Annotated in this window: 46 protein-coding genes (1 of these 46 running past the window's edge); 26 read left to right on the forward strand and 20 right to left on the reverse strand. The window is 43.6% G+C overall.

Translation table 11 applies throughout. The annotated features are described in order from the left end of the window. The first annotated feature begins 83 nt into the window (after positions 1–83). Together ACFSYC_RS06000 and ACFSYC_RS06005 are read left to right on the forward strand one after the other, a co-directional pair. Complete coding sequence (locus ACFSYC_RS06000; RefSeq protein ID WP_377124560.1) at positions 84–242, forward strand: hypothetical protein; 159 nt, start codon at positions 84–86, stop codon at positions 240–242. A 163-nt stretch (positions 243–405) separates the two neighbouring features. Then, positions 406–927, forward strand: coding sequence for a hypothetical protein (locus tag ACFSYC_RS06005; RefSeq protein WP_377124562.1), 522 nt, complete (start codon positions 406–408; stop codon positions 925–927). Between the two features lie 198 nt (positions 928–1125). On the opposite strand, the gene ACFSYC_RS06010 is transcribed toward ACFSYC_RS06005, so the two are convergent. After that, the gene (locus tag ACFSYC_RS06010; protein ID WP_377124564.1) at positions 1126–1491 is read right to left on the reverse strand and encodes a response regulator; all 366 of its coding nucleotides are present in this window, start codon (positions 1489–1491) and stop codon (positions 1126–1128) included. A gap of 110 nt (positions 1492–1601) precedes the next feature. Here ACFSYC_RS06010 and ACFSYC_RS06015 point away from each other — a divergent pair, with 110 nt between their 5' ends. From ACFSYC_RS06015 to ACFSYC_RS06040, 6 genes are all read left to right on the forward strand, one after another. Then, positions 1602–2909: a bifunctional folylpolyglutamate synthase/dihydrofolate synthase gene (locus ACFSYC_RS06015; RefSeq protein ID WP_377124566.1), complete on the forward strand. Its 1308-nt coding sequence runs from the start codon at positions 1602–1604 to the stop codon at positions 2907–2909. Between the two features lie 279 nt (positions 2910–3188). Further along, complete coding sequence (locus ACFSYC_RS06020) at positions 3189–4166, forward strand: Gfo/Idh/MocA family protein (RefSeq protein WP_377124568.1); 978 nt, start codon at positions 3189–3191, stop codon at positions 4164–4166. 63 nt (positions 4167–4229) lie between these two features. Beyond that, the gene (locus tag ACFSYC_RS06025) at positions 4230–5324 is read left to right on the forward strand and encodes an AI-2E family transporter (RefSeq protein WP_377124570.1); all 1095 of its coding nucleotides are present in this window, start codon (positions 4230–4232) and stop codon (positions 5322–5324) included. Positions 5325–5426: 102 nt separating this feature from the next. Continuing rightward, positions 5427–6470 carry a tetraacyldisaccharide 4'-kinase gene (lpxK, locus tag ACFSYC_RS06030; protein WP_377124572.1) on the forward strand — a complete coding sequence of 348 codons (1044 nt, stop codon included), beginning with the start codon at positions 5427–5429 and terminating at the stop codon, positions 6468–6470. Beyond that, positions 6451–7275, forward strand: coding sequence for a purine-nucleoside phosphorylase (locus ACFSYC_RS06035; RefSeq protein WP_377124574.1), 825 nt, complete (start codon positions 6451–6453; stop codon positions 7273–7275). The genes lpxK and ACFSYC_RS06035 overlap by 20 nt, the downstream gene beginning before the upstream one ends. After that, the gene (locus ACFSYC_RS06040; protein ID WP_377124576.1) at positions 7265–9391 is read left to right on the forward strand and encodes a putative porin; all 2127 of its coding nucleotides are present in this window, start codon (positions 7265–7267) and stop codon (positions 9389–9391) included. The genes ACFSYC_RS06035 and ACFSYC_RS06040 overlap by 11 nt, the downstream gene beginning before the upstream one ends. A gap of 57 nt (positions 9392–9448) precedes the next feature. Here ACFSYC_RS06040 and ACFSYC_RS06045 read toward each other — a convergent pair whose 3' ends face one another. Together ACFSYC_RS06045 and ACFSYC_RS06050 are read right to left on the reverse strand one after the other, a co-directional pair. After that, on the reverse strand, positions 9449–10645 hold the full coding sequence (locus ACFSYC_RS06045; protein WP_377124578.1) for an asparagine synthetase B: 1197 nt from the start codon (positions 10643–10645) through the stop codon (positions 9449–9451). 122 nt (positions 10646–10767) lie between these two features. Next, positions 10768–12033: an asparagine synthetase B gene (locus ACFSYC_RS06050; RefSeq protein WP_377124580.1), complete on the reverse strand. Its 1266-nt coding sequence runs from the start codon at positions 12031–12033 to the stop codon at positions 10768–10770. A gap of 180 nt (positions 12034–12213) precedes the next feature. Between ACFSYC_RS06050 and ACFSYC_RS06055 the strand changes: the two genes are divergently transcribed. Further along, entirely contained in the window at positions 12214–12675 is a 462-nt protein-coding gene (locus ACFSYC_RS06055) for a peptidylprolyl isomerase (RefSeq protein WP_377124582.1), read from the forward strand. A 76-nt stretch (positions 12676–12751) separates the two neighbouring features. After that, positions 12752–13282, forward strand: a complete 531-nt coding sequence (locus ACFSYC_RS06060; RefSeq protein ID WP_377124584.1) for a DUF5606 family protein — start codon at positions 12752–12754, stop codon at positions 13280–13282. Between the two features lie 142 nt (positions 13283–13424). On the opposite strand, the gene ACFSYC_RS06065 is transcribed toward ACFSYC_RS06060, so the two are convergent. Together ACFSYC_RS06065 and rlmH are read right to left on the reverse strand one after the other, a co-directional pair. Then, positions 13425–14366, reverse strand: a complete 942-nt coding sequence (locus ACFSYC_RS06065) for a cation diffusion facilitator family transporter (protein WP_377124586.1) — start codon at positions 14364–14366, stop codon at positions 13425–13427. 41 nt (positions 14367–14407) lie between these two features. Continuing rightward, positions 14408–14881, reverse strand: a complete 474-nt coding sequence (rlmH, locus tag ACFSYC_RS06070; RefSeq protein WP_377124588.1) for a 23S rRNA (pseudouridine(1915)-N(3))-methyltransferase RlmH — start codon at positions 14879–14881, stop codon at positions 14408–14410. An 83-nt stretch (positions 14882–14964) separates the two neighbouring features. On the opposite strand from rlmH, the gene ACFSYC_RS06075 reads away from it, so the two are divergent. Then, positions 14965–16773, forward strand: coding sequence for a MutS-related protein (locus ACFSYC_RS06075; RefSeq protein ID WP_377124590.1), 1809 nt, complete (start codon positions 14965–14967; stop codon positions 16771–16773). Positions 16774–16819: 46 nt separating this feature from the next. After that, a complete protein-coding gene (locus ACFSYC_RS06080; protein WP_377124592.1) occupies positions 16820–17692 on the forward strand; it encodes an alpha/beta fold hydrolase in 873 nt (290 codons plus the stop codon). Between the two features lie 423 nt (positions 17693–18115). On the opposite strand, the gene ACFSYC_RS06085 is transcribed toward ACFSYC_RS06080, so the two are convergent. Beyond that, positions 18116–20665 carry a TonB-dependent receptor domain-containing protein gene (locus ACFSYC_RS06085; RefSeq protein WP_377124594.1) on the reverse strand — a complete coding sequence of 850 codons (2550 nt, stop codon included), beginning with the start codon at positions 20663–20665 and terminating at the stop codon, positions 18116–18118. A 432-nt stretch (positions 20666–21097) separates the two neighbouring features. Then, positions 21098–24709 (reverse strand): DUF559 domain-containing protein, encoded by a 3612-nt coding sequence (locus tag ACFSYC_RS06090; RefSeq protein ID WP_377124596.1) that lies wholly within the window; start codon positions 24707–24709, stop codon positions 21098–21100. Between the two features lie 156 nt (positions 24710–24865). Between ACFSYC_RS06090 and ACFSYC_RS06095 the strand changes: the two genes are divergently transcribed. Both ACFSYC_RS06095 and ACFSYC_RS06100 read left to right on the forward strand, forming a co-directional pair. Continuing rightward, positions 24866–25489, forward strand: coding sequence for a porin family protein (locus ACFSYC_RS06095; protein WP_377124598.1), 624 nt, complete (start codon positions 24866–24868; stop codon positions 25487–25489). An 89-nt stretch (positions 25490–25578) separates the two neighbouring features. Further along, entirely contained in the window at positions 25579–26220 is a 642-nt protein-coding gene (locus tag ACFSYC_RS06100) for a porin family protein (protein WP_377124601.1), read from the forward strand. Between the two features lie 50 nt (positions 26221–26270). On the opposite strand, the gene ACFSYC_RS06105 is transcribed toward ACFSYC_RS06100, so the two are convergent. Then, positions 26271–26846, reverse strand: a complete 576-nt coding sequence (locus ACFSYC_RS06105; protein ID WP_377124603.1) for a tetratricopeptide repeat protein — start codon at positions 26844–26846, stop codon at positions 26271–26273. 100 nt (positions 26847–26946) lie between these two features. Between ACFSYC_RS06105 and ACFSYC_RS06110 the strand changes: the two genes are divergently transcribed. Genes ACFSYC_RS06110 through ACFSYC_RS06125 form a run of 4 tightly spaced genes read left to right on the forward strand, consistent with a single transcriptional unit; the run spans position 26947 to position 31510 of the window. Beyond that, on the forward strand, positions 26947–27573 hold the full coding sequence (locus ACFSYC_RS06110; RefSeq protein WP_377124605.1) for a hypothetical protein: 627 nt from the start codon (positions 26947–26949) through the stop codon (positions 27571–27573). 46 nt (positions 27574–27619) lie between these two features. Continuing rightward, positions 27620–29149, forward strand: coding sequence for a glutamine-hydrolyzing GMP synthase (guaA, locus tag ACFSYC_RS06115; protein ID WP_377124607.1), 1530 nt, complete (start codon positions 27620–27622; stop codon positions 29147–29149). Continuing rightward, positions 29106–30344 (forward strand): ABC transporter substrate-binding protein, encoded by a 1239-nt coding sequence (locus ACFSYC_RS06120; protein WP_377124609.1) that lies wholly within the window; start codon positions 29106–29108, stop codon positions 30342–30344. Before guaA ends, ACFSYC_RS06120 begins: the two co-directional genes overlap by 44 nt. Continuing rightward, the gene (locus ACFSYC_RS06125; RefSeq protein ID WP_377124611.1) at positions 30341–31510 is read left to right on the forward strand and encodes an RsmB/NOP family class I SAM-dependent RNA methyltransferase; all 1170 of its coding nucleotides are present in this window, start codon (positions 30341–30343) and stop codon (positions 31508–31510) included. The genes ACFSYC_RS06120 and ACFSYC_RS06125 overlap by 4 nt, the downstream gene beginning before the upstream one ends. A 1-nt stretch (position 31511) precedes the next feature. On the opposite strand, the gene ACFSYC_RS06130 is transcribed toward ACFSYC_RS06125, so the two are convergent. The 6 genes from ACFSYC_RS06130 to ACFSYC_RS06155 all read right to left on the reverse strand — a co-directional run bounded on the left by ACFSYC_RS06130 (position 31512) and on the right by ACFSYC_RS06155 (position 39265). Continuing rightward, the gene (locus ACFSYC_RS06130) at positions 31512–33053 is read right to left on the reverse strand and encodes a carbon-nitrogen hydrolase family protein (RefSeq protein WP_377124613.1); all 1542 of its coding nucleotides are present in this window, start codon (positions 33051–33053) and stop codon (positions 31512–31514) included. An 85-nt stretch (positions 33054–33138) separates the two neighbouring features. Continuing rightward, positions 33139–33330, reverse strand: coding sequence for a cold-shock protein (locus tag ACFSYC_RS06135; protein ID WP_377124615.1), 192 nt, complete (start codon positions 33328–33330; stop codon positions 33139–33141). 107 nt (positions 33331–33437) lie between these two features. Next, positions 33438–34013 carry a MarC family protein gene (locus ACFSYC_RS06140; protein WP_377124617.1) on the reverse strand — a complete coding sequence of 192 codons (576 nt, stop codon included), beginning with the start codon at positions 34011–34013 and terminating at the stop codon, positions 33438–33440. A 3-nt stretch (positions 34014–34016) separates the two neighbouring features. Continuing rightward, a complete protein-coding gene (locus ACFSYC_RS06145) occupies positions 34017–35180 on the reverse strand; it encodes an MFS transporter (RefSeq protein WP_377124619.1) in 1164 nt (387 codons plus the stop codon). Between the two features lie 85 nt (positions 35181–35265). Continuing rightward, positions 35266–36825 carry an amino acid permease gene (locus tag ACFSYC_RS06150; protein WP_377124621.1) on the reverse strand — a complete coding sequence of 520 codons (1560 nt, stop codon included), beginning with the start codon at positions 36823–36825 and terminating at the stop codon, positions 35266–35268. A gap of 202 nt (positions 36826–37027) precedes the next feature. Beyond that, complete coding sequence (locus ACFSYC_RS06155) at positions 37028–39265, reverse strand: sodium-translocating pyrophosphatase (protein WP_377124623.1); 2238 nt, start codon at positions 39263–39265, stop codon at positions 37028–37030. Positions 39266–39414: 149 nt separating this feature from the next. On the opposite strand from ACFSYC_RS06155, the gene ACFSYC_RS06160 reads away from it, so the two are divergent. The 4 genes from ACFSYC_RS06160 to ACFSYC_RS06175 all read left to right on the forward strand — a co-directional run bounded on the left by ACFSYC_RS06160 (position 39415) and on the right by ACFSYC_RS06175 (position 45773). Next, positions 39415–40860, forward strand: a complete 1446-nt coding sequence (locus tag ACFSYC_RS06160) for an APC family permease (protein WP_377124625.1) — start codon at positions 39415–39417, stop codon at positions 40858–40860. Further along, positions 40835–42259 (forward strand): D-alanyl-D-alanine carboxypeptidase/D-alanyl-D-alanine endopeptidase, encoded by a 1425-nt coding sequence (dacB, locus tag ACFSYC_RS06165; RefSeq protein ID WP_377124627.1) that lies wholly within the window; start codon positions 40835–40837, stop codon positions 42257–42259. Before ACFSYC_RS06160 ends, dacB begins: the two co-directional genes overlap by 26 nt. Positions 42260–42585: 326 nt before the next feature. Then, positions 42586–45300, forward strand: a complete 2715-nt coding sequence (locus tag ACFSYC_RS06170) for a PAS domain S-box protein (RefSeq protein ID WP_377124629.1) — start codon at positions 42586–42588, stop codon at positions 45298–45300. Positions 45301–45503: 203 nt separating this feature from the next. Further along, positions 45504–45773, forward strand: coding sequence for a hypothetical protein (locus ACFSYC_RS06175; RefSeq protein WP_377124631.1), 270 nt, complete (start codon positions 45504–45506; stop codon positions 45771–45773). 23 nt (positions 45774–45796) lie between these two features. Here the strand turns inward: ACFSYC_RS06175 and ACFSYC_RS06180 are convergent, their stop codons facing one another. From ACFSYC_RS06180 to ACFSYC_RS06205, 6 genes are all read right to left on the reverse strand, one after another. Continuing rightward, entirely contained in the window at positions 45797–47518 is a 1722-nt protein-coding gene (locus tag ACFSYC_RS06180) for a serine hydrolase domain-containing protein (RefSeq protein ID WP_377124633.1), read from the reverse strand. Between the two features lie 272 nt (positions 47519–47790). After that, positions 47791–48981 (reverse strand): phosphoglycerate kinase, encoded by a 1191-nt coding sequence (locus ACFSYC_RS06185; RefSeq protein ID WP_377124635.1) that lies wholly within the window; start codon positions 48979–48981, stop codon positions 47791–47793. Between the two features lie 155 nt (positions 48982–49136). Further along, entirely contained in the window at positions 49137–49571 is a 435-nt protein-coding gene (locus ACFSYC_RS06190) for a GNAT family N-acetyltransferase (RefSeq protein ID WP_377124637.1), read from the reverse strand. Then, complete coding sequence (gene gap / locus ACFSYC_RS06195) at positions 49564–50562, reverse strand: type I glyceraldehyde-3-phosphate dehydrogenase (RefSeq protein ID WP_377124639.1); 999 nt, start codon at positions 50560–50562, stop codon at positions 49564–49566. Before gap ends, ACFSYC_RS06190 begins: the two co-directional genes overlap by 8 nt. A 102-nt stretch (positions 50563–50664) precedes the next feature. Beyond that, positions 50665–51768, reverse strand: a complete 1104-nt coding sequence (locus ACFSYC_RS06200; protein ID WP_377124641.1) for an MraY family glycosyltransferase — start codon at positions 51766–51768, stop codon at positions 50665–50667. A gap of 107 nt (positions 51769–51875) precedes the next feature. Continuing rightward, entirely contained in the window at positions 51876–52622 is a 747-nt protein-coding gene (locus ACFSYC_RS06205) for a glycosyltransferase family 2 protein (RefSeq protein WP_377124643.1), read from the reverse strand. An 81-nt stretch (positions 52623–52703) separates the two neighbouring features. Here ACFSYC_RS06205 and ACFSYC_RS06210 point away from each other — a divergent pair, with 81 nt between their 5' ends. From ACFSYC_RS06210 to asnB, 4 genes are all read left to right on the forward strand, one after another. Continuing rightward, positions 52704–53477, forward strand: a complete 774-nt coding sequence (locus tag ACFSYC_RS06210; protein WP_377124645.1) for a polysaccharide biosynthesis/export family protein — start codon at positions 52704–52706, stop codon at positions 53475–53477. Next, on the forward strand, positions 53478–55913 hold the full coding sequence (locus tag ACFSYC_RS06215; protein WP_377124647.1) for a GumC family protein: 2436 nt from the start codon (positions 53478–53480) through the stop codon (positions 55911–55913). A 15-nt stretch (positions 55914–55928) separates the two neighbouring features. After that, the gene (locus ACFSYC_RS06220) at positions 55929–56444 is read left to right on the forward strand and encodes a UpxY family transcription antiterminator (RefSeq protein WP_377124649.1); all 516 of its coding nucleotides are present in this window, start codon (positions 55929–55931) and stop codon (positions 56442–56444) included. A gap of 144 nt (positions 56445–56588) precedes the next feature. Then, positions 56589–57671, forward strand: the 5' portion of a protein-coding gene (gene asnB / locus ACFSYC_RS06225; protein ID WP_377124651.1) for an asparagine synthase (glutamine-hydrolyzing). The gene runs 705 nt beyond the window's last position; the window shows 1083 of its 1788 coding nt (coding positions 1–1083); the start codon lies at positions 56589–56591; its stop codon lies off the right edge, out of view.

A 57671-nucleotide genomic window follows, 5' to 3' on the forward strand; every position in this document is an offset into this window, starting at 1 on the left:
TTAAGGGATTGGTTAAAGTGATAATAACATAGTGTTTAAAAAGGCGGGCGCATACTTAGCATGCGGGTCACAAGGCAGGAGCCTTGCGACAGTGGAGTGCAGCAGTTATTGAACAGAAAATTGACTATACACATAACAACCCGGTAGTAGCCGGCTTTGTAGAAAACGATTACGAATATCTGCATAGCAGTGCACGTGATTATGCCGGCATTAAGGGATTGGTTAAAGTGATAATAACATAGTGTTTAAAAAGGCGGGCGCATACTTAGCATGCGGGTCACAAGGCAGGAGCCTTGCGACAGCGGGGGTTGAAGGTCAAATATGCTTTAATCTCCGTATGTTTGCTCAATCAGAACTTTTTTTTAAGTTCTGTATATTAGATATTTAAGCTAACGCACAACCCTGATGGCGCCTGAAGATTATGTGAAGTTGTCAATCGAATATAGAGGGCTTATTCTCCACGAAATTATTCAATTGGAAATAGGCATAAATCTTTATTTAATGGAATTTTTTTGCAGGGATATTGATCGGGAAATTGATTTTCAAAACATGATACTTGGAGATGAAAGAATGACTTTAAGTTCAAAAGTCCAAGTTGTACAGAATATCATAACAAATTATGATAAGGAGTGGGGGTTGACATACGTGTCAATTATGAATGACGACAGGAAGAAGGGGCGAATTCCCTTAAATTCGGACTTGCAAAAGATGATAGAGCATAGAAATATTTTTGCACACCGGATGCTAGATGAAACAAATTTCTTGTTAAACCATGCTGACATTGCAAGAGATAAAGAGACAGTAAGATTTGTAAAATTTAAGGACGAGTTATTTGCATTAGATTATACGGATGAGAATTTTGGTAAGATTATAAATTGCATACAAAATATGGCTAATTATTTAGTAACACATAAGTTTAAATGGTAGTTCGGAACCCACGCTGCCGCGCTGCCGCAAGGCTCCCACGCTGCCGCAAGGCTCCTGCCTTGTGGCCCGCATGCAAGGTATAGCACCATGCAAGTCTAAATCTACATTTCATCCGGTATTTTGTATCAGCGCCCCAATGACGCAAATGTTTCGGGGCGGGTAAAGGTTTACTTGCGCCTGTATAACAATTTGACAAAGCTAAACCAAGCAATACGCCTGCACTTTATCAATAAAATAGTTCATGTCAAAAGGCTTGGCAATATGGTCGTCGGCGCCGCAATCTTTGCTTATTTGAGGCAGATCGCTATTGGCTGATACCAGGATAACCGGCAGGTGTTTAAGTTCAGCGGTGCTTTTAATGTATTTGCACATGGCCTGGCCGTTTTCTTTGCCGCTAAGCTGCAAATCAAGCAGTACCAAACCCATATCCTTTTCATGCAGGCGTGTTTTGGCGTGGGTGGTGTCTGCCAGACTAATCACTTTGTAGCCTCCCACTTCCAGTAAAATACTCATCATCTCGGCAATAATAGGCTCATCTTCAACAACAAGTACTTTCTTTTTCATATTGGTGGATTATATGGTCGATATTGCAATAGTTGTACCAAATTACTTCTTTTATGCAGATGACAGCTTTTGTTAGATAGCTTATTAATAGCTTTGCCCCAACACATAACATGACCTACCAGCAAACCATAGATTACCTGTACACGCAGCTACCCGTTTTTACGCGCGTAGGCGCGTCAGCCTATAAAGCCGACCTTAACAATACCATTGAACTTTGCAAACGCCTGGGCAACCCGGAGCGTAAGTTTAAAACCATCCACGTAGCAGGCACCAACGGCAAGGGATCCACATCGCACATGCTGGCGGCGGTATTGCAAACGGCGGGTTATAAAACCGGTTTATATACGTCACCTCACCTGAAAGATTTCCGGGAGCGTGTAAGGATCAACGGTGAGATGATTAGCGAGCAGTCAGTAATTGATTTTGTGGCCGATCACAAAACGGACTTCGAAGAGATCCAGCCATCATTTTTTGAAATGACGGTTGGGCTGGCATTCGATATTTTCGCTAAAGAGCAAGTGGATATAGCCGTAATAGAAACCGGGCTGGGTGGCCGGCTGGATTCGACTAATATTGTTACCCCGCTCCTGTCTATCATTACCAACATTGGTTGGGACCACATGAACATCCTGGGCGACACGCTGCCTCAGATAGCCGCCGAAAAGGCCGGAATCATCAAACCCCAGATCCCGGTGATTATTGGCGAAAAGCAGGATGAGTTAGCTGAGGTTTTCATCCGCAAAGCGGATGAAGAAGGGGCACCTTTGAGTTTTGCAAGCGACCTGTTTGAGGCAAAAGCTATAAGTCAAAAGTCGAAAGGTTATGATGATTTACTTGATATAGAAATCACCTCTCTCAAGGCACAAACCCCAAATCTCCAATCTAACTTACAGCTCGACCTCACCGGCAGCTACCAGCTTAAAAACGTAAAGACGGTTTTAGCCGCCGTAAACGAACTAAGATTACAAGGGTTTACTATTACCGGCGACCATATTAAAACCGCCCTGAGCCGGGTTAAAACACTCACAGGCTTGCATGGGCGTTGGGAAACCCTGAGCATCACGCCGCTTACCATTTGCGATACCGGGCATAACCCCGAAGGGATACGGGAGGTGCTTAACAACATTGCCAGTGTTGATTTTGAGCAGTTGCATTTTGTGATCGGGATAGTAAATGATAAGGACAGCACGAAAGTGCTGTCGATGCTGCCAAAAAACGCTATTTATTACTTTTGTCGGCCGGATATCCCGCGCGGACTTGACGCAGAAACATTAAAGCAACAAGCGCTGAGTTTTGGCCTTAAAGGATCAACTTTCACAACAGTAAAATTGGCGCTAGCTGCAGCGACACAAGCTGCGGCAGCAAAAGATTTGGTTTTTATTGGCGGCAGTACGTTTGTAGTGGCAGAGATAGTTTAAGCAACATTTATAAAAATATGGCGATTCACTTTTACTGATTCACTTCATTTTTAGCCAAAGGGCAAAAAATTCATTAATTACTTATTATCAAATACTTAACATCCAAATCTTAAAGTGTTGATACTGTTTCAAACTGATTCACTTATTTTTATAAAACTTTAATAATCAAATGGTTGACCAAAAATAGTGTTTCAAGTGTTTCATATTTTTATGCGAAAAAAAACGCTATTTCTGTTCAAAAGTTTTTAATCCTATTTTTACCCTGTTTAACATCATCCAATGAGCAATATCAACTGGGGCATAATAGGTTGCGGCAACGTAACCGAAAAGAAAAGCGGACCGGCATTTAACAAAGTGCCCAACAGCAAACTGATTGCCGTAATGCGCCGCAATGCCGAAAAAGCCGCCGATTACGCCAACCGCCATAAAGTCCCGAAATGGTATAGTGATGGTGATGAAATACTGAACGACGACGAAATTAACTCGGTATACATAGCCACTCCCCCAGCCTCGCATATTGACTACGCCCTGGCCGCATTAGCAAAGGGACTAAATGTATATATTGAGAAACCGGTAACCCTAAACGCCGCAGAAGCCAACACTATCGCGCAGGCTGCCAAGCAGAGTACGGGCAAGGTAGCTGTAGCGCACTACCGCAGGCAACAGCCAATGTTTTTGAAAGTCAAGGCTTTGATAGACTCTGAAGCGATAGGCGATGTCCGCACCGTAGAGATCAGGATGTGGCAAAGCCCGCGTCCGCAGCTCATCACCCACCTGGAAGATAACTGGCGCGTTGATCCTGCCCTGTCAGGGGGTGGTTATTTCCATGACCTGTCGCCACATCAGTTAGACCTGATGCTGTATTTCTTTGGAGAGCCGGTGTATTACAGTGGCCGTGGCTTAAACCAGTCCGGCCTTTACGGTTGCGATGATCATGTTAGCGGCCAGCTGATATTTGACAGTGGCGTAGTAGTAAACGGGTCTTGGGCTTTTAACGTAGCCGAAAGCGAAAGTATCGATGAGTGCCTGATTATAGGTAGTAAAGGCAGTATTAGCTTCCCGTTCTTTGGTCACAGCGTCACCACGCGGATAGAGGGCATTGAAGATATCACAGATTACCCTGCCCTTGAGCACGTACAGCAACCTATGATAGAAAAAGTAGTAAGCTACTTTAACGGCCAGGGCGACAACCCCTGCAGTATTGACGAAGCAGCTACCGTAATGAAGATCATTGACGCGTTTAGCAAGCCAGTGTGACCGACATTGCTTAACACACAAATGGCCAGTACGTTATCCATCTAAAATTTGACAAGACCGCAAATGACCACTAAAAAGATGATCGCGCCGTTCTATGACCGTATGGCGCTGATAGTGATCGGCATTATAGCCTTGGGGTACATGATTGTGCTGGGTAAAGAGATATTGGACCCATTGATGTTTGGCTTCCTGTTCGCTATATTACTGCTGCCTATATCAAACTTCCTGGAGCGTAAGTTCAAGTTTCCACGCAGCATGTCGTCCTTTGTAGCTATCCTATTATTCCTGGCGTTTATCAGCTTTATATTTTACCTGGTAGGGGCCCAGATATCCAGGTTGATGGACGACTGGCCGATGCTACAAAAGCAAATCTCGCAATCCTTAAACAATATATACGATTGGGTTGAGGGTACCTTTAAGTGCAATGTAGATAAGCAGAAAGAGTTCATCCACCGTACCGAGGTGAAGATCCTGTCATCAGGTACGGCAGTGGTGAATACTACGTTTGGGGCGGTATCATCGCTGGCGCTGTTCTATGTGTTTATCATAATCTTTACCTTCTTTATCCTATTTTACCGCAGGGTGCTTTACACTTTTATACAGCGGACCTGTAGTACCGAACATGAGCCTATTGTCCATGACATCTCCGGAAACGTACAAGGCATATTGAGGCAATACATACTGGGATTGGTGTTCGAGATGGTGATTGTAGCCGCTGTAGCCTGCACCGCTTTTTGGATGATCGGCATTAAGTACGCCGTGTTATTGGGTATTATGGTCGGGCTATTTAACATCATCCCTTATCTTGGTATTTTCACAGCGCTTTTATTAAGTGTCCTTATTACCTTTGCCACCGGCCCTATAAGCCATGCGATTGAGGTAGGCATCGCGGTGATTGCTATCCACGCGCTGGATGTCAACGTCTTGCTGCCCACCGTAGTAGGATCAAAACTAAGACTAAATGCGCTCATCACGTTTCTCGGCATAGTTTTGGGTGAAATGATGTGGGGCCTATCGGGAATGTTTTTATCGATACCCGTCATCGCTATATTTAAAATAATTTTCGATCGTATCGAAAGCACCAAGCCCTGGGGCTACTTGTTAGGCGGCGACTACGAAATAAAGAAAACCGCAGCAATAAAAATGAAAACAGAGTAGCTGTATTTTTGCGTTTAAAACTATTTACCGCCTATTTCGGATGCCTCAGCTATGACACCCTACGCATAGTTATCCGCCCCTTTTGTTATCTTTACCACCTTTATGAAACACCTGCGCGCCTTACTATTACCATTTTCATTCCTCTACGGGTTGATAGTTATTGTGCGTAATTTTTTGTACGATGCCGGGCTGTTTAAAAGCCGTAGGTTTGATTTACCCGTTATCTCTGTCGGCAATTTGGAGGTTGGCGGGGCCGGCAAAAGCCCTATGACGGAATACCTTATCCAGCTGCTAAAAGATCACTATAAACTAGCTACCCTAAGCCGTGGCTATGGCAGGGCGACCAAGGGTTTTCAAATTGCCACTGCAACCGCCACTGCCTCTCAAGTTGGCGATGAGCCGGCGCAATTTAAGCACAAGTTCCCCGATGTGACGGTGGCCGTGTGCGAGCAACGGGTGGATGGCATTACACAATTACAGCACGACCATGATCTTATCCTGTTGGACGACGCGTACCAACACCGCGCGGTTAAACCCGGTTTAAGCATTTTATTGTTTGACTATAACAGCCTAAACAATCAACGCTGGGTATTACCTGCGGGTAATTACCGCGAACCATTTTTTGGTAAATGGCGGGCGGGCATCATCATTATAACCAAATGTCCGGCTGATATGCCGCAGCAAGAGTTAGAAAAAATTGTCACCAAGATTGCCCCGCAACCCTATCAGCAAATGTTTTTTACAAGCATAGCATACCTGGGTTTGCAAAATCTGGATGGTGTGTCCAACAATACGGTGATAGACGCTGACACCACTATATTTTTACTTACAGGCATTGCCAACGCTAGCCCATTGCTTAGCCATGTCAAAAAACAAACATCAAGCGTTGTTCACCATAATTATCCGGACCATCATCGCTTTAGCTTAAAAAATATCACTAAACTTGCCGATGAGTTTGCCGCGCATCCTTCACAAAAAAAAGTGATCATCACAACAGAAAAGGATGCACAGCGTTTAGGAGAACAGGAATTGCTGCCACTCGTAAAAAAACTACCTATTTTGGTATTACCAATAGGTATCACTTTTTTACATAACGGGCCCGAATTTGATAACATGATCACAGAATATGTCAGCGAATATAGATAGTACTACCCAATACATTAAAAACCGCATCGGCGATTTTGAGCCCGAGGTAGGTATTATATTAGGCACCGGCCTTGGCGGCCTGGTGAGCGAAATTGAGGTTGAAAAGCAACTGATGTACAGCAATATTCCTGATTTCCCGATGTCGACTTTAGAGTTTCATTCTGGCAAGCTTATTTTTGGCCGGCTTGGTGGCGTTAAGGTGGTGGCAATGCAGGGCCGTTTACATTATTATGAGGGTTACAGCATGCAGCAGATCACCTTTCCCGTTAGGGTGATGAAGAAGCTGGGCATTAAAACCCTGTTTGTATCAAATGCCAGCGGTGCACTAAACCCGGCGTTTAAAAAGGGCGATTTGATGATTATTGAAGATCATATTAACCTGCAGCCTTCAAACCCACTAGTTGGCCGTAATAACGACGAGTTAGGTCCGCGTTTTCCGGACATGAGCGAGCCTTATAAATACAATTTGATTAATAAAGGGCTTGACATTGCCTCAAAAAATAATATTACCTGCCATAAAGGAGTTTACGTCGCCGTAACCGGGCCAAACCTGGAGACCCGTGCCGAATACAAATTTTTGCGCGTTATAGGTGGCGATGCCGTTGGCATGAGCACTGTGCCCGAGGTAATAGTGGCCAACCACATGAGCCTGCCGGTTTTTGCAATATCTGTATTGACAGACGAGGGGTTCCCTGAGGAGTTAAAACCGGTATCGCTGGCAGAAATTATTGCGGTAGCCGAGGCCGCAGAGCCTAAACTTACTTTAATATTAAAAGAATTGATTGCCGGTTTAGATGCCTCATAGCTTAAAATACCTCCTTTTATTACTGATTTGCTTTACGGCACAACAGGCTTTGGCGCAGCAATACAACCCGCAGCGCTATGACCCTAATAACCCTAACCGGTTTGACCCGAACAGCCAATACAATGATCCGCGCCGTCGGGACACCGCGCGGGTTGCAGGCAGAGAGCTAACCGGCGATGCACTGCTGGACACGCTGCGTAAACGCGAGCAGCGCGCGCATGACTCTGTAATTTTTACCTCAAAATTTATCCGGGTTACTACCGAGGCGTTGTTGAAGGACAGCACACAGCTTTTCCCGGTTGACACTACGCTTGCAAATTTTGAAAACTACAGTCCGCTGTTTCAGCCGCGGTCGCCTAAGATAAGTTTGAGCGCAACTATGGGTTTAGCACAGCGCAGCCTGTTGTTTGAGCCGCCAAAAACCATAGGGTTTGATGTAGGCCTGCATGCGCTTGATATTTACATGCTCACCCCGCAAGACATTAAATATTATGACTCTCGGGTGCCTGTAACCTGGCTATCCTTGTATACGGCAGGATCTGCAGAGCAGTATTTTAAGGCATTACATACCCAAAACATTAACCCCAATTTAAATATCGGGCTTAACCTTAACTTTGTTGGCTCGCGTGGGTTTTACGCCAGCAACCGAGTGTTGGGGCAAAACGTAAGTAATGTTAACGGCTCGTTTTTTAGCAGGTACGAGTCAAAAAACAAGCGGTATAACCTGTTGGGTAATATCATATTTAACAACATCAAATCACCGGAAACGGGGTCGATATTGAATGAAGATATTTACGGCAAGACCGGAACATTCGACCCAACTACGGAGGCGGTGCGCTTACCTAATACTTTTGAAAACTGGAAAAGCGCCGGCATTTACCTCAAGCAATCGTACTTTATTGGACGCATAGATACCACTACACGTACAGATAATGCCAACGTATTGCCTACACAACGCGTTACTTATACCCTGCACTATAACACCACCAAGTTCGACTTTTTGCAGAACGATGTAGATACCTATCATGTATTCCCAGACTATTATTTCAGCTCAAACCGCTCGCGCGATTCGCTTACCCTTAAACACCTGATGAATGATTTTGGCTATAGTTTTTATCTGCGCGGCAAATCAAATCAGTACGTAAAAAACGAGTTCAAACTTGATCTGGGCCTTACGCAGGACATTTATAGCTACTCGCAACACGTAAGCGATACCGTTGTAAACGAGTATGGATACAAACAACGGATGGCCAGTCAGAAACTAGATGGCTCGTTTCAAAACATTACCGTTAAAGGTAAATTAAGCTATCGTTTTAGTGATAGGGTAAATTTAGAGGGCAATGTTAATCAAATTGTTGTGGGCCGTAATTTTGGCGACTTTTTGTATGATGCAAAATTATTACTGGCGGGCAGCAATAAGGCCGGACGTGTTATTTTAAACGCCTACGTACAAAGCAGTTCGCCATCATTAGTTGCTACACGATGGATATCAAACCATTACATTTTTAATAATAGCTTCGCAAACCAAAAAACAACCAGTTTTTCGTTTAATTACATTAACGAGGCCTTGCAGCTTGACCTTAAGGCCGAGTACTTTCTAATAACCGACTACCTGTACTACCAATCACAGCCGGGCGGGGTAGACGCGCACCCCGTGCAGTTAAGTACGCCAATAAACCTGCTAAAAGTTAGCCTGGGCAAAAACCTTACCTGGCGTAATCTGCATTTTGACAACTTTATAGTTTACGAGAAAACTGATTATCAAAACACCCTGCGCATACCAGAGGTTTACACATATAGCAGCTTATATTATAATACGTTTTTATTCAGGGTATTGCACCTATCAGGGGGTGTAAACGTGCGCTACAACACATCATACCTGGCGCCATCGTACGCGGTGGGCCTTGGTCAGTTTTATAATGGGGCCGATGTAAAGTTTGCTTCTTTCCCGGTAGGGACTGTATTTGTAAAGGGAACCATTAAAAACACTAACCTGTTTGTAGCTTACGATTATGCCAACCAGAACTTATTTAGCAATGGCTATTATACGGTTAACCGTTACCCGCAACAACAGGCAGCATTGAAGTTTGGTGTGAGCTGGTTCTTTTTCCAGTAAGCTTAAATCACCCAAGTTGTCATTTCGATTCGAGGGAACATAAGAATGATAGAGTAATCAAGTCTTCAATTTTTTCTTCTTAGCAGCTGGGAAAAGTACATTATTCAATATCAACCTATATCCCGGCGAGTTGGGGTGCAGGGCAAGGTCTGTCGGTGGTTCGTTCTGATTGTATTGGTAGTTCTCCGGGTCGTGGCCGCCGTAAAAGGTCCATTGGCCTTTGCCAAATTCGCCGTGGATATAGCGGGCTTCGTTAGCAGATTTAAGCTCGCCCATTATAGTTACGGTAGATTTGAGCTTGCTTTTGTTAAAAGCTGTGGCAAGGCCCATAAATCCTTTAATCACACGGTCATGATTTTGGGTAAGCATACTGGGCACCACATCCCATTTGGCCGAAAAATCAAAAAGGGTAAAAAAATCTTCGTCCTGCCTAATGTAGCGGGTATTGCTTACATCAATATCGCTAAATCTGCCGCCGCTACGCCCTTGCGCAAAACCGCTCAGTACTACATTAAAATTCTGGAAAGCAAAGGTTTGTGTAAAATCCAGCTTTGATTGCGCACGTGCGTCTGCCCCATCACCGTCATAGATCTCATCCACAATATCGGTATTAGCTGCCGACAGCGCAATATCAAAGCTATCGGCACCTGAGCACATCGCCAGCAAAAACCCGCCACCCTCGCAAAAATCGCGGATGCTTTTGGCTACCGCCAATTTCATCTTAGAAACTTTAGCAAAGCCAAACTTTTTGGCGGTTGCTTCAAACTGTGCTTTGGTCTGTATAAATTTATCGGCACTGCGGCCACGGTTCTCTTTGCTGTACTGGCCGGTAAAATCCTCGTGATGCAGGTGCACCCAATCATACTTGGCCAAGTCGCCCCTTAATATCTCTTCATCGTAAATCAGGTCAAACGGGATCTCGGCATATTTTAGGGCGACGATCACGGCGTCGTTAGATGGTTGCACACCCTCCCTGGGCGAGTAAACCGCTATGTGCGGGGCCTTTTGCAGCTTAACAATATCCATATTAACCGATGGATCATTGATCTGTGCTTTAACTTGGGCAGTATTCGCGTCGGCCAAAACCTCGTAGCTTATACCACGGATCTTGCATTCGTCCTCGTTCTTTTTAGTATATGATAGTAAAAAACTGCCGCCCCGGTAATTAAGCAACCACTCTAGTTCCTCATCATTCTTTAACACCCAAAAAGCAATACCATAAGCCTTGATGTGGTTTTTCTGCACCTCATCCATAGGTATTAATATAGAAGCCGTCCTACCTATTTTTGGTAAAAGGAAAAGGGCAAAAAATAGAAGGCATTTAAAAAAATACTTCATACTACTCTTTAAAAATACTACCCATGGGTGTCTGGAACCTAGGTTTTCTGTTTCTTCTTCTTAGCTGCAGGGAATAACACATTGTTTAAAATGAGCCTATAACCCGGCGAGTTTGGATGCAAATTAAGGTCAGTCGGCGGGTCGCTTACCGCGTGTTGGTAATCTTCCGGGTCGTGGCCACTATAAAAGGTCCACTGCCCCTTACCATACTCACCATGAATATACCTAACTTCATTAGCAGTTTTCATTTCTCCCATAATTGTTACGCCGGGCTTCACCGCGTTTTTGTTAAAGGCTGTCGTTAAGCCCATAAACCCCTTTATAACCTTGTCATGATTTTGCGTTAACATGCTGGGCACAACATCCCATTTTGCCGAAAAATCAAACAGCGTAAAAAAATCTTCCGTCCGTTCAACAACCCGTGTGGCGGTTACATCAATATCGCTAAAACGGTGGGTAAAAGGGTTCAGGTCCAGTGCAAAGTTTTGAAACGCGAAGGTTTGTGTAAAGTCGAGCTTGCTTTGCGCGCCACGGTCGGCAGGGTCACCGTCGAACATATTTTCGCAGATATCCGTGTTTTGGGCCGATAAGGCAACATCGAAAGTTTCTGCGCCGGAGCACATCGCAAACAAAAAACCACCACCAGAGGTAAACTCGCGAATGCTTTGGGCGACAGCCAGTTTCATTTTTGACACTTTGCTAAAACCCAGCTTTTTAGCCATAGCTTCCTGGGCCTTCTTATCGTCTATATACCATTGGGCCATGCTGTAGCCGGCAAAGAACTTGCTGTACTGCCCGGTAAAGTCCTCATGGTGCATGTGCAACCAATCGTATTTAGGCAGGTCGCCGCGGATAACCTCTTCATCGTATACCAGGTCAAAAGGGATTTCGGCATACTTAAGTACCAGTGTAACAGCATCATCCCATGGCATCTTATTTTTTGGCGAATATACCGCAATGCGCGGCGACTTCTGCAGTTTAACCAGGTCCATATTTACCGATGGGTCGCCCACTTGGGTAACTATCTCGGCCACCTTGGCATCGGCTACTACCTCGTAACTTACGCCGCGGATTTTGCATTCGTCCTCTAGTTTCTTATCGTATTTGGTCATGAAACTACCACCGCGATAGTTAAGCAGCCAATCCACCTCGCCGTCATTCTTTAATACCCAAAAAGCTATGCCATATGCCTTAAGATGGTTTTTTTGGACCTCATCCATCGGCATTAACAGCGAAGCTGCTTTTGTGGTAATGGTAATAAGCGTAAGGGCAAAGAGTAAAAGGTATTTTAAACGGTGCATCATAGTGTTAAGCTGAAGCCAAAAAGGTAAAAGGTGCTTATTCCTTCAATCAAATTTAACGATTTATTACGGAAGGTATTATGTGTTTATTCACAAACCGAAAATCACTTAAACCTTTATCCTTTTACCTTTTACCTTTCACCTTAAAACATTACCTTTGCCAACCATTTAAAAAATTTGACCATGAGTAAAGCAATTATAAAAACAGAGAAAGGCGACATGACTGTCGAGTTTTATGACAATGACGCCCCAAACGCCGTAGCTAACTTTAAAAAATTAGCAAAAGAAGGATTTTACAACGGAATAGCTTTTCACCGTGTTATACCTAATTTTATGGTACAAGGTGGTTGTCCTTTCTCTAAGGACCCGGCAACCGCCTACAAAGCAGGCAGCGGCGGGCCAGGTTACAACATTGATTGCGAGCTAACCGGCGAGTTGCAATATCATGACCGTGGTGTGTTGTCAATGGCTCATGCTGGCCGTAACACTGGTGGTTCACAATTTTTTATCTGTCACAGCCGTGCTAACACTGCTCACTTGGACCGTAACCACACCTGCTTTGGTAAAGTTATTGAAAATGTTGACCTTGTTGACGATATTCGCCAGGGCGATAAAATCACATCAATAGAAGTAACAGAAGATTAATTTAGGGAGTAGTGAGTGGTGAGTGTTTTAGCGCTTGCAATTCACTACCCACCATTCACTACTCACCACTCACAATATGAATTTAAGCGCGATAGTATCAGTAGCAGGCAAGCCCGGATTATGGAAGGCATTGGTGCAAAACAAAACAGGTTTTGTATTAGAAAGCCTTGACGCTCAAAAAACCAAGTTGATAGCTAACCTATCTACTTCGAAATTAGCTGCTTTAGACGAGATCACCATTTTTGGCGACGACGAAGATATCAAACTTAAAGATGTTTTAGAGCGCGTTAAAGCTGCAGCCAACGTACCTGATGCTAAAGCGGACGGCACAACCCTAAGAAACTTCTTCAGAGAAGTTGCCCCGGGCCATGATGAAGAGAAAGTGTATGCTTCTGACATGAAGAAGATCATAAACTGGTACAACATCCTTAAGGAATTGCCACTGTTTAATGAAGCACCTGCCGCCGCACCAGAAGCTGGCGAAGGTGATAAAGCAGCTGCCACGAAAGTTACTGAGAAACCAAAACCGGTAGCTAAGAAACCTTCGGCACCAAAAGCTCAAGCGACGAAAGTAAGCGCACCAAAAAATCCATCGAAAAAAGGATAGTTTGCTGATGTGCAGATGCGTGAATATGCAGACGTGCAAATGATATAATGAAAAAGGCTTACGGTGTACTGTGAGCCTTTTCTATTCAATTCTTTTCATCAAAATCTAAACACCCGGATAAGCATCCGCAGATTCGCAGAATCTACTTACATTCTGGTTGCTGGCATTTTTCGTCGGCAAACTCAGGTTCAAAGGTGCTGTGATTTATGTCCAGGTGTTGCAGACGATGTTTCAAGTCGTGCTTAATGCTGTCAAACAGATGAAGATCCGTAGGTGCAATTACCAGGTGCGCTGTCAGGGCATTTTCGGTGGTGCTTAAGGCCCATACATGCATATGATGAACATCTACCACCCCATCGGCCTTTAACAGCTCAGCTTTGATCTTTTTAAGGTCCATTGCTTTCGGCACGCCGTCCATTTCAAGGCGTAGACTGTCTACCAGTAAGCTCCACGTACCACGTAGTATTATAAAGGCTATAACAAGGCTAACTGCGCTATCAATCCAATAAAATTTGGTAAAGTATATTATAACACCCGCTATAACGACACCTAATGATACCAGCGCGTCGACAACCATGTGCATATATGCGCCTTTAACATTCAGGTCGGTGTCTTTATCTTTAGCAAACAGGTAGGCTGTAAAACCGTTAATGGCTATCCCCACCAAAGCCACCCAGGCAACCGTACTGCCCGATATCGGTTCAGGATGCATAAAACGCATAACCGCTTCGTAAACAATAATGCCAATAGTGGCCACCAATATTACCGAATTAAAAAACGACACGATGATAGTTGAGCGTTTATAACCGTAAGTGTATTTACTGTTTGAACCGATTTTGCTTAGTTTAAAAGCCAGCAGGGCAAGCGCAAGGCTCACCACATCGCTCAGGTTATGGCTGGCATCTGTTAACAGCGATAATGAGCCTGTGAGCAACCCATACACCACTTCGACCACTACAAAGATCGAATTGAGGATGATACCCCATATAAAAGCGGCATTCAGATGATCGAGCTTTGGTGGTTCGTGATGATGGTGCCCGAAACCATGCGAATGATTGTGATCGTGTGAATGGTTGTGCCCCATGTGGTAAAGTTAAGATTTAGAAAGGGGATTTGAAAACACACCTACTCGTGATGATACGGCTCACCCTTTAGGATCGTATAAGCTCTATACAACTGCTCAACAAATAGCAAGCGTATCATCTGATGCGAAAACGTCATTCGCGATAGTGACAGCTTATCGTTTGCCCTTTCATAAACAGATGGATCAAACCCGTACGGGCCCCCAACTATAAATACCAGGCTTGTGGTTGAGCCTATGGATTTTTTGTCTAAAAACGCGGCGAATTGTCTAGATGTCAACTCCATCCCTTTGTCGTCCAGTAAAATAACATGGTCTAAAGGCGAGATCTTTTTAAGCAGCAACTCCGCTTCTTTGACTTTTTGTTGTGGCTCGGTGAGTGCTTTGGTGTTCTTAAGTTCGGACAAGTCAACCATTTCCAGTTTGGTATAGTGTTTTAGGCGTTTAACATATTTGTCTATGCCGTCCCTCAAATAGGCGTCCTCGGTTTTGCCAATGGTTAAAAAGGTTATCTTCATAAAGAAACAATTGTCTATTTCTGCCGTCAAATAAACGGTTAATTAGAATATTAGTGCTTATTTTGACAGAATTTATTTGCCGAATGGAACAGAACATTATAGATCAATACACCCAAAACACCCAACAGGCAACTGCCCAAGCTCAAAAGTTTAAGCAACAGGCCAACGAATACTCATTGATGCGGTTGGCAATATTTGTCGGCTTATTTATAAGTGTATGGATAGGCGCCACCAATGATAATTTCACTTTTATAGCTATATCTGTTGTAGTGCTTGTGTTTGCTTTTGCCTGGCTGGTATCGCGCCAAAGCAAGTATGAGCGACAGATGAGGTATTTTAATGACCTTGCGCTCGTAAATCAAAACGAGATTAACAGTATACAAACTCGTGGCAACATATATGACAACGGCTCGGCCTTTGGTAACGACAAACATTTTTACACCTCGGATCTGGACATTTTTGGACACGCATCGCTGTTTCAGCTGATAAACCGTGCGGCGACCAGTTTAGGCAGCAACCGGTTGGCGACATGGCTAAGCGCCCCGGCTAAAAAGGATATCATAGTTGAAAGACAAGAGGCAGCTGCCGAAATAGTTGACAAAAACCAATGGAAACTGGAGTTTCAAACGCTGCTGTTATTTGCCAATAAAACAGATACTAACCAGCTGAAAGGACTGTTTGCCTATTTAAAAGCGCCGCTTAATATCCCTGGTGAACAAGCTATTTTGAAATATATAAAGGTTGCTCCTTATTTGCTGTCTGCAAGTATCGTAGCCAGTTTATTTTGGCCGATAGCGCAATTGGCGGTACTGCTACTTGGGGCGGCCAACCTGGTCATTGTAGTAACGAAGGGCAGCTATATTGCAAAGTCGTCTGCTATTGCAGATAAGATCAGCAAGACCCTGGCCAGTTACTCGGTAGTATTTGATAAGATAGAAAATCAGAGTTGGCAAGCTAAGCACAACATCGCGTTAGCCAAAACCATTAAAGACAACCATACCTCGAAAAACATAGCCCAACTGGCTAAGCTTATAGACAAGCTTAGCTACAATCTGATCATGGTTGTCGGGTTTGTGTTAAACGTTTTCCTGCTATGGGCGCTTAAACAAACCATAGCCATTGAACAATGGAAACGCAATAACCACGAGAGTTTAGAAGATGCTTTTGAGGTGATAGCGGGCTTTGAAGCACTCGCAAGTATTGCAGGCATTCAACACAACTACCCTGACTGGGCCACCCCTCAAATTGAGGATGGCGCAGCTTATACCTTGGTGGCTAACGATCTCGCTCATCCGCTCATTAGCACGAAAAATCGGGTGACTAACGATTACGAGCTGACAGACACCTTTAAGATTGACATCATCACCGGATCAAACATGGCCGGTAAGAGCACGTTTTTGCGCACCGTTGGTATCAACACAGTATTGGCGCTGGCCGGCGCGCAGGTATGCGCCAACAGTATGACAGTATCTGTAATGACGATGGTGAGCTATATGCGGATCAAAGATTCGCTTAACGAGAGCACCTCTACCTTTAAGGCAGAGCTTGATCGCCTGCAGATGCTGCTGGCCGCTGTTGAACAGGAGTATAAGGTGTTCTTTTTGATTGACGAGATGCTGCGCGGTACTAACTCGGTTGATAAGTACCTGGGCTCTAAAGCGGTTATTGAGCAGCTGATAGCCAAAAAGGGCGTTGGCATGGTAGCCACACACGATCTGGAGATTGCCAAGCTGGAAGCAGACTATCCCGCATACGTGCGCAATTTTTATTTCGACATACAGGTGATAGAGGGCGAAATGCTGTTTGATTATAAGATGAAGCACGGCGAGTGCAAAACCTTTAACGCTACGATGCTATTGAAACGGATTGGCATACATATCCCGACTGCTTAGGTTAGCGCCTTAGCGGACCGGCTATGGTCCGTATAACCTAAAACTAATGAGAACCATTATGAACCTGTTGCTTGCCGGTTTACCTATGCTATCGACCATGCAAACAACCGCTCAGAACCAAACCATCAACCTTATGACAATATTGACAGCAGCTGGCCATGCGCCGGTAAACGGCATTACAATGTATTACGAGATACATGGCGAAGGTAACGGCACGCCCCTGATATTGATCCACGGCGGTGGCTCAACCATTGAAACCTCTTTTGGTGTGCTGCTGCCTTTGCTGGCTACGGACCAAAAGGTCATCGCCGTTGAGCTACAGGCCCATGGCCGTACCAGCGACCGCAACGCACCCGAATCGTTTGAACAGGATGCTGATGATGTGGCCGGCCTGTTAACGTCCCTTAAGGTAGCTAAAGCGAATATTGTAGGCTTCAGCAACGGTGGCACCACCACCCTGCAAATAGCCATGAGGCATCCACAGCTGGTTAACAAGATGGTGGTGATGGCGGGCGCGTATAAGCGCGATGGCTTTATGACGGGCTTCTTTGACTTTATGAAGACGGCCGCGTTTGAAACCATGCCCCAACCCTTAAAGGATGCTTACCTTAAGGTTACACCTAACCAGGCCGGCCTGCTCAATATGTTTAACAAGGACAAGCAACGCATGATAGATTTTAAGGACATTAGCGACGATGCCCTCCGCGCTATTAAAGCCCCTGCCCTGTTTATGGTTGCCGATAAGGACGTCATTAGTGTTGAACATACCTTGGCTATGTCGCGCTTAATTGATGGCTCAGGCCTGGTTGTGCTGCCCGGCATGCACGGCCAGTTTTTTGGCGAAATGGGGTCGCCTAACGACGGTAACAAAGCGCCACAGGCCACCGCAATTTTGATTGGTGAGTTTTTGAAGAAGTAACGATATCAGCACAGCCATTAGCTGGTAAAACGTTTGTTTGTTTCACGCGTGTGTGACACAGATGAAACAAGTGAAACAAGATTTTGAATTAAGACATTGGCAATGAGTAAGTTGCGAAAAATAGGTGAAACAAAATGAAGCAAGAATTTTAAATAACTAACTGATAGTAAACAAGTTATAAATGTGTCATTTTTGCGATAATGAAACAAGTTTGGCAATTTTTCTTAAATTTTCCAACGCAATATAGCCACCTGCCCACCTCAATTACTGCTAATTATCCAACCAAAACCGCTGCAACATCGCACCAAACGCTGTGTTTTTAGTGGAAGCGGCCGGGTTTTATAAGGTTTATTCGGGGTTAATTTGGGCACAAAAAAAAGCGATGAGTTTTCACTCATCGCTTTTTCATATAAGCTATTGCTATTATTGCCTGGCCGGTGCGCCGCCCATGCCGCTTTGGTCGCCGCCCTGGATAACGTCATCGTTGTTAACACCTTTTTTCTTCTGCATTGGGTTGGTTGGGCCAAAGCTCATTTTACCAAAGCTATAGCTAAACGTTAAACCAAATGATTGGAATGGAACCAGGGTTTTAGATTTGGTTCTGAAAGTACTGCTTGATACATCCTGCTCGAATGATTTGTTAACCGCAAATGGCTGCACCGTGTTAAAGCCGATAGAAGCTCTTTTGTCGGCAAACTGTTTTTTCAAACCGAAACCGTAAATACCAAATGCCGGGCTTGCGCCTTGTATTGTTCTGCGCGATGAGTTAACAAAGCCAAAGCCTTCCATCACCAAATTTTTTGGTAGGTTAAGCTGCAAACTACCCATGGCAGTTGATACCATGCGTGTTTTTAAAGCGTCTTGATTGATAAAGGCAGCATATTGATCATATACTGTAGGGTTATACGTAAATACGTTTACAGTACCGCGTATGGTTAAAATCTTAATAGGGTTTATCGACCCAAAAAAGCTTGCACCAACCGAGTTGTTAACCGCTACGTTGTTTGTAGTTGAACGTGTACCCTGTATCTCTTTACCATTAATAGTTTCGCGGATAGTTGCGTTTATAGCCTCTATCATATTATCCGTCTTTTTATAATAAACCGAGAAGTTTACTACCGACGTTTTGATAAAAGCGTTATAGTTTAACTCAAATGTCTGCGATGTTTCTGGCGACAAATTAGGGTTACCAACAGATTGCGATTGCGCCTGGCTACGGTTAATAAACGGATTTAACACCTGTAAACTTGGGCGTTGTATACGTTTGCTATAGCTGGCCTTTACTGTATTAGTACCAAAAACTTTCTGTACGGTTAAGCTGGGTATATAGGTATGATAATTAGCAGTAAATGGCTTTAAGTCCTGGAAAGTAGTTGAGCCCGAGGTTTGATATGGATTCTGCGGATCGCCGGTAATGGCCGTATTTTCATAACGTCCGCCTACTAACACAGCATAGCTTTTAGGTAAGGTGAAAGTTAATACCGAATAACCCGCGTATACGTTCTGGTTATAATAGTATAAGTTAGAGTTGTTGACATCAAAAATGGCGTTGCCGCCGTTTGAGTCTGTGTTGTATATATTATAGATACTGTTTATACGTCTTTGAATGGTTTTACCACCAGCTTCTAATTTTAATAGTTTGCTTACAGGCAAAACATAATCAATCTGCGCGGTATATTCATCATTTTTACCATCGTTGTTACCTTTTTGGCTCGGGTTGGTTGAGCTAAATAAGTTCATGTAATCGGCCTTTATCGTACTATGGCTCCACTGGCCGGATACAATAACCTCATGACCTTCTTTTTTAAACTTATGGGTATAATCTACATTCCAGTCAAAACCCTGAAACTGATTTTTATTTGTGCTATTGTTGGTAAAAGCGCTTGAGTTGGCCGGGGTAAGATTATCCGTACGGGTGGTAGTGCCGTAGCCGTTAAAGTCAAACTTACCGTCGTTTACCCTAATAGTGCTGTTAATGCTGTTAAACGCATTAACTTCATAACCCGCCGTAAGCGACCCGGTAAGGCCGTGTCTGCGCATTTCGCTGTTGTTTGTTGTAAAGTTACGCGCGTCTATCCCGGTCGACTTTAATGTCTGTTCAACCTCGGTACGGGTAGTTTGCGGCCATGTTGAGTTGCCACCCACATTTGCCGATAAGCTAAACCTGTTTTTATTATAGTTAAAGTTGGCGTTACCATTGTTTTGACGGGTACCCACGCCACCGCTGATAGAACCACTAACGCCCGAAGCATTTTTTGATTTGGTGATGATGTTAAGGATACCACCAGAACCCTCTGCATCGTATTTAGCAGACGGTGAGGTAATCACTTCGATACTTTTTATCTGATCAGCAGGGATGGTCTTCAAAAGATCAGACACACTGGCTGCAGCAGCTCCCGATGGTTTACCATTTATCAATACGCGCACGTTTTGATCGCCACGCAGGGCTACGTTACCATTCATATCAACAGATACCAATGGCACTTTTTGTAAAACATCGGTAGCGTTACCACCGGCAGAGGTTACATCCTTTTCGGCGTTGTAAACCAGCTTGTCTATTTTGTTTTCTACCAAAGCGGCAACACCTGTTACAGTAACCTCTTTAAGTACCTTAGCGCTTGGGGCAAGTATAATAATACCCATGCCTTTGTCTGGTTTTGAATCTGTAGTAACAACACCCGTTACCATTTTAAGTGGATAACCAATAAAGGATACCCCCAATTTGTATTCGCCGGGTTTAACACCGTTTATCTGGAAATTTCCTTTTTCGTCGGTAACCACACCATTTATTGGCGAGCTGCCGGTGGCGCGATATATAGCTACAGTAGCGTAGTCTAAAGGTTTTTTGGTGATTGAATCAACAACCGTTCCGGTTACTTTACCCACAATGGTTGAGCCGCCGCCAATACCAAACTGAGCTTTAGCAGTAACTACAGAACAAATTATTGTTATAAGTAGAATTATACGTTTCATTTTAAGGTTTTAATAATAAGGCGCAAAATTAGTGTAATTGTTACAACACAACGGTAATTTTATTACAATTTATATCGATTATGATTGTAGATGTTACAATGGGGGTAAAACACCATAATTAAAAGCTTGGGTCAGGCGATTTTGCTTTGTCTGTCCCAAATTACTCGCGGTTAGGTAGTGACACACCTGGAATAGTTATCGATGCCCGTGATTTGTCATTCTGAGCGTTAGCGACAAGATGCTTCGTACCTCAGCATGACAGGATGGTGAAAGTTTTCTCCCTATATCGTCGAGGCAGGGATTTGCATAGGCTGAGTTTTTAACCCGTTTTTTCAGATTGTCATTTCGAACGTAGAGAGAAATCTATACACAATCAATTAACGCGTGTATAGATTTATCCTTTCGTCGAAATGACAACGTTATTTTGTGGTTCTACACTACCATATTTACAATCCGGCCCTTTACTACAATAACCTTTTTAGGTTGCTTGCCGTCAAGATAGCGTTGTACGTCGGCGTTAGCTAAAACAAGGGCCTCTATATCTTTAGGTTCAAGGGTTAAAGATATGCTCAGGTTCATTTTAGTTTTACCGTTGATGGATATCGGGTATGCAAATTCATCCTCCACCAAATAGCTTGGGTTAAACGTAGGATATGGCGCGTATGATAATGTGCCGGCCGGGTTACCTAACAGCGTCCAAATTTCCTCGCAAATGTGTGGCGCATAAGCCGACAATACCACAACCAGATCTTGCAACACCACACGGTTATTACATTTAAGATCAGTTAGCTCATTTACCGCGATCATAAAGCTGGATACCGAAGTATTGAACGAGAAACGCTCAACATCCTCCTCTACCTTACGGATGATCTTATGTAACGCTTTCAGCTCAGCTTTTGTAGGCTCGGCATTGGCTACGCCAAACTCCCAGGCATCGTTATGGAATAAGCGCCAAAACTTACGCAAGAATTTAAAGACACCCTCAATGCCATTGGTATTCCACGGTTTGCTTTGCTCAAGCGGACCAAGGAACATCTCGTACATACGCAAGGTATCGGCGCCGTAACGAGCAATCAGATCGTCGGGATTTACCACGTTGAATTTAGATTTTGACATCTTTTCAACTTCGACACCGCAGACGTATTTGCCGTTTTCGAAAATGAATTCGGCGTTGGCAAAATCCTCTCGCCAGGTTTTAAATTTGTCGGTATTTAAGGTCTCGTTGTCAACAATATTGACATCTACATGTAAAGGCGTGGTTTTGTATTGGCTGATTAAGCCGTGAGATACAAAAGTATTGGTGCCTTTGCCTTCCTCGTCTACTAAACGGTAAACAAAGTTTGATCTCCCCTGGATCATGCCCTGATTAATAAGCTTTTTAAATGGCTCTTCTTCCACTACCAGGTCAAGATCCTTCATAAACTTGTTCCAGAAACGGCTGTATAACAGGTGCCCGGTAGCATGCTCGCTGCCACCAATGTACAAATCAACATCTTTCCAGTAAGCGATGACTTCTTTCGATGCAAATTCCTTGTCGTTTTGTGCATCCATATAGCGGTACCAGTACCAGCTGCTTCCGGCCCAGCCCGGCATGGTGCTTAGTTCGTAAGCATATTCAGCCCCCTCTAAATCTCCCCCGGTAGGGGAGACTTTTTGATTAGCCTCCTTTAAAGCCCTCCCTTCCGGGGAGGGTGGGGTGGGGCTGTCCTCTAAATCTCCCCCGGTTGGGGAGACTTTTTGATTAGCTTCATTTAAAGCCCTCCCTTCCGGGGAGGGTTGGGTGGGGCTGCCCTCTTCCGGGGAGGGTTGGGTGGGGCTGCCCTCTCCCGTGAAATGGGATTTATCTCTTTCTGGCAATAAAGCAAGCTTTTCTTTTATTTGATCAAATACATGCTGGGGATTTTGTAAGACCTCGTCATTTGTAAACCTAATTACCTGAAAACCAAAATGCTTTAACACTTCGGTTCGGGCATCATCAGCTTCCTTAATTAATTTATGGTGATGACCATCCAGTTCAACGATCAATCCTTTTTCTAACGATACAAAATCAGCAATAAATTGATCTATCACGTGTTGGCGTCTAAATTTATAACCAGTTTGGTCCTTTCTCAGAAACTGCCACAAGATATTTTCTGCTTCGGTAGGTTGGTTTCTGTTACCGCGACTGTAGTCTTTCAGTTGGTCGTAGTACACAGGGTCTGCGGTCTCTCTGTAATTACCGGCCTTGTGCTCCGCCGAAGTCTCCCCTACCGGGGGAGATTTAGAGGGGGCTGGGCTCGGTTTGTAATTCCAGCCTTCGGCACGGCCTAATGGTGGTTCGCCGCTTTCGGTTGGCAGGTATTTATCAACTTCGGGCAATAGCAGTGGCAAATCGCCCTCTGTAATTAAATGTGGTAATCCGTCTTTAAAATAAACCGGCACCGGCTCGCCCCAATAACGCTGACGGCCAAAAATAGCGTCGCGCATCCGGAAATTAATTTTGGCTTTGCCAAGGCCAAGTTCTTCCAATTTAGCAACAACTGCTGCTGTGGCTTCTTTATAACCTAAACCGTTTATAAAACTTGAGTTAACGTACGCACCTTCCTTAGTTGGGTCGGCTTCGGTCTCCGTGTTCTGGGCATCGAGGATCTGAATAATCGGCAAGCCAAAATGCTTCGCAAACAAATAATCGCGCTGGTCGCCGCTTGGTACAGCCATAACCGCACCGGTACCATATCCTGCCAAAACGTAATCGGCAATGTAGATCGGCACTTTCTGGTCATTAAGCGGGTTAATAACATAGCTGCCCGTAAAAGCACCCGATACCGTTTTGGCATCAGCCATTCTATCTAACTCTGATTTCTTTTTAGTTTGGACAATATAAGCCTCAATCTCTGCTTTTTGATCAGCGGTGGTCAACCCGGCTACCAGCTCATGTTCCGGGGCAATTACCAAAAACGTAACGCCAAAAACAGTATCAACACGGGTAGTAAATACTTCGATGGCAGCCCCCTCTAAGTTTATAGCCCCCTCTAAATCTCCCCCGGTAGGGGGGACTTTTTGATTAGCCTCCTTTAAAGCCCTCCCTTCCGGGGAGGGTGGGGTGGGGCTGTCCTCTAAATCTCCCCCGGTTGGGGAGACTTTACCCGCACTCATAGCCCTCCCTTCCGGGGAGGGTTGGGTGGGGCTTATCGGGAATTTTACAGATGCACCGGTACTTTTACCTATCCAGTTTCGCTGCATTTCTTTTAGTGGTTCAGGCCAGTCTATTTTGTCCAGCCCTTGCAATAAGCGTTCGGCATAGGCGGTAATGCGCATGCTCCACTGCATCATTTTCTTTTGCTCGACAGGGTAGCCGCCGCGCTCGCTAAAGCCGTCTTTTACCTCGTCGTTAGCTAATACAGTACCTAAGGCGGCGCACCAGTTTACGGTACTTTCGCGCAGGTAGGTAAGGCGATACTTTAACAACTCGTTTTGCTGTACGGGGTTGCTCATGGCTTTCCACTCGTCGGCAGTAAAAGTGGATATTTCTTCATCGCAAACCGCGTTGATGCCTGCAGATCCGTTGCTTTCAAAATGAGCAACCAGTTGTGCAATGCTTTCGGCTTTGTCGGCAGCTTTATTATACCAGCTGTTAAACAACTGCATAAAAATCCACTGCGTCCATTTATAGTAATCGGGCGAACTGGTGCGTACCTCGCGGCTCCAGTCGAACGAAAAACCTATCTGGTCTAACTGGCGGCGGTAAGTAGCAATGTTAGCCTCGGTAGTTACGGCGGGGTGCTGCCCGGTTTGTATAGCGTATTGCTCGGCCGGCAAGCCAAAGCTATCGTAACCCATTGGGTGCAATACGTTAAAGCCTTTCAGGCGTTTGTAGCGTGCAAAAACATCAGAAGCAATGTAGCCCAGCGGATGGCCCACATGCAAACCGGCCCCCGATGGGTACGGAAACATATCAAGCACATAGTACTTGGGTTTGTCGCTTTTATCTTCGGCTTTAAACGTTTGATTGTCGGCCCAAAATTGCTGCCACTTTTGCTCTATATCTTTAAATTGATAATCCATTATTGTACGCTAACAGTTGTTCAAACCGCGAATTTAACAAAATCCATATTATTTACCGCCAATAATGACGAAGGCGTATGTTTTAAGTTGATTATCTTTTGTGGTGCTTTTGAAAGTGCATTTTTAAATTATCTTCGCAGCACCTTAAAGATCACAATGATGAAAAAAATATTTACCACACTATTATTGATGGTGGGCGCATGCTCATTAACACAAGCACAAGTAACAAAAGGACAAACGGAATTTGGGCTAGGCATAGGCTATGGCGCCTCGTATGTTACAGAAGGCGGGTCAGGCCAGACCAGCAAATCTATCGGCGTTTTAAATGTAGCAGCATCGTTAGACCACTATTTTTCTGATAGATGGAGCTTAAAGGCAAAAGTAGTTTATGATAAAAAAGGTTGGGGTAATGGCTTTATCACTGATCTTTCTACCGGAAAAACGGTTACCGGCGTTCAATACAATTACGATTACATTACCGTACCTGTTATGGCTAACTGGCATTTTGGTAAAACCCGCAATTGGTACCTAAATTTTGGCCCGTATGTTGGCTTTTTATTAAGCGCAGAAGCTAAAGATTTTAATTTAGATGTTAAACCGTATTCGGCCACTACTGATGCCGGCCTGGCAGTGGGCATTGGTGTAAAAATACCGCTTTCTGAAAAACTTAAATTCTTTGTTGAGTATGATGGACAATCGGGGTTTGTAAACGTGATTAAAAGTGCCGCCAACTCATCACAAATGGGCAGGGGCAGCTTTAACGTAGGCCTAAACTTTTAACACCGCGTAATAGTTAAATTACACCAGCGCTATTTCTAATCAAAAATTTAGATTTATCTTAGCTTTAACTTAAACAACAAAAACCAATTATGAAAAAAATTTTTACTACTCTTTTGATCGCATTGGGCGTTTATACCGCTGGCAGCGCGCAAGACAAAAAACTGGAATTTGGCTTTGGTGCCGGTATTAACAGCTCATACGTTACATTAGATAACGATTTTGTGGATGTTAACAAACCGTATAACCTAGGCACCGGTTTAATTTGGGAACCAAACATATTTGTCTCTGCTGCTTATAGTTTCAACCCACAATGGGCCCTGAAGGCTAAGGTTTATTATGACTCTAAAGGATCCGGCGATGGTATAAAGAAAGCTCCTGTAACCGGTGGCCCAAATGCCAACGGTGTTTATTTTCCGTTAAAGTATATTACTGTGCCAATCACTGCACAAATGAGCTTTGGCCGCGAAAAAAACTGGTATGCTAGCGGAGGTGGATATGTAGGCTTTTTATTAAGTGCCAAAGAAAACTTTAACAATACAGACCTAAAAAGCGATTTTTCGAGCACTGATGCCGGTATAGACTTGGGCATAGGCTTAAAATTTCCTATTAGTAATGGTTTAAAATTCTTTGTCGAAGCAGATCGTCAGTTTGGGTTATCAAACATCTTGGTTAATGGTAAAGACGGGGCTCAAAATCAACGTACAGCATTTAGCGTCGGTATAAATTTTTAAGCTCACAAAAACTAATACAGGCTCGTCTCCACAAAGGAGACGGGCCTTTTTTATTCGCTTAAAATATCAACACACTTTTTACCCAAAGTGCCTATCCTGGTTTGGAGCGATTTTAACGCCGTGTCATCTTTAATATCAGTGTATAGCTTTTTTATGAGCGCCAGCGTTTCGTCGCTTGGGTCGCAGGCCTGGGCTTTCTCTAAATGCGGCAAGGCTTTTTGCACAGCAGCTTTGTAACTGTTAAATGCTTCCGTACCTCCGGATGATAGCTTTGCATACCATACGTCCGCGGTTTTTACATACAAATATCCCAGCGCCCTATGCACAACGTAATAATTCGGTTCGGCAACTGCCACCTTCTCATACAGCGGTATAGCCTCTACCGATTGGTTGTCATCCTCATATAATTTGGCCAGCCCGTTATAAAAACTGGTGCGGCTTTTGGCCGGTAGCTTATCAGTAAGCTTTAATATCTTCTCCCCCATTTTCATGGCCTCGTCGGCTTTGCCCTCCAGGCACTTCAGGTTAAAATCAAGATATTGATCATAAACCTCGTCGGGGGTTTGGGCTTTTGCCTTGACGCCTGCGATAGTTATCAGTAGCAGAATTATTATCTTTTTGAGCATAGTCAAATATAGGTTGTTTGAGTTGGACGGCTTTTAAAAAGGAATGTAAAATAGTTTAGTTTGGTTAAATAAGATAAATTTGTTGTTTAAACACGGTGGGATGAGAATAATAAGTTTCTTTAAATCAATACTAGACCCCAATACCCGACATGCCAGGTCAAGCTATGACAACCCGAAGGAATTGCCCCCTAGCGTCAAGGATCGAGAGTTCAACAATAACTTATTCATCACCAAACAGTATTGCGACAAGCAATTAAAAGATAACAGTAAAGGCACGGCGTCTATTTTGCGCACCACTAACCCGGTGTACTATAGGGAAGATATTTTTAAATTCGCATACTCATCTTTCGAGGAAACTATATGGACGTTAGATCCAAACAACCGAGATAACGAATTTTTAATCTCTTCATTATTTACAGCCCAACTACGCAGAAAGGAAAACGCTGTTTTAAGCTTTGACGGTGTAGAAAACATAAAAGGAAAAATTCTGATTGCTGATTTTGATGAATCCGTAACCGATGGCGCTTCAGAGGTCTGCTCAGAAGGATTTATTGATGTTTATGATTTACCACCAATTGATACCTGGTTTTACCTTGCAAAGAGACCAAATGGCTACCGGTGTATATATGCCTGGGTTCCTGAACAATTTGTAGAATTAGTTGAAAGGGCGATTGCTGTTAATTGTATAGACTGTTTAAGTTGGTATGTTGAAGAAACGCAATTTTAAGCGTCAATTTCCCTTCATATTTCCCTTCAAAAAATTATCTTTGCCCATGCAAGAAAAAATCCTCATTCTTGACTTCGGCTCGCAGTTTACGCAACTTATAGCACGCCGGGTTAGGGAACTCAATATTTACTGCGAGATTCACCCATTCAATAAAATTCCTGAAATTGACGACAGTGTAAAAGGTGTTATCCTTTCGGGCAGCCCTTTTTCTGTACGCCAGGACGATGCCCTGCATATTGATACTAAGCAGTTTCATGGCAAGTTACCTTTATTGGGTGTTTGCTATGGCGCGCAATATTTGGCCCATTTTAACGGTGGCGAGGTACTACCATCAAGCACCCGCGAGTACGGCCGTGCTAATTTAACTTACATTAATAAAGACAATGCCCTGTTTAAGGCTATCCCGGTAGGCTCGCAAACCTGGATGTCGCACGGCGATACCATTGCAACGCTGGCAGATGATTTCGAGATCATAGCCAGTACAGACAGCGTAAAAGTTGCTGCTTATCAAATCACCGGCACGCAAACGTACGGCATACAGTTCCACCCCGAGGTTACCCACAGTTTAGACGGCAAGCAGTTGCTGCAAAACTTTTTGGTTGACATTTGCGGATGCGCACAAGACTGGACCGCCGACTCGTTTGTTGAAACCACCGTTGCAGAACTTAAAGAAAGAATAGGCGACGATAAAGTAGTGTTAGGCTTATCAGGTGGTGTTGACTCATCGGTTGCGGCAGTGTTGCTGCACCATGCCATTGGCAAAAACCTGTATTGCATATTTGTTGACAACGGTTTATTACGTAAAGACGAGTACCAACAGGTACTGGACTCGTACGAACACATGGGCCTTAACGTACGCGGCATTGATGCCAAACAACGTTTTTACGATGCCCTTGCAGGCTTAACAGACCCCGAAGCTAAACGCAAAGCCATTGGCCGCGTGTTCATCGAAGTATTTGACGATGCCGCGCACGAGGTGCAAGACGTAAAATGGTTAGGCCAGGGCACCATTTATCCTGACGTTATCGAATCCCTGTCTGTTAAAGGGCCGTCAGCTACCATCAAATCTCACCATAACGTAGGCGGCTTGCCTGATTTTATGAAGTTGAAGGTAGTTGAGCCGCTAAACACTTTGTTTAAAGACGAGGTGCGCCGCGTAGGTAAGTCATTAGGTATTGATCAAATTATTTTGGGCCGTCACCCGTTCCCGGGTCCGGGTCTGGCTATCAGGATCTTAGGCGAGGTTACACCCGAAAAGATAGCAATATTACAAGAGGCCGATTCGATTTTCATCAACAATTTGCGTAGCGCGGGTGTTTATGATAAAGTTTGGCAGGCAGGCACCATATTTTTACCGGTACAGTCGGTAGGTGTTATGGGCGATGAGCGTACTTACGAAAACGCTGTAGCGCTGCGTGCTGTTGAGTCTGTTGACGGGATGACTGCCGATTGGTGCCATTTGCCGTACGAACTGCTGGCCAAGATCTCTAACGAGATCATCAACAACGTAAAAGGAATTAACCGGGTAGTATATGATATCAGTTCAAAACCGCCTGCTACAATTGAGTGGGAATAAAAGGTTTTTAGTTTTAGGGGTAGCGTTGCTTGTTGCTGCATGTTCGCCAAAAGTGCGGCCTGTAACGCCACCCGTAAAACGTACTGAAACACCTGTTGCCAAACCCGAGCCGAAACCAAAGCCGGTACCTGCCCGGCAATCAAGCATAGCTATGTTGCTGCCTTTCGGGCTTGATCATTTAAGTTCGGGTTTTACAAGGCCGGCTTTAACACAAGCTAATATCGCTTTAGATTATTACCAGGGTTTTAAACTGGCTTTAGACTCGCTTACCGCGCTGGGTTATAATTACAAATTACAGGTGTTTGATACCAAGGGCGAAACCGCGCAATCGCACGCATTGGCTTTTAACCCGCAGGTGCGATCGTCTGACCTGATCGTAGGTCCTATTTTCCCCGACGATCTGAAAGCTTTTAGCAGCGCATTGGTTGGTCAGGTTAAGCCTATCGTATCGCCCCTATCGCCCGCGGCGCCGGCTACTATCAACAATCAGAATTTAATTACCGTTACCCCGCCGTTAGAATATCACGCCCGGACGGCTGCTAAATACGTACAAAACCGTATCGCACCCAAAAAGGTGTTTGTGTTAAGGTCGGGCTTTACTGAGGAGAACGAATACATTACCCCGTTTAAAAACACCATTGACAGCTTAAGCAAAGGCCGTATACAGGTTGTGCAAACAACCGTTTCAAGAGGTAACCTAAACGCTATATTGTCACAATTTACTACAAGCGGGCCCAACGTAGTTATTATCCCATCAACCAATCAAGCGTTTTTAGCGGCTACTATGCGCACGCTTGATTCTGTAGCTAAAAGGTATCCGGTGATATTAATAGGCCACCCAAGTTGGGAGAAGTTTAACTTTTTAAAGGCAGATCTGTTGCAGCGATTAAAAACTCATATCACCCTTTCTGATAAGATTGATTACAAGCAGGCGGCAATTGCTAATTTCATGCGTACTTACCGCAAAACTTACCGTGCCGAAGCGGGAGACTATGCCATAAAGGGCTTTGATGAGGGTATGTATTTTGGCCGCATGTTGGGCGAAAATAAGGGCGAAATCAAAAATCTGACAACGACAGATTTTAACGGTTTACATAACAATTTTCATTTTATTAAAAAACCGGGTGTTGGTTACATCAACACTCACGTCAGTGTGATGGATTACCGCAATTACCAATTAAGAAAGGTAGAATGAAAGCCATAAACCAGCTTAAAACATTTCAGCGCATACTGGGCGAATACCCCGCCGAAACGCCTCTAGGCAAATTTTTACCGGGCTTTTATCGCCAAAATAAACAAATGGGTTCTAGCGACCGCAGGGTTGCCAACCGTTTGGTATACAACTATTTCAGGTTGGGTAAAGCTTTGTGGAACACCCCCACGGAGGACCGCCTGATGGTAGCCGAGTTTTTATGCAACACGCAAATCAACTCGTTCATTCAGCATTTTAAACCCGACTGGGCGGCTTGTATAGGTTTTAATATCGACGAAAAAATAGACCTGGTTACCAAAACCTACCCTGATTTTAAACTGGAGGATGTTTTCCCGTGGACCGATCAGATCTCGCCGGCAATAGATAAGCAGGCATTTTTGAAATCGTTTTTCGTACAGCCCGATTTGTTTATACGCGTACACAACGGGTATGACCATTTGGTGAAGGCCGAGCTTACAAAGGCCAATATTACCTTTAAAGACGAAGGGAACGGCTGTTACGCTTTACCCAACGGTACACGGTTAGAAAACATCTTTACTACCCAGCATTGGTTTGAGGTACAAGATTATTCGTCGCAGCAAACGGCCAACTATTTTAAACCTCAAAAGTGGGATGCCTGGTGGGATGCCTGCGCGGCAAGCGGCGGCAAATCATTATTGCTGCACGAGTTGGAGCCAAATTTGAAACTGGTGGTATCTGATATTCGCGAGTCCATCTTAGCCAATCTTGACGAACGTTTCCGCTCTGCGGGATTAATGAAATATCAGAAGAAACAACTGGACCTGCTTCAAAACGTAGATCAGGAATTGCATAACTACGCGTTTGACGGCATTATACTTGACGCCCCCTGCAGCGGCGCCGGCACCTGGGGCCGTACGCCCGAAATGATATCGCAGTTCGAATTACCTAAAACGGCTTTCTTTCAACGCCTGCAAAAAACCATTGCCACTAACGTTATTAAATATCTTAAACCCGGCAAACCACTCATTTACATCACCTGCTCTGCTTTTAAGGCAGAAAATGAGGATGTGGTAGATTATTTGGTTACCGAATGTGGTTTAGAGTTGGAAGAAGTTAGGGTGTTAACGGGATATGAAAACAAGGCTGATACAATGTTTGTGGCCCGGCTAACTAAGCCTACCTCTTAAATTATTCGGTTTTTTTACTTTTATTGATGATCTTATAAATATCCAGTCGCCTGTCTTTTAGATTTCTTACAGCGCCAAAGCTGTGCAGCTCCTTCAACAAGTCAACATCCACATCGGCAATCAAAGTAGTTTCTGTATTAGGTGTGGCTTCGGCCTTAATGCCGTTACTCGGGAACGCAAAATCAGAAGGCGTAAATACCGCCGATTGCGCGTACTGAATATCCATGTTATGTACTTTTGGCAAATTGCCCACACTGCCGGCAATAGCTACATAGCACTCGTTCTCTATCGCCCTGGCCTGGGCGCAGCTCCGTACCCTGGTGTAGCCATTCTGCGTATCTGTCATAAACGGAACAAACAATATAGACATTCCTTGCTCGGCCAATAATCTTGGCAATTCCGGAAACTCTACATCATAACATATCAAAATACCTATTTTGCCGCAATCGGTATCGTACGTGGTGATCTGGTCGCCACCTACCATGCCCCAGGCGCTTTGCTCTGCGGGAGTTAAGTGAATCTTACGGTACATTTCATATGACCCGTCCCTGCGGCACAGGTAACCTATATTCTGTAGTACCCCATCTTCAAGGTATGGCATGCTGCCGGTGATAATATTGATATTATAACTGGTGGCATAAGATATAAACCTATCGCGTAGCGGGATTGTGTATTTCGAAATTTCGCGCATGGCTTCTGCCCCGCTCATATGGTTATAAGCGGTCATTAAAGGCGCGTTGAACAGTTCAGGGAACAATACAAAGTCGCTTTGATAGTCGCTGATCACATCCACAAAAAACTCAATTTGCTCGCATAACGAATCCATGTTTTCAAATGGCCGCATTTGCCACTGCACCAAACCTATCCGGATAACCGATTTTTTGGAGTTAATGTGGGCCGCTTCTTCGTTATAGTAAATATTGTTCCACTCTAAAAGCGATGCATACTCAAGCGATTGGGTGTCACCCGGCAGGTAGCCCTTCAAAATCTTACGGACGTGAAAATCATTCGCTAGCTGAAATGACAGCGTCGGGTCATGTATTTCTTTGCCTTTTACCTTTTCAAGATAGGCTTTAGGAGTTAGCTTATCGGCATAATCCTTATATTTTGGTATCCGCCCGCCTGCTATTATCGCTCTAAGATTATGTCGCTCACAAATTTCTTTCCTGGCATCATACAACCTACGTCCTATGCGCATGCCACGGTGATCCGGGTGTACAAAAAAGTCAATGCCGTAAAGTACGTCGCCGTCTTCATCGTGGGTAGAAAAGCTGTAGTTCCCTGTTATCTGGGCGTAGGTGTGGCTATCGCCAAACTTTTCGTAATCTACTATTAATGACAGGGCACAACCGGCTATAGCCCCGTTAACCAGGATACAGATCTGCCCCTCAGGAAATATCTTAACCAATTTGGTGATATGCGATTCGCCCCAGTAAGAAGCGCCTTCCCACTCGGAGTATGCTTCAATCATAGAGGATTTTAAACCTAAATAGTCGTCTTTGGTTAAGGTACGTAACTCTATTTTCAGATCTTCGTTAGTCATGCTGATATTTTTGCAAAAAAAAGGGTATAATAAAAAAGCATCTCCCTGTTAAAGAAGATGCTTCACAATAATTTTATATAGTGTATTAAGCTACTTTAACATTTACTGCGTTTGGACCTTTACGGCCTTGCTCAATGTCAAAACTAACAACGTTATTCTCGCGAATGTTGTCAATCAGACCTGATGAATGAACAAATATTTCGCTTCCACCATCATTAGGTGTGATAAATCCGAAACCTTTTGTTTCATTAAAAAATTTTACTGTTCCTTCTTGCATTATATTGTATTTAATAAGCCGCCAAGGTAGGCATTTAAATTCACTTTTTTTTGTTTTGGTAAAAAAACTTAACAAATATTATAATCTGTAGTTAACAGGGTGACTTGCTACAAGTGCGTATTACTCCTAAACAACTTTATCGCGATAGCTAATAAAATAACACCGAAGGCTTTACGCAGTATCTCTATACCGGTTTTGCCAAATAGCTTTTCTAACCATTGCACGTTTTTAAGCACCAGGTATACAAACAGCGTATTAATGATGATGCCTACCAATATGTTTTGCGTTTGATACTCGGATTTCAAGGATAAAAGGGTAGTCATGGTACCGGCGCCTGCTATGAGGGGGAAAGCCAGTGGAACGATAGACACCGTGCTGGTAAGTTCCTCGCTGTTTTTAAAAAGGTTAATGCCTAAGATCATTTCCATAGCGATTATGAAGATGACCAATGAACCTGCAATGGCAAACGAAGGGATATCTAAACCGATAATATCCAACAACTTATCGCCCACAAATAAAAAAACGATCATTAGTATCAATACCACCACGCTGGCTTTTTCAGACTCGATATGCCCTGCACGCTGGCGCAGCTGGATAACTACAGGGATGGCGCCCAGTATATCAATGATCGCGAAGAGGATCATTGTTACTGACAGGATTTCTTTAAAAACGAAGGGCTGCATAGGTTACGCTTTAGCTTTGAGCATAAAGCTAAACAAAAGCGCGATCAAAATATAAAAACTTGCCAGCCAAAATACCGTGTGTACAGAAATTACAGCTACAAACCCTGCTGTTATAGGCCCTATTACCTGTCCTAAAGAGATGTAAGCCTGGTTTACTCCCATTACCTCGCCTTGTCGTTTGGGGTCGTTATGGTCGGCTATAATAGCGTTGAGCATAGGGTTGCGCAGGCCGTTAAATATGCCGTAAATAAATATGCAAATAGCAAATGGGATTAATACCGCCGTAAAGCCTGAGCCAGCCATGGCCGCCAAACACAAAGCTGTAGATATTAACAAGATGACCGATTTGGCTTTAATAAACTTGATAGCACCCGGCACAATAAGCTGCCCTAAAATACCCGAGACACCAAAGGCAGCGTAGAATATACCTATCTGGGTAGGCTTAAGCTTGAGGATGTCTAACGTAAAGGTTTGAAAACCAATAAGCATGGTAAACTGTGCGGTGGTGAGCAAAAAGCCAACTAAGATAGCCAGGCCAACGGCAGGCATCTTTAAAACCGTTACCAATGACTTAAAGCTGAATTTGCTGTCCTTTTTCGCCTTACTACGCTTGGCAGCGGGATTGGTTTCTTCTAAAAAGAACATCGTAAGTAGTATGCCTGTCAATGAAATCGCGGCAGCAAAGTAAAAGGGCACTTTGGGGCCAAGCTCGTTAAGTAACCCGCCCGCGGCAGGGCCAATTACAAAACCAAACCCGAAGGCCGAACTAAGGAAACCAAACTTCTTTGCGCGATCTTTTGCTGTGGATGTGTCGGTTACCATGGCCTGGGCTACAGATATGTTACCACCCGTTAAACCGTCAAGTATCCGCGCAGCGAAAATGATCATCAGGCTCTCGGCCCAGGTAAACATCAGGAAGGATATGCAGGTGCCTATTAAGCTAATGGTGAGGAGTGGCTTGCGGCCAAACCTGTCTGACAGTGCGCCCATAAAGGGTGTAGCTATAAACTGCGCTACCGAGAATGCGGCCGTAAGCAACCCGATGGTTTGCGGCGTAGCGCCGTACTTTTTACCGATGGTGTACAGCAGCGGCACTATGATACCAAACCCAATGGAGTTGATTATACATATAAAAACTAATATCCAGAGGTTTTTGTTGCTTTTCACTGTTTGCTTATATCCCCAGTAAAAAGCATTAAAAGCAAAAAAGGTTCTGAAATTCAGAACCTTTTTTGCTTATGTATCTAAGTTGTTATTCAACAAATTTAGGGTTTGGCGGATCGTTAGCGCTCTCCGTTTTACCATGACGCACGTGCGAGTGTTTAATACTGTAGGTAAAGTAAATAACCATACCTATAGCCATCCAAATAAACAGGCGCAACCAGTTTTCTAAACCTTCGCTACCCATCATACATAAACATATAAGCGCGCCAAGCGGGCAAACAATGTAATATAATGGTGTTTTAAACGGACGGGTGATACCTGGGTCTGTACGTCGCAATATGAATATACCAAGGCATACCAGTACGAACGCGAACAGCGTACCTATACTCACCATGTCGCCCACAATGCTATCCGGTATAAAGCCACCGAAGATAGATACCATGATAAAGAACAACCATTGAGATTTGTACGGGGTACGGAACTTAGGGTGCAATTTTGAAAATATAGAAGGGATCAATCCGTCAATACTCATGGTGTAGAATACGCGGGTTTGGCCCAGCAACATCACCAAAATAACTGATGAGAAACCAGCTAAAATAGCTACCGTTACCAGTTTACCTAACCAGCCATAACCACCGCCCATGGCAGCTGTAATAGCGTAAGTTACTGATGCTTCTTTACCTTGCAGTAAAAACTCTTTGTAAGGCACCAAACCTGTTAACACGTGCGAGAACAGGATGTATAAAACAGTACAAAACACCAAAGAGACCAAAATACCTTTAGGCATATCTTTCTGCGGGTTTTTAGCTTCCTGTGCTGCTGTTGATACGGCATCAAAACCAATAAAGGCAAAGAACACCACACTGGCACCACGTAAAACACCCAGCCAACCGTGGTTAAACGTGTCGGCGTAGTTTACCGTACCTGTGTTGGTAGTTACCGAGCCTGCATCAGCAGGGATCATGTATGGGGTGTGGTAAGCAGGGTTAATAAAGCTCCAGCCAAAAGCAATGATCATTAGTACAATGGCAACCTTAACAATAACGATAACGTTGTTTACCGCTGCAGATTCGGCTGTGCCTTTAATCAGCAATAAGGTAAGCATCAATAAAATAAAAATAGCTGGTAAGTTTACTATACCGTGTGCGCCAACTTCGCCGGCATACATACCCGTTGTGGTTGTCGAAACCTCGAACGGCGAGTGCGAGAGCGCGAAGGGGACATGGACGTTAAAAAACGTCTCTAAAAAAGTATTGAAATATTGCGACCAGCCAATTGCTACGGTAGCGGCACCCAGAGCGTACTCCAACACCAAATCCCAACCGATGATCCAGGCAATAAACTCGCCCATGGTGGCATAAGAGTAGGTGTAAGCTGATCCCGCTATGGGTATCATACTGGCAAACTCTGCATAGCAAAGGCCTGCAAGGGCGCAACCTGCTGCTGCAATTAAAAATGAAATGGTTACTGCCGGTCCGGCGTGCTGGCCTGCCGCTGCTGCTGTACGCACAAAAATACCCGCGCCAATAATGGCACCAATACCCAGGGCAATAAGCGAGCCGACACCCAGCGTACGTTTTAATGTCTTTTCGCCCTCTTTAGAGGCAGCCATTAATTGTGCTAAAGGTTTTTTGATAAATAGCTTCATGTTTGTCTAAAATTCAGTTAATCTTAGCCCAAACATAGCTAATTTTTTCGAAAAAAATAATGTGACGGTTTTATGATTAAGTGATTAAAAGTTGCGTACTCCACCGCGCATCCTTGCGCGCGAACTCGTAGTGATTGTCACCAACAAAAAAAGGGACACCAACACGGCATCCCTCTTTTAAAAAAAAACTATACGTAGTGTTTTAAACTTTCTTTTCAATTTTGATGGTGTGTACATTCATTGATTGTACTTTGATCTCTTTTTGAAGATGCGCGCTGTTATTAACCGCGCTGTTAAGGTGCGGCGCAATAACCAATGATACGATAGACATCAGCTTGATCAAAATATTCATTGACGGGCCTGAGGTGTCTTTAAACGGATCGCCTACGGTATCGCCTGTTACAGATGCTTTATGCGGTTCTGATTTTTTGTAAAACATTTCGCCGTTGATCTCCACTCCTTTTTCGAATGATTTTTTTGCGTTGTCCCATGCACCACCGGCGTTGCTCTGGAAAATACCCATCAACACACCTGATACCGTAACACCTGCCAATAAGCCACCCAACACTTCAGGGCCGAAGATAAAGCCTACGATTATCGGTGTAATCAGGGCGATTAAGCCCGGGGCAACCATTTCGCGGATAGAAGCTTTAGTTGAGATCTCTACGCATTTTTCGTACTCGGGGCGGGCTTTATACTCCATAATACCCGGGATCTCGCGAAACTGGCGACGAACCTCTTCTACCATCGCCATGGCCGCACGGCCCACAGCCGAAATACACAATGCCGAGAAGATGAACGGTATCATACCGCCCACAAATAAACCTGCCAGTACGTTGGCTTTGTAAATATCAATATGCTCGATACCTGCTACACCCACAAAGGCGGCAAATAAAGCCAGTGAGGTTAAAGCTGCCGAAGCAATTGCGAAACCCTTACCGGTAGCGGCGGTAGTGTTACCTACGGCATCTAAATTGTCTGTACGGTGACGTACTTCCGGCGGCAGTTGGCTCATTTCGGCAATACCACCGGCGTTGTCGGCAATAGGTCCGAAAGCGTCAATAGCTAATTGCATGGCTGTAGTCGCCATCATACCTGCGGCAGCGATAGCTACACCATATAGGCCAGCAAAGAAATAAGAACCATAGATACCTGCGGCTAAAACCAGGATAGGTAACACAGTAGACTCCATACCTACCGCCAAACCACCAATAATGTTGGTAGCGTGGCCTGTTGATGATTGTTTAATGATGCTCAGCACGGGGCGTTTACCCATGGCGGTATAGTATTCGGTAATGATAGACATTAGCGTACCTACCACTAAACCTACTACGATTGAACCAAAGACACCGTTTTTGGTAAATACCAGCGAACCTTCTTTAAGCACGCCGTTAGCGTCTAAATCGCGGGTTAGGTGCATGGTATCGTTAGGCAACATCCATTGCACCACAAAATAAGTAGCAATAGCGGTAAGAATAATAGATGCCCAGTTACCAATATTCAGCGCGTTTTGTACGCTGTCTGTTTCTTCTTTAATTTTAACAAATGATGCACCAACAATAGAGAAGATCAGGCCCAAACCTGCAATTACCATCGGCAATAACACGGGGGCAATACCGCCCATAGCATCGTGCGATACAATTTCTCTACCCAATACCATCGTAGCTAACATGGTAGCCACGTACGATCCGAATAAATCGGCGCCCATACCGGCAACATCACCTACGTTATCGCCTACATTATCGGCAATTGTAGCAGGGTTACGCACGTCATCCTCAGGGATACCGGCTTCAACCTTACCTACAAGATCGGCACCTACGTCGGCAGCTTTGGTATAGATACCACCGCCAACACGCGCAAATAAAGCAATAGATTCGGCACCTAAAGAGAAGCCGGCCAATACATCAAGTGCTTTAGCCATAGCTTCGCCATTTACACTGCCACCAGTGTTTACCACATACATGGTATAAAACAAAATGAACAATGAGCCTAAACCAATGATAGCTAAACCCGCAACACCAAGGCCCATAACCGTACCACCGGTAAATGATACTTTAAGCGCCTGGGCCAGGCTTGTTTTAGCAGCCTGCGTAGTACGTACGTTTGATTTGGTAGCGATACGCATACCCAAGTATCCCGCGAACGCGGAAAGAAAAGCGCCGACAATAAATGAACCGGCAATAACAGGGCTCGACGTTTCTACCGTTGTGCCGCTCCAGGCCAGCAATATAGCCGCCACTACAACAAAGTAGCCCAATACTTTCCATTCGGCACGTAAAAAGGCCATTGCCCCATCGGCAATATAGCCTGCAAGCTCATTCATTGAGGCGTCGCCCGTAGGTTGCGCTGTAACCCAGGCCGATTTGGTGATCATGAATAAGATCCCTATCAATCCAAAAACGGGGATTAAGTAGATTAAGTAAGTGTTTAAAAAATCCATAGAGGTATTAGTTTATAATTTATTTGGTTTATTACTTGGTAGTAATGTTGTTAATTGGTTTTGCAAATTAGTAAAATTAATTTCTTTACAATAGCCTGTCAATTATAAAGTTTTTTGATAAGTTTAGACTCTAATCACACACACAGTTAATGAGCAAACAAGCTGAACCCACAAAACTTAAGGCATCGCTAGGCCTGTTAGACGGTACAATGATTGTAGCCGGCTCCATGATAGGATCAGGTATTTTCATCGTAAGCGCCGATATTATTCGCAATGTTGGCTCGGCAGGCTGGTTAATAGCCGTGTGGCTCATTACCGGTTTCATGACCCTTACCGCCGCCGTAAGTTATGGCGAGTTGAGCGCCATGTTCCCAAAAGCGGGCGGTCAATACGTGTATTTAAAAGAGGCTTATAATAAACTAATCGCTTTTTTATACGGGTGGAGCTTTTTCGCGGTTATACAAACGGGCACTATCGCAGCCGTAGGTGTTGCATTTTCTAAATTTACAGCCTACTTAATACCTGCGGTGAGCGAGGACAATATCTTGTTCAGCACCATGATAGGTTCATATAACTTTAAGCTAAATGCAGCCCAACTGGTTTCTATCGTTTTAATCATTCTGCTTACGGCCATTAATACACGTGGTGTTAAAACCGGTAAGCTTATTCAAAATACTTTTACCATAACCAAGCTGGCCAGTTTATTCGGGCTAATCATTTTTGGTTTAATTATGCTTAAGGGCGATGTATGGAACGCCAACTGGACCAATGCCTGGGATATTCACCAATTAAATAAAGACGACACTACCGTAAACTATACCATGGTTGCCGCTTTAGGCGCTATTGCAGGGGCTATGGTTGGCTCTATTTTTAGCAGCGATGCCTGGAACAATGTGACCTTTATAGCCGGCGAGATGAAAAATCCGCAGCGCAATATTGGCTTGAGCTTATTTTTAGGAACCCTGATAGTTACTGTTATTTATGTAAGTGTTAACCTGGTTTATACCGGCGTATTGCCATTGCATGATATTGCCAATGCCGAAAAGGACAGGGTGGCCGTATCTGCATCGCAAGTGATATTTGGTAATATTGGCACTTACGTTATAGCCGTTATGATTATGATATCAACCTTTGGCTGTAACAACGGCTTGATATTGGCAGGTGCGCGTGTTTACTATACCATGGCAAAAGACGGCCTGTTTTTTAAGCGTACCGGCACTTTAAACAAAAATGCGGTGCCAAGCTTTGGGCTATGGATACAATGCGTTGTAGCGTCGTTATTATGCCTTAGTGGCACGTATGGCAATTTACTCGATATGATATCGTTGGTGGTAGTAATATTTTATGTATTAACCATTATAGGTATTTACATTTTAAGAGTAAAGCGCCCAAATGCCGACAGACCTTACAAAGCATTTGGATACCCGGTATTACCTGCCATTTATGTAATTATGGGCATTACTTTTTGCGTGTTATTATTGCTGTACAAACCAGAGTATTCTATCGGTGGTTTGGTAATTGTTTTATTAGGGATACCGATTTATTACATAACAAAATATTTTTCGAAGGATGAGGAGATTGAGAGCCCGGTTTAGTTTATTATTAATACTTATTACAACTGCCCAGGCAGGGGCGCAAACATCATTACAACAAAAAATAGCTACAGCTTTTAACAAGCTGCAGGCTGATAGCCAGTGTAGGTACGCATCAGTATCCTTAACCGTGTTAGACGCCAAGACAGGTGAACAGGTATTTGCCGCTAACCCCAAAATGGGTTTGGCGCCGGGGTCTACCTTAAAATGCATTACCAGTATAACCGCGCTCAACGCGTTGGGTAAAGATTATCAGTTTAGTACCGTAATAGGCTATCGTGGCAGTATTACTGCGGATGGTACACTTAACGGTGATATCATTATCCATGGTAATGGCGACCCTACCCTGGGCAGCTGGCGTTGGGAAACAACTAAAGAGCGGATAATTTTTAACCAGATTATAGCTGCCCTTAAAACGGCGGGTATTAAGCGTGTAAACGGCAGTATTATTGGCGATGACGCGGCTTACGGCACACAGGCTATCCCCGATGGATGGATAAATCAGGATTTAGGCACGTATTACGGTGCCGGAATATCTGCATTATGCTGGCGCGAGAACCAGTTTGCAGTAAAGCTGCGTACGGGTGCTGTCGCCAGCCCAATTGGCATAGCAGGTACGCAACCCAACATGCCCTTCCTCAGTTTTAAAAGCGAACTTACCAATGGCGCAGCAGGCACCGGCGACCAGGGCTACCCCTACCTGCCGGCAACCAACAGCAATGTAATGTATCTGCGCGGCACCTACGCTATAGACAAAACCCAAAAGACTATCGCCACCGCCTCTCCCGACCCGGCTTATGATTTTGCCTGGCACTTAACCGATACTTTAAAAACATTAGGCATTGCTGTTAGCAGTACGCCCGAATCGGCCACGACCTTGCGGAACAAGAACCTACCGATGCCCCAGGCCGGTTTAAGTTTGCTCACGCTGAAATCGCCGGCGTTAAGCAGCATTTTGTACTGGCAAAACCACATCAGCATCAACCTGTTTGCCGAGCAGGTACTTATAGCCAGCATCCCTCAAAACACGTTAAAGCCAAACACAACTAACGCTGTTAAAGCCTTGCAAAGCTTTTGGACCACCAAGGGCATAGACGCCAATACGCTCAATATCTTCGATGGCAGTGGCCTGTCGCCGGGTAACCGGGTAACAACGCTCACCATGGCACGTATTCTTCAATCGGTAGTAAAAGAGAGTTGGTACAGCGCATTTTACGAAAGCCTGCCCGTTTATAACGATATGCACATGAAAAGCGGCAGCATTAACAGCTGCCAGGCCTACGCCGGTTACCAAACCCATGCCGGCCGCCAGCTATGCTTCAGCATTATTGTGAATAACTATAATGGTGGCGGAAGGGCTATTAAGGAAAAGATGTTTAAGGTTTTGGATGAGTTGAAATAAGGCCTTTTGGTTACTATTATAGTAAGCCCCGGGTATATGGTGAAATCGTTCCTTCAGCCTTAGTATTTCAGCAATCAATTTTGGCAATTGCCGGGTAGAATCCATTGGCCTTATCTGGCCTGTTTAGACGGTAAATTCCTACCGTGAAACGTTTATAGGACATCCTGAATACTTTATTAAATCATAAGTTCAAAAATGAGTTTTATCTATAATTAAAAATCTATATTGCCATGGTAATAATTCCCCTAAAAATTGAAATTAAACTCCCGCAACAAAACTAATTTTCGTCATATTCGTAATACAGAACTTATTGGTGCAGTTGAAGTATGATGAACAAAGAAATAAGTGAAGCCGATCGATTAAAAGCCCTTCATAATTATAATATATTAGATTCTATCAGCGAGAAGGATTTTGACCGTTTAACCAAGCTTGCTTCCTTAATATGCGACACACCTATTTCGCTTATCTCCCTTATAGACAAAGAACGGCAATGGTTCAAATCCAACGTTGGAATTGATGTAAAAGAAACCCCACGCAATTTAGCTTTTTGTCTTCATACCATAAACGATACAACCATATTTCAGGTTGAAGACGCCACAAAAGACGAACGCTTTAAAAACAATATTTTAGTTACCGGCGACCCGGGCATAAGGTTTTATGCGGGTTGCCCTTTAATTGACAATGATGGTTTTGCACTAGGCACTTTATGTGTTATTGACCGTAAACCCAAGGTGCTGACCGAAAGCCAAAGGGAGGCCTTAGCAATTTTAGCTGAAGAAGCTATCGCGTTAATTATAGAGAGAAGAAGCAAACAGGAAGTTAAACAGTTTGACCATTTATTCAGCTTGACTGACGACCTTATTTGCATCGCAAATACCAATGGCTACTTCAAGAAAATAAATCCGGCGTTTGAAAAAGTATTGGGCTGGGACAAAGCTTACCTCTTAGCTATTTGCTCAATAGACCTGGTTCATCCGGACGATTTAAAGAGCGCCGAAAACGATCTGCAGCAATTTAGGGATGGGAAAGGCCAGCTATCCCCGGTTCACCGTGTGCGAACCAAATCGGGAAGCTATAAAACGATACAGTGGCATACTACGCTGGACGAAACAAGTGGTGAACTATTTTGCATAGGGCGCGATATTTCTCTAGAAAAACTAAAGGAAGAACAGTTAAAGGATAGTGAGGATAAGCTCCGGGTGTTTTTTGAGAACTCGCAAGGCTTAATGTGTACCCATGATCTGGAAGGCAGGTTTTTGTCGGTAAACAACGCAGGCGCAGCGATATTGGGTTATAGCACCCAAGAGGTTTTAAAACTTAGCCTTTTCGATATCGTCCCCGACGATAATCATCCTCAATTAAGGGCATACTTATCAAAAATTATTAAAAAAGGCCGGGCGAAGGGCCAAATGGTTACCATGCACAAAGATGGCTCAAGCCGTATTTGGTTATTTAACAATGTACTCGAAAATGAATTTTATGTGATTGGGAACGCCATTGACATTACCCAGCGCTATCATCTTGAAAAGGACCTTGAACACGTAAAGGGAATATTAGAACAAACCAATAAAGTGGCAATGGTTGGCGGCTGGGAGTATCTACCTCAATCTGAAAAAATACATTGGTCCTCTGTTACCAAGGAAATTCATGCAGTAGCGCCAGATTATGAGCCGGAATTAGCAAGTGCTATTAATTTTTATAAAGAAGGGGCCGGCAAGGAGACTATTACCGCGTTGCTTAAAAAAGCAATTAGCGACGGTAGTGGTTGGGATGTAGAGTTGCAGCTAATTGATGCTAACGGAAAAGAGATTTGGGTACGGGCAATCGGTCATGCAGCGTTTGAGGATGGTGTTTGTAAACGTCTGTTTGGCACCTTTCAAAATATTGATGATTATAAACTAACCCAACTGTCTTTACAGGCCTCAATTGCGAAGCAGGAGGAGCTGAACACCGCGCTTAAAGAGCAGGTTGAGCTTGTAAAGCTGCAAGATCAAACCATACAAACCATACAAGAATTTAAGTTTTTGGCAGATTCCATACCGCAAATAATTTGGACATCGCAACCTAGCGGTAATTTAGATTACTATAACCAGCACTGGTTTGAATATACCGGCATGACCCTGGAGGAAACTCAGGGCTGGGGCTGGGAGCCGGTGTTGCACCCGGAAGATCTGGATAATTGCGTTAAAGTTTGGACCGAGTCAATTGAAACCGGGAAACCATATGATGTAGAATATCGTTTTAAGAGGGCGGCCGATGGCGCATATCGCTGGCACCTGGGACGCGCCCTGCCAATGAAAAACGAAAAGGGCGAAATTGTGAAATGGTTTGGCTCATGTACAGATATTGACGAATATAAAAGAGCACTTGACCTGGAACGCAAGATTAGCCAGTTTGAAGATTTTAACCGCATGGTTGCGCATAATCTTCGTGGCCCTGCAGGAAGTATGGGCATGATTATTAATATGCTGGAAACCACAACGGAAGAAGAAGAACGGGCCGAACTGTTGGACATGCTTAAGCAATCAAGTGGAAGCCTTAACCAGACGCTGGAAGAACTGATGAAGGTTTTGGAAATACGATTAAATAAAGGTATTCCTTTTGAAGAATGTAACACAGCCACAATACTACAGGGTGTAGAGAACATGCTAAAAGGTGAAATATTTTCAAAAAAAGCAGTTATTTCCTCCAATTTTGAGGTGACAAATATCAGTTATCCACACGTTTATCTCGAAAGCATTTTCTATAACATGATAAGCAACGCTCTGAAGTATACAAGGCCAGGGGTGCCCCCACAAATTATGATTACGGCGAAAAAGAGTCATGACCGCATTGAGCTAAGTTTTAAGGATAACGGACTGGGCATCGACTTGGAGAGGCATGGAGAAAATATATTTAAATTAAATAAAATCTTTCACCATGGATTTGACAGTAAAGGGGTTGGCTTGTTTATGACAAAAAATCAAATTGAAACATTTGGGGGTAGCATAACAGTTGAAAGCCAACCCAATGCAGGCACCGAATTTAAAATTTTAATATAGAAAAAGAACTTGGTGTTAGCGTAATTGATGCTGCTCGGTCTTGTAGCTTTCGGTCAGAACACTAAACCATCCAAACCGTGCCCACCATTCACTCTAACTATATAAAAGCGCAGCGGCTAATGATATTTTTGCTGATTGCGGGGTTTATTTATCTTTTCTTCTCCCCTGCTTACGCTAACACAAGTAGTCGTAATAAAATACTGATGTCTTTTGCATTAATGTTTTTCGGGGGACTTAATGTTTACCTGCTTGGCAAAGGATATTGGTGGCTTAAATATGCAATGTCGATATTATTTGTGTTGAGTTATGCAAAACCATCTACGTGGGCATATCTGGCCAAACTAGACACTATTAGCCTTATTTCGACAATTTTCAGGACCGGTATTAATTTATGGATTTTATGGTTACTGTTTAAAGTACCCAACCAACTGACGTCAAACAACAAAGGCCCCGATCTCCCGGAGCCTTTATAATATTTAGTACTTAATAAAATTCCTTAAAACAGGTCTGTAGTGGGCCAGGTGCCAACTGCCAGTATTTGCGTTGACATAGTATTATACAGATCGTCCAAAATAGTATTTGGGTTACTTTCTGTACGGGTATTGGCTAATATAACAAAGCTGTAATTATTGTTTAGCCTGCTTAAAATGGTAGATGTACCTGATATGGAGCCTGTATGGTACCAGTTGGTATAACCAAAGTAAGTTGGCAGTAATAAACTTCCACTAATAAGATCGGTTTTAACGCTTTGCCTGTCTATCTTAACCATCAGCCTTGCCAAATCGGTAGCCGAGGCTACCCATCCGCCGTGCGAATCCATGCGCTGGATGTTCATACTATAAGGATTAAATTCAGATTGATAATATTTTACCTCTTTAGGCAACCGTTCCGCCAGCGTGCTGCCACCGATGCGCATTTGCGTAATGCCACAAGGCGCCAGGATATTGGTTTTAACATAATTTTCGTACGTCATGCCGGTAACTTTTTCAATTACGCGCCCTAACACGCTATACCCAAAATTTAAATAATAAGAAGTAGCACCAGGCACCGTAGTCAATGCGCGGTTAGCCAACAGGTCTGTAATTAATTGCGCTTGGGTGATGTTAGTGGCAGAAAACATAGGATCTGTAGGGGAGTTGATCCAGCCCGAAGTATGATCTAACAGGTGTTTTACAGTAATCTGATCTTTGTTTGAACCTACGGGCGGTGCACCATAGTCGTTACCTAAAATACCCCCTGTACCAAATACTTTTTGGTTTAAAGAGATAGTGCCTGCCTGCACCAGGTTTAAAATAGCTATAAAAGTAATTGGTTTTGATAAACTTGCAATTCTGAATAGATGGTCGTTGGCTAAAGTGGTATTGGCTTCTTTATCTGCCAAGCCGTACGATTTAACGTACACCAATTTCTCATCTTTTATGATAGCGATAGCTACCCCGGGAATGTTGTATTGGGTTAACTTAGCTGCTATAGCATTATCTATGGACGCTATGTTTATCGGGGCTGCGGTAGTGTTAAACGAAACTTCATTACCGTAAGCTGTACCTGCAGCGTTAGTTGCGTAAGCACGGGCGTAATATAATGTACCCGAGGTTAGGCCGCTAAGCGATGCTGTATATTCGCCCGCACCCACACCAGACGCTACTTTGCTGTTTGAAATAATAGGAGACGCGGTAGTAGCATAACAAATGCCACGTTCGGTTACAGTTGAACTCCCTTCGGCGGTTACTGATCCGCCAACAGTTGCTCCGGTCAGGGTAACGCTGGTTGCCGCGGATGTGGTCAAAGTTGGAATGGTTCCTGTAGTAGCAGCGGTAGTGGTAAACGTAACCTCGTTACCATAAGCTGTACCTGCCGAATTAATGGCGTAAGCACGGGCGTGGTATAACGTGTTAGCGGTTAGGCCGCTAAGCGATGACGAAAAACTGCCGGCGCCTGTACCTGAAGATATTTTGCTTCCGGAAGTGTTAGGTGCTGCGTTAAGCCCGTAGCAGATGCCCCGTTCTGTAACTGAAGCACTGCCTTGATTGGTGACAGCACCAGAAACACCGGCAGTGTTAGCGGTTATGACAGTAGCAGCATCAGTACTTACGCTAGCCAGGGTTGCTTGATTTGTATCGGGCACAGGTTGCCCGGGGGTGCCCGATTTGGAACAGGCTAAAAAACCTGCGACTAACAAAATCGCAACTAACGATTTAAAGTGATAGCGTTTAATCATGATGTAAGGGTTTGATAACGCTAATATATAAATAAAACAACACGTTGCAAATCAACTATATATAATTTTTTAAACTGCTTTTATCGAAATTATAAGTACCAGCTTGTCGATCAAATCTCAGCCGCCTTTAAACAACAAAAGCCCCGATCTCCCGGAGCCTTTGTAATATTTAATTTTCAGTGTCAATTCGAACGATATATATATACATTGCTAAGTCGGCGACTTTAATGTGTATAGACTTCTCTCGTTGGTCGAAATGACAAAACCTGTGATTAGTCGTTTATAGCTTTAACGCCAGGCAATTCTTTACCTTCCATATACTCTAACAAAGCGCCACCACCGGTTGATACGTAGCTTACTTGTTTGGTAAGGCCAAATTTAGACACTGCTGCTGCCGAGTCGCCACCACCGATTAATGAGAAAGCGCCGTTTTGCGTTGCTTTAACAACCGCATCGGCTATAGCTTTGGTACCTACTGCAAACTTGTCCATCTCGAACACACCCATCGGGCCGTTCCAAAGGATAGTTTTTGATTCGGCAACAACTTCGCTGAATACTTTAACAGTTTCAGGACCGATGTCTAAACCCATCCAATTGTCAGGGATAGTACCGGTTTTGGCAACGCCTGTGTTAGCATTAGGCGAAAAATCATCGGCCGTAATGTTGTCTAAAGGTAATAGCAGGTTAACGCCTTTGTCTTTCGCTTTTTGTATCAGGCTAAGTGCAAGGTCTAATTTATCCATCTCAACCAATGATGTGCCTATGTCGCCACCGCTTGCTTTTGCAAAAGTGTAAGCCATGCCACCACCGATGATCAGGTTATCAACCTTTTCTAACAATTTTTCAATTAACTGAATCTTGTCAGACACCTTTGAGCCACCCATAATAGCGGTGAAAGGTTTTTCGGCATGGTTTAATATCTTTTCGGCGTTAGCTAGCTCGCTCGCCATTACATAACCAAAGTATTTAGCGTCAGGGAAAAACCCGGCCACAATAGCTGTCGATGCGTGCGCGCGGTGAGCTGTACCAAAGGCGTCGTTTACGTAGATGTCACCAAGCGCAGCTAATTTTTCTGCAAATGCTTTATCACCTTGCTCTTCTTCCTTATAAAAACGCAGGTTTTCTAATAACAAAACCTCGCCGCCTGACAAAGCTTTAGCTTTCTCAATAGCCTGCTCGCCAATGCAATCATCGGCAAACTCAACCAGCTGGCCCAACAGGTCAGACAGGGCTGGAATGACATGTTTTAAAGAATCCTTTTCGTTAGCGCCATTTTTTGGCCGGCCCAGGTGCGACATCAGTATCACCGCGCCTCCATCTGTTAAAATTTTCTTGATGGTAGGTATAGCAGCCGTTAAGCGGTTATCATCAGTAACATTACCGTTTTCGTCTAACGGAACGTTAAAATCAACGCGGATAAGGGCTTTCTTGCCTGTAAATTTTATTTGGTCTATCGTTTTCATTCTTTATGCTGGTCTGTTTTAAAAGTTCGCCAAAATCAGCATTTAATTCTGAAAAATGAACCAAAAAATAAAAAATATGCGCCCTTTAGCTTAAAAACCGATGGATAATACCAAACGTTTAACAAAAATTTAACGTTGTAATTATGTAGACACAATTAGGCGATCTTTAAGTACAGCACATGGTGCAGCCCTGCCGGCGGTAATTCAAACTCGCCGGACACGATTTCGAAACCCGCGCTTTGGTAAAATTTAAGGGCCCGTTTACGGCCATTACACCACAAGTAGTTAGCCTTTTGACCCTGCAGATATATAAGAGCAAAGTTTAGCATTTTTGTACCTATACCCTGCCCGCGAAACTGCTCGATAGTTGCAACACCACGCATTTGGTATCCTTCGCCTTTGTACTGGCCATAATGTTGCCTGTGCATAGATAATATGCTTACCAACTGGCCCTTTATAAAGTAGCCCAAATGCAAAGAACCTTCTGCGTTATCTGTTGGGTAACGCATGTCTTTGGGCGCTATCTTGCCACTACGCAACTCGCTGCTGCGTAAGGCCAGCACATCTTCTACAGAAACAAATTTAATCATGTATCAGCTTTAATTTTTCAACCAGATCGGCTAAACGGCTCGAGTACCCCATTTCGTTATCATACCAACCCACAACTTTAACTAAGCCGCCCACAATGGAGGTTAGTTGCGCATCAAAAACGCAGCTATGGGTGTTGCCAACTATGTCGGCGGATACAATAGGGTCCTCGGTGTATTCCAATATGGTTTTCATGTCACCTTCGGCAGCTTGCCTAAAGGCCAGGTTTATGTCTTGTACGTTAGGTTGTCTGTTTAAGATACAGGTAAAATCCGTTAAAGATCCGTTTAATACGGGTACCCTTATACCTGCCCCACCTAATTTGCCATCCAGATGCGGAAAGATAGAGGTTATAGCCTTTGCGGCCCCGGTAGTGGTAGGTATAATAGACGCCGACGCGGCGCGGGCCCGGCGCAAGTCTTTATGTGGCATATCATGCAGGCTTTGGTCGCCCGTCATGGAGTGTACGGTGGTAATATAGCCGTCAACAATCCCCCAATTATCGTCCAGTATCTTTACCATGGCAGCCACGTTATTGGTAGTGCACGACGCGTTAGAGAGGATTGGCGAACGCAGATCAATCTCTTTATCATTAACCCCTAAAAGCACCGTAGGCACCTCTTTGTCGCTTGCCGGCGCAGATATGATAACCTGCTTGGCGCCAGCCGTTAAGTGTTTCTGAGCACCTGCCTTTGATACAAATTTACCGGTCGATTCTATGACCAGGTCTATCTTCAGCTCTTTCCAGGGCAGCAGTTCAGGGTCGCGCCGGGCCAGTACTTTTATGGGTTTGTTGTTGATGATAATGTGGCCGGCATCGTAAGTAACATCACCTTTAAAACCACCGTGTACAGAATCGTATTTAAATAGGTGCGCAAGGGTTTGCGTGTCTGTAAGGTCATTAATTGCCACTACCGTTATACCAGTTTTGTCCAATATGTTACGTAAAAAAATACGGCCAATTCTACCGAATCCGTTTATCGCTATCCTCATTATACAACATAAGTAGGCTACAAACTTAGTAAAATAGTTAAGGCCTGCCCTAATTTTTAGAACAAACAGACACTTAAATGAGAAAGCAAAAAGGAGTGCTGATTATGCAAACAAATTGCGCAAAGCCAATGTTTCGCGCTCGCGGGACCTGATCATGAAGGTAATTGCCCAGTTAAACAACATAGAGCTTCCAAAAATGATAGCTATGAGCAGAAAGTTACCGAGCCCCGTAAATAAATAGGTGAGCGCAATAGTAACAATATTCAAACCTGCAAGTGTAAGTGTGGTTTGCAAATGTGTATAACCCAAACGTAGCATGCGGTGATGGATATGGTTTCTATCTGCTGTAAATGGTGATATACCGTTAATAATACGCAGACAAAACACGCGAAGGGTATCAAATATAGGCCCTATTAAAATGGCTATAGTTAAGGCTGGGGCCGATGCTATATATGCTACATTTGCAACCTCTACATTGTTAAGCTCAATTAATTTAATAGCCATTACAACAGTTATTAAACCAATAAACAAAGAACCGGTATCGCCCATAAATATTTTTGCGGGGGTGATATTAAACCTTAAAAACCCAACAATAGCGCCTACCAGCATTACGGACACTACTGCAAACTCATACTGTTTGGTATAAATAAATAATGCAGAAAAAGCGCTATTGGCTATAATGCCGGTTACACCAGCCAAGCCATCAATACCATCAATCAGGTTAAAAGCATTAATAATCATAATAATAACCACTACTGATAAGGCTGCACTAACCACAAAAGGTAAATCGTACAAACCAAATACACCATACATACTGGTTAAACGGATATCGCCCAAAACTACCAATATTAAAGCAACAATAAACTGAACAGCTATTTTTGTGATTGAATTAACGCCTGACAAGTCGTCTTTTAACCCCATAATAAACAATATTATGCTGGCTGTAAGTAGATAACCTACCGGGAAATTTTTGTCGATAATACTTAAAACAAGCGCTGTAACCGTGAAACTCATAAATATAGCAACGCCACCTAAACGCGGGATACCCTGATCATGCTGTTTCCTGAAATGACCAATATCGTCATACAAATGACGGGCACGTGCAACATGTAAAATAGAAGGAATGACCGCTGTAGAAAACGACCCCGCAAAAACTAATATGCAGATATAATAGATTGTTTGATGATGTAAAAAAAGCTCGGGCATGTAATTTATTATTAATGCGTTAGCATTTGTTTATCTAAATGTAAATTAACTAAGACTCGCACCTTCACTTTAAATCAATTAAAAATATTAAGCAAAAATTAAGCCTTTTATATAAACTGAAATAACTTTCGTATGGGTTTACAAACAATACAAATACGAGGAAATAATACCCCATTTTTACCCATGGCCTTGAAATCATTTCCCCACGCTTTAAAACGATTCCTGTAATTTTGATTACTTACACCGCCTACCGCCATATTAACCATTACTTTATTTAAATATTGTGTGGTTGCTTTGTGTGCGTGTACAAACCGTAACATTAACTCATAATCAGCAGCGGTGCCATACTGCGTGTCGTACAACCCATGTGTTTCAAAAAGTTGCCGTCTACAATAAAATGTTGGGTGGGGTGGCATCCATCCCCAATTAAACATTCCATGCGTATAAGTTCCTGACCGCCATTTACGTAACACAAATCCATTTGGATTTATATAATTCAAATTTCCGTATAAAACTTGCGTATCCTGCTCCTTAAATGCTGCTGCTACGCTGCTAATTACATTATTGGCAGCAAAATAATCATCCGCATTCAATATACCTATAACGTCGCCGGTTGCCATTTTAATGCCCTTGTTCATGGCATCATAAATACCAGTATCCGGTTCTGATACAAAAACTTCAACCTGCGATTGGTATTGGCTGATAATCTGCAACGTGCCATCAGTAGATGCTCCATCAACAATAATGTACTCTATATTAGCATAATTTTGCGCTATAACAGATTGGATACAACGGCTCAAGGTATTTTGAGCGTTGTAGGTGACTGTAATTATAGAAATTTTTAAATGCTGCACTTTAAAAAACGCTATTTAAGGTACAAAATATGTAGTTTTGGGATTAAGCTAAGTATTAAGCCTGTTTGATTATACATATATATGCGTTATATCACTACTATATACCTGTTTTTAGCGTTTACAATAACATCATGCTCATACAAACAAACACAGGTGCTGCTTCAACAAAATGCCACTGATACTGTGGCTACTAAAAGCTACGCAAATATAAGTAATTATCAGATCAGACCTCACGATATTCTGCAAATTACCAATGTGCAGGCCAACAAAAGCCTGGTTGATATTACTGCAGGCGTGGCCCAAACCAATACAGCCCTCGGGGGGGCGCAAATAAACGCAGATAATTACGCTGTTGAAGATGACGGTACAGTTGCCTTAACAGGCCTTGGCCGCGTTAAAGTAGCCGGTTTAACCCGCGTAGCGGCCAGAAACTATATTGAAAGCCTGTATGCCAAAAATATTTTAACCAACCCTTTGCTTGATGTTAGAATAATTAACCTTAAAGTTACTTTGCTTGGCGAAGTTAAAACCCCGGGTCAAATTGTATTAACGCATGATAATACCAGCCTGATTGAAGTGCTTGGCCAGGTAGGCGGATTGTCAGACAAAGCCGACAACAAGACTGTACAAATTATCAGGGGCGGTCAAACCCCTAAAACCGATATTATTGATCTGAGCGATGCCCGCGTGCTGGCAGACCCGCGGCTTATCGTACAAAATGGGGATGTTATAGTAGTTGCACAAAATAGCAGGGCCATACGTAGCGAGAAGTTGCAGGATTTTTCAAGCATAGCCTCGCCGGTTTTACTGGTTATTAATACGGCGTTGATTATTTTAACACTTATACGCCGGTAAATGGAAGAGCTACAAAAAACCGCGCCTAAACTACCCAGCCAGGAGTTTGACTATTACAAGATCTCGAAAATTTTGTTAAGCCGATGGTATTGGATAGCAGGCTCTGTTTTGGTTTGCTACCTGGCGTCAAATGTTTATTTGTGGTATACCCCCAAAATTTACGCTACATCGGCCATTATTAAGTTCGAAGAAAAAAAATCAGAAATTTCAGACATTGTTGGCAGCAGCACGGGCACCGACCGCGCCATGGCATCGCGCATACAAAGCGAAGTTGTGGTACTGCAAAGCACCCCTATGCTGTTAAACGCAGTTAAACACCTCGATTATCAGTTTAGTTTTTATGTTGTAGGCCGCGTGTTAAACCGCACTAATGAGCTTTATCCTTCAAAACAAATTGATATACAGCTCATTAAATTTGACAGCCTTAACTTCACGCACGATCTGATCACTTATAAGCCAATTGACAAAGCAACCTTTAGTATCAGTTATAAAGCAGGCAATCAAGAAATTACCCAGCAATGCAATTATAACAGACCGTTTACTGTTGGGCCAACCTCATTTAGCCTTAAATATCCCGGCGAACTGCCAAGTACGTCATCCATTATTTTTAAACTTAACTCGCCCGAGGATTTTGTGGGGCGGATACGCGAAGGGTTGCTTGCTGGAGAGCCGGCTAAAAACTCAAGTTTAATATCGCTAACGCAAACAGATGTTAACCCCATTTTTGCGGCCGATGCGCTGAACGCGTTGGTGAAAGAATATGTTAACTATGACCGGATACAACGCCGCAAATCTGCATCGCAAATGATCGAGTTTATTGACAGCCAACTTGACTTCCTGTCACAAAAACTAAGCGTATCCGAAGGTTCTATACAACAGTATAAGCAAAGCAATAAAATGCTGGATGTTACTGCGGCGTCAGATCGTGTGTTGGGCGAATCTAAAGAGATCGAGTCGCAAATATCTATTATAAAGCTCGATTTAATAGCTGTTGATCAATTACAAAAAGACGTAGTTAAAGGCAAGGATAATGTCAATCTAAACTTTACCAGCGGCGGTGGCATAAATAACCCCGAACTGTCACAGTATATTACAAGCCTCAACTCGCTGCTCACAGGCAAAAACTCGCTACTAAAGTTATATAACCCTAACTCTATACAGATACATGACGTTGACCAGCAAATTTTACAGGTTAAAGCTAACCTGATAAGCAGCATCGGCGTAGCGCGCAGACAACTGGAAACGAAGCAAAAATTTTTAATGGAGCGCCTGGCCCCCGTTAACCGAAAAATAAGCGAACTACCTGTTAATGAGCGCGAACTGGTTGGCCTTAAACGTGATTTTGATGTTAATGATAAGGTATACTCTTTCTTATCAGAGAAAAAACTTGACCAGGAGATATTAAGCGCCGGGATATTGCCGGGTGCTACAATAATTGATCTGGCACAACCTAATTTTAGCCCCGTAGCGCCAAACGTAAGCAACATACATCGCAACGCGCTAATGCTTGGCCTTGCAATTGGCCTTGGTTTTATTGTTTTCATCAGGATCTTAAATCCGTATATTTATGATAAGGAAACAATTGAAAGTCTTACAACCGTACCTATCATAGGCGTTATCAGGAAATTTCCTGAAGAGATAGACGAATTTAGCAGCCAGATTTTGGCCATCAGTAAGCCGAAATCAATTTTTGCCGAATCGGTAAGGGCAGTACGGACCAACTTAAACTTTTTGGCCTCTGATAAAAAGAGCAAGGTTATATGTATTACATCAGAAGTAGCCGGCGAGGGTAAGTCATTTGTGGCTGTTAACCTGGCCAGCACACTGTCTCTTATTGATAAAAAGGTAATTATTATAGCTGCCGATTTAAGGCGATCAAAGCTTCATAAAACTTTCCATGTGCCCAATGATATGGGCCTGAGTAATTACTTGTCCAATCAATGCACGGTGGACGATGTAATTAACCATTCAAACCAAAGCGGGCTTGACTTTATTGTGTCGGGACCTGTACCACCAAACCCTTCAGAATTATTGCACACTGCCCGGCTTAAAGAGCTTATTGCAACTTTGAGCGATCGTTATGATATCATCATGGTAGATACGGCGCCAATTGGTTTGGTGTCAGACGCTATACCACTCATCAAAATAAGTGATATTAACTTGTTTGTTATCCGCTCGGGCAAATCTAAATTTTACGCCGCCACCATACCGCAACGTATTGCCCAGGAATATAAGCTTGACAATACCGTTATTGTACTTAACGCGTTTGCGCAAGACCTGCTTCACTCCAGGTATTACACTACAAAATATACCGGCGAAAATTACGGCTCCACTTACTATTATTACTCAGACTATACCGGCTATGAAAGCTCTGGTTATTATGTAGATAACATTGAAGATAAATGGTGGCAGGTGTGGAAATGGTTCAAAAAGTAAGCTACTAACAGCATAATGGCCTTACTACTTAATACTGCTCATTATAAGTGGTATCCCGTTTATACCCAGCCCAGGGCCGAAAAGAAAGCTCACCAGGCCCTTTGCGACAAGGGTATAGAAACTTATTTGCCGCTACAACGTAAACTTAAACAATGGAGCGACAGGAAAAAGTGGGTTGAAGAGCCATTTTTAAAATCGTACTTGTTTGTGCGTATCACCGACCATGCCAGGCCCGACGTTTTAATGACAAAAGGCGTAGCGCGCTTTCTGTATTTTTCTGGACAAGTAGCTACCATGCCCGATAGGCAAATGCAAGACCTTAAGCTGCTGATGGCTAGCCCGTATGAGCTTGAAGTTACTGAAGAGGACCTGCAACCCGGCGAAAAGGTTATTATAAAAGCAGGGCCGCTAAAAGGGCTGACCGGTAACATGATATCATACCGGTCGCAAAAGCAATTGATGCTGCGTATTGACAGTTTAGGCTGCTCAATAGTTGTAAATATGGCAGCATCATTAATTGACAGATTTTAATATATTAAACCTCACAAATAATAGGCATTGTTAATGCCTATACTTCTTATCCCGGCACTTAATACAAACAAACAAAGTGCTAATAATTAACAGGTTACGTTGTAAAATGTGACTTACCGGGCGAAGCTATGAACTTACCTGAACATGTGCAGAATAGCCGGAACAATAGCTAAACAACATAATACAGCAGCGCTGCGCGCAAACGTTGCAATTATGTGCAATGCGCTTAAGCATGGCGGGCCGGACGATGAAGGCTTTTACGCTGACGAAAATGCAGGCCTTGTATTTGGGCATCGCAGGCTATCCATTATTGATCTGAGTAATAACGGGCACCAACCCATGCCCGATGCCGGCAAAAAGGCCTGGATAACCTTTAATGGCGAAATATATAACTATCTTGATTTAAAAAGCGAGCTAGTTAAACTTGGCGCGCGCTTTAACTCAAATAGCGATACCGAGGTAATTATTCAAGCCTACCTACACTGGGGCACCGCGGCTTTTGCAAAACTGCGTGGCATGTTTGCGTTTGCCTTGTTTGATACCGTTAAAGCCCTAACCTACCTGGTGCGCGATAGCCTGGGGATAAAACCGCTATACTATCATATAGACAAGGGGCAATTAAGTTTTGCCTCAGAAGTCAGAGCATTAAAAGTGGCAGGAATCGCTACAGAAACTAATAAAAGCTGGATGATACGGTTCCTGGCGTTTGGCCATGTGCCCGAGCCCGAAACTACATTAAAAGGCGTATTCAACCTACCAAAAGGAAATTATTTACGCTGGGATCATAACAAAGAGATCCACCATATTTCGTCATATCAAAACACGCAGGTACCTGAGCTTATTAATGATATTGAAACAGCCAAAGAAGTTATAGCCAATGGCCTTAATAAAGCCATTAATCGTCAGCTTATTGCCGATGCGCCTATCGGGGTGTTTTTAAGCGGGGGAATTGATTCGAGTATCATTACGTTGTTAGCCGCCCAATACAGGCAGGAGCATTTAAAAACAATATCCATATTTTTTGATGAAAAGGCCTATGATGAAAGTGCATATCAGCAGGCCGTTTTAAATAAAATTGAAGGCGAAAAGTTTAGCCACCTTGTAAAGCAAAGCGATTTTCAAGAAGCGCTGCCCACCATTATTAATGCAATGGATATGCCTACCACCGATGGAGTTAACACGTGGTTTATAAGCAAATATGCACGTCAGGATGGTGTAAAAGCGGTA

The organism is Mucilaginibacter antarcticus (genome assembly GCF_042686155.1).
GTDB classification, from domain to species: domain Bacteria; phylum Bacteroidota; class Bacteroidia; order Sphingobacteriales; family Sphingobacteriaceae; genus Mucilaginibacter; species Mucilaginibacter antarcticus.

Bases quoted from the DNA above. Each gene is read 5' to 3' on its own strand.
- ACFSYC_RS06045 (WP_377124578.1), bottom strand. From the start codon at position 10,645: ATGGATGAGGTGCAGAAAAACCACATCAAGGCTTATGGTATTGCTTTT.
- ACFSYC_RS06015 (WP_377124566.1), top strand. From the start codon at position 1,602: ATGACCTACCAGCAAACCATAGATTACCTGTACACGCAGCTACCCGTT.
- ACFSYC_RS06180 (WP_377124633.1), bottom strand. From the start codon at position 47,518: ATGATTAAACGCTATCACTTTAAATCGTTAGTTGCGATTTTGTTAGTC.
- lpxK (WP_377124572.1), top strand. From the start codon at position 5,427: ATGAAACACCTGCGCGCCTTACTATTACCATTTTCATTCCTCTACGGG.
- ACFSYC_RS06185 (WP_377124635.1), bottom strand. From the start codon at position 48,981: ATGAAAACGATAGACCAAATAAAATTTACAGGCAAGAAAGCCCTTATC.
- ACFSYC_RS06190 (WP_377124637.1), bottom strand. From the start codon at position 49,571: ATGATTAAATTTGTTTCTGTAGAAGATGTGCTGGCCTTACGCAGCAGC.
- ACFSYC_RS06010 (WP_377124564.1), bottom strand. From the start codon at position 1,491: ATGAAAAAGAAAGTACTTGTTGTTGAAGATGAGCCTATTATTGCCGAG.
- guaA (WP_377124607.1), top strand. From the start codon at position 27,620: ATGCAAGAAAAAATCCTCATTCTTGACTTCGGCTCGCAGTTTACGCAA.
- ACFSYC_RS06100 (WP_377124601.1), top strand. From the start codon at position 25,579: ATGAAAAAAATTTTTACTACTCTTTTGATCGCATTGGGCGTTTATACC.
- ACFSYC_RS06025 (WP_377124570.1), top strand. From the start codon at position 4,230: ATGACCACTAAAAAGATGATCGCGCCGTTCTATGACCGTATGGCGCTG.
- ACFSYC_RS06050 (WP_377124580.1), bottom strand. From the start codon at position 12,033: ATGATGCACCGTTTAAAATACCTTTTACTCTTTGCCCTTACGCTTATT.
- ACFSYC_RS06090 (WP_377124596.1), bottom strand. From the start codon at position 24,709: ATGGATTATCAATTTAAAGATATAGAGCAAAAGTGGCAGCAATTTTGG.
- ACFSYC_RS06140 (WP_377124617.1), bottom strand. From the start codon at position 34,013: ATGCAGCCCTTCGTTTTTAAAGAAATCCTGTCAGTAACAATGATCCTC.
- ACFSYC_RS06020 (WP_377124568.1), top strand. From the start codon at position 3,189: ATGAGCAATATCAACTGGGGCATAATAGGTTGCGGCAACGTAACCGAA.
- ACFSYC_RS06175 (WP_377124631.1), top strand. From the start codon at position 45,504: ATGTCTTTTGCATTAATGTTTTTCGGGGGACTTAATGTTTACCTGCTT.
- ACFSYC_RS06065 (WP_377124586.1), bottom strand. From the start codon at position 14,366: ATGGGGCACAACCATTCACACGATCACAATCATTCGCATGGTTTCGGG.
- ACFSYC_RS06080 (WP_377124592.1), top strand. From the start codon at position 16,820: ATGAGAACCATTATGAACCTGTTGCTTGCCGGTTTACCTATGCTATCG.
- gap (WP_377124639.1), bottom strand. From the start codon at position 50,562: ATGAGGATAGCGATAAACGGATTCGGTAGAATTGGCCGTATTTTTTTA.
- ACFSYC_RS06005 (WP_377124562.1), top strand. From the start codon at position 406: ATGGCGCCTGAAGATTATGTGAAGTTGTCAATCGAATATAGAGGGCTT.
- ACFSYC_RS06215 (WP_377124647.1), top strand. From the start codon at position 53,478: ATGGAAGAGCTACAAAAAACCGCGCCTAAACTACCCAGCCAGGAGTTT.
- dacB (WP_377124627.1), top strand. From the start codon at position 40,835: ATGAGGAGATTGAGAGCCCGGTTTAGTTTATTATTAATACTTATTACA.
- ACFSYC_RS06110 (WP_377124605.1), top strand. From the start codon at position 26,947: ATGAGAATAATAAGTTTCTTTAAATCAATACTAGACCCCAATACCCGA.
- ACFSYC_RS06060 (WP_377124584.1), top strand. From the start codon at position 12,752: ATGAATTTAAGCGCGATAGTATCAGTAGCAGGCAAGCCCGGATTATGG.
- ACFSYC_RS06075 (WP_377124590.1), top strand. From the start codon at position 14,965: ATGGAACAGAACATTATAGATCAATACACCCAAAACACCCAACAGGCA.
- ACFSYC_RS06130 (WP_377124613.1), bottom strand. From the start codon at position 33,053: ATGACTAACGAAGATCTGAAAATAGAGTTACGTACCTTAACCAAAGAC.
- ACFSYC_RS06210 (WP_377124645.1), top strand. From the start codon at position 52,704: ATGCGTTATATCACTACTATATACCTGTTTTTAGCGTTTACAATAACA.
- ACFSYC_RS06120 (WP_377124609.1), top strand. From the start codon at position 29,106: ATGATATCAGTTCAAAACCGCCTGCTACAATTGAGTGGGAATAAAAGG.
- ACFSYC_RS06220 (WP_377124649.1), top strand. From the start codon at position 55,929: ATGGCCTTACTACTTAATACTGCTCATTATAAGTGGTATCCCGTTTAT.
- ACFSYC_RS06105 (WP_377124603.1), bottom strand. From the start codon at position 26,846: ATGCTCAAAAAGATAATAATTCTGCTACTGATAACTATCGCAGGCGTC.
- ACFSYC_RS06095 (WP_377124598.1), top strand. From the start codon at position 24,866: ATGATGAAAAAAATATTTACCACACTATTATTGATGGTGGGCGCATGC.
- ACFSYC_RS06150 (WP_377124621.1), bottom strand. From the start codon at position 36,825: ATGAAGCTATTTATCAAAAAACCTTTAGCACAATTAATGGCTGCCTCT.
- ACFSYC_RS06160 (WP_377124625.1), top strand. From the start codon at position 39,415: ATGAGCAAACAAGCTGAACCCACAAAACTTAAGGCATCGCTAGGCCTG.
- ACFSYC_RS06200 (WP_377124641.1), bottom strand. From the start codon at position 51,768: ATGCCCGAGCTTTTTTTACATCATCAAACAATCTATTATATCTGCATA.
- ACFSYC_RS06055 (WP_377124582.1), top strand. From the start codon at position 12,214: ATGAGTAAAGCAATTATAAAAACAGAGAAAGGCGACATGACTGTCGAG.
- ACFSYC_RS06155 (WP_377124623.1), bottom strand. From the start codon at position 39,265: ATGGATTTTTTAAACACTTACTTAATCTACTTAATCCCCGTTTTTGGA.
- ACFSYC_RS06135 (WP_377124615.1), bottom strand. From the start codon at position 33,330: ATGCAAGAAGGAACAGTAAAATTTTTTAATGAAACAAAAGGTTTCGGA.
- ACFSYC_RS06035 (WP_377124574.1), top strand. From the start codon at position 6,451: ATGTCAGCGAATATAGATAGTACTACCCAATACATTAAAAACCGCATC.
- ACFSYC_RS06125 (WP_377124611.1), top strand. From the start codon at position 30,341: ATGAAAGCCATAAACCAGCTTAAAACATTTCAGCGCATACTGGGCGAA.
- rlmH (WP_377124588.1), bottom strand. From the start codon at position 14,881: ATGAAGATAACCTTTTTAACCATTGGCAAAACCGAGGACGCCTATTTG.
- ACFSYC_RS06040 (WP_377124576.1), top strand. From the start codon at position 7,265: ATGCCTCATAGCTTAAAATACCTCCTTTTATTACTGATTTGCTTTACG.
- ACFSYC_RS06085 (WP_377124594.1), bottom strand. From the start codon at position 20,665: ATGAAACGTATAATTCTACTTATAACAATAATTTGTTCTGTAGTTACT.
- ACFSYC_RS06170 (WP_377124629.1), top strand. From the start codon at position 42,586: ATGATGAACAAAGAAATAAGTGAAGCCGATCGATTAAAAGCCCTTCAT.